This window comes from Bremerella sp. JC817 (genome assembly GCF_040718835.1).
In the GTDB taxonomy this organism is placed as follows: Bacteria; Planctomycetota; Planctomycetia; order Pirellulales; family Pirellulaceae; genus Bremerella.
The window spans coordinates 1-57,671 of sequence record NZ_JBFEFG010000268.1 but is presented as its reverse complement, the minus strand read 5'-3'; the positions used below and the strand labels follow the sequence as shown (position 1 = coordinate 57,671).

The 57,671-nt window shown below is 54.6% G+C and carries 36 protein-coding genes and 1 pseudogene (1 of these 37 running past the window's edge); 16 read left to right on the top strand and 21 right to left on the bottom strand.

What is annotated here, in order from left to right; all coding sequences use genetic code 11:
- Positions 1-2,958: the 5' portion of a DUF6797 domain-containing protein gene (locus tag AB1L30_RS11760; RefSeq protein WP_367013618.1), read on the bottom strand. 207 nt of this gene lie to the left of the window's left edge; only the first 2,958 of its 3,165 coding nucleotides appear in the window; it begins with the start codon at positions 2,956-2,958; its stop codon lies beyond the left edge, outside the window.
- Between the two features lie 249 nt (positions 2,959-3,207).
- Between AB1L30_RS11760 and AB1L30_RS11755 the strand changes: the two genes are divergently transcribed.
- Entirely contained in the window at positions 3,208-4,122 is a 915-nt protein-coding gene (locus tag AB1L30_RS11755; RefSeq protein WP_367013617.1) for an SGNH/GDSL hydrolase family protein, read from the top strand.
- Between the two features lie 15 nt (positions 4,123-4,137).
- On the opposite strand, the gene AB1L30_RS11750 is transcribed toward AB1L30_RS11755, so the two are convergent.
- On the bottom strand, positions 4,138-5,061 hold the full coding sequence (locus AB1L30_RS11750; RefSeq protein WP_367013616.1) for an alpha/beta hydrolase-fold protein: 924 nt from the start codon (positions 5,059-5,061) through the stop codon (positions 4,138-4,140).
- 93 nt (positions 5,062-5,154) lie between these two features.
- On the bottom strand, positions 5,155-6,651 hold the full coding sequence (locus AB1L30_RS11745) for a sulfatase-like hydrolase/transferase (protein ID WP_367013615.1): 1,497 nt from the start codon (positions 6,649-6,651) through the stop codon (positions 5,155-5,157).
- 585 nt (positions 6,652-7,236) lie between these two features.
- Between AB1L30_RS11745 and AB1L30_RS11740 the strand changes: the two genes are divergently transcribed.
- The 5 genes from AB1L30_RS11740 (at position 7,237) to AB1L30_RS11720 (ending at position 12,705) form a co-directional block, all read left to right on the top strand.
- The gene (locus tag AB1L30_RS11740; protein WP_367013614.1) at positions 7,237-8,169 is read left to right on the top strand and encodes a hypothetical protein; all 933 of its coding nucleotides are present in this window, start codon (positions 7,237-7,239) and stop codon (positions 8,167-8,169) included.
- Between the two features lie 153 nt (positions 8,170-8,322).
- Positions 8,323-9,675, top strand: coding sequence for an MFS transporter (locus AB1L30_RS11735; protein WP_367013613.1), 1,353 nt, complete (start codon positions 8,323-8,325; stop codon positions 9,673-9,675).
- Positions 9,676-10,141: 466 nt separating this feature from the next.
- Positions 10,142-10,663, top strand: a complete 522-nt coding sequence (locus AB1L30_RS11730; protein WP_367013612.1) for a hypothetical protein — start codon at positions 10,142-10,144, stop codon at positions 10,661-10,663.
- Between the two features lie 65 nt (positions 10,664-10,728).
- Positions 10,729-11,988 (top strand): GTP-binding protein, encoded by a 1,260-nt coding sequence (locus AB1L30_RS11725; RefSeq protein ID WP_367013611.1) that lies wholly within the window; start codon positions 10,729-10,731, stop codon positions 11,986-11,988.
- A gap of 78 nt (positions 11,989-12,066) precedes the next feature.
- Positions 12,067-12,705, top strand: coding sequence for a hypothetical protein (locus AB1L30_RS11720; protein WP_367013610.1), 639 nt, complete (start codon positions 12,067-12,069; stop codon positions 12,703-12,705).
- A 92-nt stretch (positions 12,706-12,797) separates the two neighbouring features.
- On the opposite strand, the gene AB1L30_RS11715 is transcribed toward AB1L30_RS11720, so the two are convergent.
- The 4 genes from AB1L30_RS11715 to AB1L30_RS11700 are packed head-to-tail and all read right to left on the bottom strand — an operon-like array spanning position 12,798 to position 18,293.
- Positions 12,798-14,045, bottom strand: coding sequence for a hypothetical protein (locus AB1L30_RS11715; RefSeq protein WP_367013609.1), 1,248 nt, complete (start codon positions 14,043-14,045; stop codon positions 12,798-12,800).
- Between the two features lie 8 nt (positions 14,046-14,053).
- On the bottom strand, positions 14,054-15,106 hold the full coding sequence (locus AB1L30_RS11710) for a 2-dehydropantoate 2-reductase (protein ID WP_367013608.1): 1,053 nt from the start codon (positions 15,104-15,106) through the stop codon (positions 14,054-14,056).
- Positions 15,107-15,142: 36 nt separating this feature from the next.
- Positions 15,143-17,452: an MMPL family transporter gene (locus AB1L30_RS11705; RefSeq protein WP_367013607.1), complete on the bottom strand. Its 2,310-nt coding sequence runs from the start codon at positions 17,450-17,452 to the stop codon at positions 15,143-15,145.
- Positions 17,453-17,504: 52 nt separating this feature from the next.
- Entirely contained in the window at positions 17,505-18,293 is a 789-nt protein-coding gene (locus AB1L30_RS11700; protein ID WP_367013606.1) for an SDR family oxidoreductase, read from the bottom strand.
- A gap of 271 nt (positions 18,294-18,564) precedes the next feature.
- On the opposite strand from AB1L30_RS11700, the gene AB1L30_RS11695 reads away from it, so the two are divergent.
- Both AB1L30_RS11695 and AB1L30_RS11690 read left to right on the top strand, forming a co-directional pair.
- Positions 18,565-19,740, top strand: coding sequence for a dipeptide epimerase (locus tag AB1L30_RS11695; protein WP_367013605.1), 1,176 nt, complete (start codon positions 18,565-18,567; stop codon positions 19,738-19,740).
- 1 nt (position 19,741) lies between these two features.
- Positions 19,742-20,593 carry an alpha/beta fold hydrolase gene (locus AB1L30_RS11690; RefSeq protein WP_367013604.1) on the top strand — a complete coding sequence of 284 codons (852 nt, stop codon included), beginning with the start codon at positions 19,742-19,744 and terminating at the stop codon, positions 20,591-20,593.
- Between the two features lie 50 nt (positions 20,594-20,643).
- Here the strand turns inward: AB1L30_RS11690 and AB1L30_RS11685 are convergent, their stop codons facing one another.
- A complete protein-coding gene (locus tag AB1L30_RS11685; RefSeq protein ID WP_367013603.1) occupies positions 20,644-22,305 on the bottom strand; it encodes a GH3 auxin-responsive promoter family protein in 1,662 nt (553 codons plus the stop codon).
- Between the two features lie 51 nt (positions 22,306-22,356).
- Positions 22,357-29,718, bottom strand: a complete 7,362-nt coding sequence (locus AB1L30_RS11680) for an SDR family NAD(P)-dependent oxidoreductase (RefSeq protein WP_367013602.1) — start codon at positions 29,716-29,718, stop codon at positions 22,357-22,359.
- A gap of 407 nt (positions 29,719-30,125) precedes the next feature.
- Between AB1L30_RS11680 and AB1L30_RS11675 the strand changes: the two genes are divergently transcribed.
- Positions 30,126-32,318, top strand: coding sequence for an AMP-binding protein (locus AB1L30_RS11675; RefSeq protein ID WP_367013601.1), 2,193 nt, complete (start codon positions 30,126-30,128; stop codon positions 32,316-32,318).
- A 164-nt stretch (positions 32,319-32,482) separates the two neighbouring features.
- On the opposite strand, the gene AB1L30_RS11670 is transcribed toward AB1L30_RS11675, so the two are convergent.
- Positions 32,483-33,070: a hypothetical protein gene (locus tag AB1L30_RS11670; protein ID WP_367013600.1), complete on the bottom strand. Its 588-nt coding sequence runs from the start codon at positions 33,068-33,070 to the stop codon at positions 32,483-32,485.
- Between the two features lie 898 nt (positions 33,071-33,968).
- Here AB1L30_RS11670 and AB1L30_RS11665 point away from each other — a divergent pair.
- Positions 33,969-34,685 (top strand): hypothetical protein, encoded by a 717-nt coding sequence (locus AB1L30_RS11665; protein WP_367013599.1) that lies wholly within the window; start codon positions 33,969-33,971, stop codon positions 34,683-34,685.
- 365 nt (positions 34,686-35,050) lie between these two features.
- On the opposite strand, the gene AB1L30_RS11660 is transcribed toward AB1L30_RS11665, so the two are convergent.
- Positions 35,051-37,894 (bottom strand): hypothetical protein, encoded by a 2,844-nt coding sequence (locus tag AB1L30_RS11660; RefSeq protein WP_367013598.1) that lies wholly within the window; start codon positions 37,892-37,894, stop codon positions 35,051-35,053.
- Positions 37,895-39,467: 1,573 nt separating this feature from the next.
- Complete coding sequence (locus tag AB1L30_RS11655) at positions 39,468-39,779, bottom strand: transposase (RefSeq protein ID WP_367014093.1); 312 nt, start codon at positions 39,777-39,779, stop codon at positions 39,468-39,470.
- A 303-nt stretch (positions 39,780-40,082) separates the two neighbouring features.
- On the opposite strand from AB1L30_RS11655, the gene AB1L30_RS11650 reads away from it, so the two are divergent.
- Positions 40,083-41,126: a hypothetical protein gene (locus AB1L30_RS11650; protein ID WP_367013597.1), complete on the top strand. Its 1,044-nt coding sequence runs from the start codon at positions 40,083-40,085 to the stop codon at positions 41,124-41,126.
- Positions 41,127-41,472: 346 nt separating this feature from the next.
- On the opposite strand, the gene AB1L30_RS11645 is transcribed toward AB1L30_RS11650, so the two are convergent.
- The 4 genes from AB1L30_RS11645 to AB1L30_RS11630 form a co-directional block, all read right to left on the bottom strand.
- Positions 41,473-42,963: a sodium:proton antiporter gene (locus AB1L30_RS11645; RefSeq protein ID WP_367013596.1), complete on the bottom strand. Its 1,491-nt coding sequence runs from the start codon at positions 42,961-42,963 to the stop codon at positions 41,473-41,475.
- Positions 42,964-43,093: 130 nt separating this feature from the next.
- Entirely contained in the window at positions 43,094-44,224 is a 1,131-nt protein-coding gene (locus tag AB1L30_RS11640; RefSeq protein ID WP_367013595.1) for a hypothetical protein, read from the bottom strand.
- A gap of 450 nt (positions 44,225-44,674) precedes the next feature.
- Entirely contained in the window at positions 44,675-45,445 is a 771-nt protein-coding gene (locus AB1L30_RS11635; RefSeq protein WP_367013594.1) for a hypothetical protein, read from the bottom strand.
- Positions 45,446-45,592: 147 nt separating this feature from the next.
- Positions 45,593-45,814 (bottom strand): hypothetical protein, encoded by a 222-nt coding sequence (locus tag AB1L30_RS11630; protein WP_367013593.1) that lies wholly within the window; start codon positions 45,812-45,814, stop codon positions 45,593-45,595.
- A gap of 576 nt (positions 45,815-46,390) precedes the next feature.
- Between AB1L30_RS11630 and AB1L30_RS11625 the strand changes: the two genes are divergently transcribed.
- The gene (locus AB1L30_RS11625; RefSeq protein ID WP_367013592.1) at positions 46,391-46,846 is read left to right on the top strand and encodes a hypothetical protein; all 456 of its coding nucleotides are present in this window, start codon (positions 46,391-46,393) and stop codon (positions 46,844-46,846) included.
- Between the two features lie 549 nt (positions 46,847-47,395).
- Here AB1L30_RS11625 and AB1L30_RS11620 read toward each other — a convergent pair.
- The 3 genes from AB1L30_RS11620 to AB1L30_RS11610 all read right to left on the bottom strand — a co-directional run bounded on the left by AB1L30_RS11620 (position 47,396) and on the right by AB1L30_RS11610 (position 50,746).
- Positions 47,396-47,899, bottom strand: coding sequence for a hypothetical protein (locus tag AB1L30_RS11620; RefSeq protein ID WP_367013591.1), 504 nt, complete (start codon positions 47,897-47,899; stop codon positions 47,396-47,398).
- 452 nt (positions 47,900-48,351) lie between these two features.
- Positions 48,352-48,678, bottom strand: a complete 327-nt coding sequence (locus AB1L30_RS11615) for a hypothetical protein (protein WP_367013590.1) — start codon at positions 48,676-48,678, stop codon at positions 48,352-48,354.
- A gap of 226 nt (positions 48,679-48,904) precedes the next feature.
- A complete protein-coding gene (locus AB1L30_RS11610) occupies positions 48,905-50,746 on the bottom strand; it encodes a hypothetical protein (RefSeq protein ID WP_367013589.1) in 1,842 nt (613 codons plus the stop codon).
- A 1,504-nt stretch (positions 50,747-52,250) separates the two neighbouring features.
- Between AB1L30_RS11610 and AB1L30_RS11605 the strand changes: the two genes are divergently transcribed.
- Together AB1L30_RS11605 and AB1L30_RS11600 are read left to right on the top strand one after the other, a co-directional pair.
- A complete protein-coding gene (locus AB1L30_RS11605; protein WP_367013588.1) occupies positions 52,251-53,174 on the top strand; it encodes an SgcJ/EcaC family oxidoreductase in 924 nt (307 codons plus the stop codon).
- 49 nt (positions 53,175-53,223) lie between these two features.
- Complete coding sequence (locus AB1L30_RS11600; RefSeq protein ID WP_367013587.1) at positions 53,224-54,831, top strand: protocadherin; 1,608 nt, start codon at positions 53,224-53,226, stop codon at positions 54,829-54,831.
- Positions 54,832-55,266: 435 nt separating this feature from the next.
- Here AB1L30_RS11600 and AB1L30_RS11595 read toward each other — a convergent pair whose 3' ends face one another.
- Positions 55,267-55,443, bottom strand: a complete 177-nt coding sequence (locus AB1L30_RS11595) for a hypothetical protein (protein WP_367013586.1) — start codon at positions 55,441-55,443, stop codon at positions 55,267-55,269.
- A 253-nt stretch (positions 55,444-55,696) separates the two neighbouring features.
- Positions 55,697-55,975, bottom strand: a complete 279-nt coding sequence (locus AB1L30_RS11590; protein ID WP_367013585.1) for a WG repeat-containing protein — start codon at positions 55,973-55,975, stop codon at positions 55,697-55,699.
- A 226-nt stretch (positions 55,976-56,201) separates the two neighbouring features.
- On the opposite strand from AB1L30_RS11590, the pseudogene AB1L30_RS11585 reads away from it, so the two are divergent.
- Together AB1L30_RS11585 and AB1L30_RS11580 are read left to right on the top strand one after the other, a co-directional pair.
- A pseudogene (locus tag AB1L30_RS11585) lies at positions 56,202-56,276 on the top strand (hypothetical protein); the annotation flags it as partial.
- A gap of 76 nt (positions 56,277-56,352) precedes the next feature.
- On the top strand, positions 56,353-56,439 hold the full coding sequence (locus AB1L30_RS11580; protein WP_367014092.1) for a type I restriction enzyme endonuclease domain-containing protein: 87 nt from the start codon (positions 56,353-56,355) through the stop codon (positions 56,437-56,439).
- The last annotated feature ends 1,232 nt before the right edge of the window (positions 56,440-57,671 follow it).

Below are 57,671 nucleotides of genomic sequence, written 5' to 3'. Positions count from 1 at the left end.
CAGGTCCCCCACCGTTTCCAACGTTCCGGGCTTCAACAACACCCAGTTGTGCGGCACGACGTCAGGATTGGAAAAGGTCAGCTTGATCGGTTCGCCGGCCTTGGCCTTCAGAGTTTTGGTCGAGAATGTCAAGTTCGGCCCTGCGGCGATCGCCAGTTCCTGCAGCTTGCCTCCCTCTGGTTTTTCAAGCCAAGGATTCGTCGGCTTGTCCCCCAGCAACGCCAGGTCGGAAGCCATCGGATGCGCGGCGATCACTTTTCCGGTTGGTCGATAGCCGGCGATGTCCGTAAACGGAGCATCCAACTGGTGCACCGTGATGAATAGCTCTTGCAGCGGCCCCCTGTCGACTTCGAGCACCAAATGCAATTGATTGACTGGTTGCAGTTCCGGCATTTCGACAAAGAGTGTCTTGTTATCGATCCAATGAACTGCCGTGATTCGCAGCGATTCGTGACCGACCACACCTGGGTGACCAGGTGCTAGTTCCGGCGATCCATAGCCAGGACCATAGCGATAGTTCCAGACCTGAGCGAACTGTCGCGCCAGATGACCGATGTGTTCGCCGTTAATACGCTGCGAGAACTCGAGCATCACGCCATTTTCATGCACGTGAAAACCCACCAGCGTTTGCATTGGCTTGCCTGTGTATCGCACGCGATGAAAACAACCATCGTCAGGTGTATAGCTTCCCCAACCCGCCATCCCACTGACGTAAAGCTGTCCATCCGCAGGATTCACCTTGGCACGATGAGCCCCGGAACGGAAGTTCCCTGGCAGGGGCACCACGGCTCCTTGGGCCTGGCCGTTCACTTCATCTCGAAGCACTTGAAAATAAGCACCTGCTCCGAATGATGTGTGAATAATCTGCCCGTTGAGTGGGCCGAAACGTGCGTCGTTCACCATTGTCTGTCCGCCGGAACTGTTATCGAGTCCGCGTGGAAGGTAAGCGAGGGGCAACGCAGGCGGCTGTCCGTAGCGAGGCCCCGGATAGCCAAAATGAGCTGGCACCGGCAACGATGGATCGACCAGACAAATCATCGACGCTGGCGTCCAGTCCCCTTCACTACACGGGACCGTCAGCTTGCCATCGTCGCACAAACCGATTCCGTCCGGATTACGAAATCCGGTTGCCAGCACATCGACTTTCTTTCCGTCGGCCGAAATGCGAATCACGCCCTGCTTGCCGGATGCGGTATAGAAGTTGCCTTCGTCGTCGCGCGTCAATCCGCAGGTGTAATCATGTCCGCCAGGAGACGTCGCGAATACATTCGAGAAGCACTCGTAGAAATCGGCTTCCTGATCTCCATTCAAATCGACCAGACGGGTAATTTGATCACGGCCGAGCACGTAAATGTGATCTTTCCAGACAACGACTCCCAGCGGCTGATGCAAACCGGCAGCAAACCGTTTCCACCGGACTTCCTTTAGCGTGCTGTCCAATCCCGAAACAAGCCACACGTCCCCCGTCATTGTCGAGAGCACCGCTGTCCCATCGGCCAGGAAATCGTGGCCACTGACAAACATTAAAGAGCCGTAAGGGTTCTCGAAGGGCAACTTGATCGTATCGACGACATACGCGGCATCTCCCTCACCAAGTTCTCCTTCGGTTACCAGTTGATCGGGCCACTGTGTGGGCGGGTTTTGGGTCGCCTTGGCCAGCGGATGTTCGTTAGGAACTTTCAGATCGCGTTGAAACTCCCCGTTCGCATCCACCCACGGTGAATCGAGGTACTCGGTATCGCCGATGCGATAAGCGAACACGACTCGCGGACCAACGCGGTAATAGCCATGGTATTCAAACGGCTGGCTGGGGGACTCTTGCTTGGGGAGAGTCTGAAGCTCGCCATCGGGACGCAGGCCGTCCATGAAACCATGTCGCACGGCCGAAAACTTGACGAAGCCACCACGCCAGATCGCTTCGTACTTCAGCGTTTCGGGATTGAAACAGGTCGATAGCTCTCCCTGATCGCCAAGCTGCAGACAAATTCCTTTTTTAACGGTTCCATCGGGCAGGTGCGTCACGCCCGCAAGCACGGGCGTCTTATCCTGCTCGCTCCAGCGACCATCACGCCAGGTCGCTTCCTTCTGATTCCCCCAATGTCCTTGGTTCCCGCCATCGAGGCCTGGGTACGCTGGCAACAAATGCGGAACGTTCGCCTGAACGCGGAAGTGTTCCGCTTCTTTCCGATAGAAGTCATAGATACGATCGCGATTCACCGGCTCTTGCCACAAGCTCCACGCGTCCCGATCGAGCGGAGCTCGCTCGTAAACGAACTCGGTCGGCTGGTCGAAGTTCTGGTAGCGAGCAAGCCACTGTTCGTTCTTGCCAAGCCCCGAAAGAAAATAGATCAAGTCGCGGCGCTCGCTGTCACTCATACTGTTGGCCAAACCGACCGGCATCAATGTGCCCGTGGCACGCTGGTCTTCAATATCGTCCTCCGGCAAGTTGTGTGTCACTTGCGTGGCAGGATCGAACAACATGATCTCGCCAGGCTCCGCCTCCCGCTTGTAACCCTTCAGCACCTGGCCGTCACTTATTTGAACGAGCCAAGTCTGAAAGTCTGCATGCACGGTGCGATCAGGCCAGAAGACCGCTTCGACAATTTGCTGTGTGGTCAGTCGTTTGCCAACATCGCTCAGGTTCGGGCCGATCTTGCCGCCAGAGCCGCCGATTTCGTGACACGACACGCAAGCGAACTTCGCCGATCGGAACGTATGAACCCCCTGATCGACGCTGCCCTGAAATTCAGCCGATGCGACGACCGATGCGACCAACTTCTCGTCAAATTTTTCCGGAATCGGCATTCCAACGACCACTGGTCCGATCGGCTCACAATACTCGTCCGACGAGGGTGATGGCGCAGCGGAATCCTCTGCCAGTGACAGCGGGACGCCAATGGCTACGAGGGTAATCAGCAGTACCATGCGATAGAGCGATCGACGACGAGCAGCAGACATAAGCTTCAGCTTTGGCAATGTGATGGGGCAATGAAGGCGGGTGAACAAACGCACAGCTGGAGAAAGTAATTTACACGATCGTGCATGTCGAGTTGACCGTAAATCAACGTTTTTTTTGATCGCAGGAAGGCGAATCGTAGTCGATTCTGCTCGATCTATTTGAGCCCGATGGCGAATCAATCTAGATTATACCTCCAACCCGTTGCTCCAGGCGACGAAGCCCTCCTTCCCACCCCATGCAGGCCTTCCATGAAACTGCTGTATCCACTTGTTGCTTGCTCATTGCTTTTCTTGCTTTCGCCAACGTTGGCCGCTGAGCTGATACCTGCGGAAGCTCCGCTCGCTGGAAAGCGCGTCGTGTTTCTGGGGGACAGCATTACCCAGGCTGGCGGATACGTGACGTTCGTCGACTATTACCTGGAAAGGCTTTATCCAGAACAAGACTTCGATATTTACGGCCTCGGCCTCGCCAGCGAAACGCTTTCGGGCCTGAGCGAAAAAGGACATGCCGGTGGAGCGTTTCCTCGCCCATGCTTGTTCGAGCGATTAGGTCGACTTCTCGAACGAGTTCAGCCTGAGATTGTATTTGCCTGCTACGGCATCAACGACGGAATCTACCAGCCGCTGGAAGCTGAGCGATTCGCCGCCTTTCAAGCAGGTGTCAAGCAATTGATCGCCCAGTGCAAAGCGGCCGGGGTGCAGCAGATTTACCTAGTAACCCCTCCCATCTACGACGCGACAACCGAGCCGGAAGAGTTCAACTACGATCGCGTGATGACAAAGTACGCCGCGTGGGAGACTTCGCTGAACGAACCAGGGGTCCAGGTGATCGACTTGCACACAGCCATGCGAAAAGCACGCGATGCCCAGGACGAAGTCTTCTCAAAAGACCATGTTCACCCTGGCGAGGCGGGGCATCTGCTGATGGCGAAAACGATCTTGGCTGCCTTGAATGTCGATGTACCCAACGACTCGTTCGAGACGATCAAGGCCGACCCGGTTTATCAGGCAGTCGATCGTTTGCGGAAGCATCGCTCTTCCCACTGGATGAAGCACATTGGCTATTCCCGAGAGAAGGTTGTCACTCCCGAGCCTCTGGGCGATACGGAAGAAGTCGCCAGCAAGCTGAAGGATTCGATCAATTCGTTGCGCCGCGAAGGTTAGTCGTTGCTGCGTTCGCTATTCCGCTGGCAACGCTCCTGAACGACGGAAGTTGTCGGCATGAAAGCGGACCAGTTCAAGGCCTCGCTCGTCGTAGATCTTTTGTGCGCTGTGTGGGGCACCATCCACGACGATTTTCTCGAAAGGGATTTCGAGTGACTCGAGAAACTTCATGTAGTCGAGATTGTTTTCGTAGTTGAAACCTGCGGTTCCGACGTGCACCATGATCCGAACGGGCGGCTCTTTCGTCTCGGCATACTTCCGAGCCAGGTCCCAAGTGTTGTCACCCGCCGCGAAAACGAGCCCTGGATTCTCGCGACCGTTATCTTCCGAAATCCGTTTTTCCGTTGCATAACCCGAACCACCAGGAGCCGCGGACGAAAACAGGTCGGGGTGCTTGAACATGATTCGTGTTGTTCCCCGGCCTCCCTGGGAGAAGCCTTCCAGCCCGCGCCCTTTCCGATCGGCGATGGTGCGGTACGTCTTGTCGATGAATGGAATCAACTCCTGGACGAAGACATCTTCTCCCATGGCATTCTTGCGTTCCGCCATGTTGTAGTGGCTTACCGGACCTCCATTAACGAAGACGTAAATCATCTCCGGTGCGTCGCCGCTTGTCATATAGCGGTGAAAGTATTTGGCCAAACCGACGCTCTTGTTCTCGTTACCAGGGCGGCCGCCATGGAGGTAATAGACGACCGGGTAACGTCGATCCGTGTCGGTGGCGTACGAGGGGGGTAGGTAGACGCAATAGCCAACGTCTTGTTGCATCGACGGGCTTGAAAAGACCCCGTGTTGAACGCCAGTTGGCAGCATCCGAGGTTCGTTCACCCATTGAAACGGGGGCGGCGTTTTCTTTTTGGTGGTCTGCGCCTGCAGCTCATTGATGAACAAACCGCCCAGGAATAACGCCACACACAACAAACCCACTCGAAGCATCATGATTACCATCCTGCCTGCCAGTCCAATCACTTCCGATCGGTTCACGGTAACCTCAAGCGAGTGGCGATTGCAAGCAGCCAAGGATGACGGGATCTATTTTGCCGGATAGCCACCTACCAGTTCGTCAGGATTGGCCGGATCAAGCTGCCAAAGCGGTGGCGGTACGAAGCCTGCACTGCCAACCCCGTACGGAGGTACCGCGTCCGCTGGCTGTAGTGCCCGGTGCGTGATCAGTTGCCGTGCAAGTTGATTCACCTTCTTCGGTTTGTCGTTTGCCAGGTTGGTTGTCTCGTTGAGATCTTCTTGCAGATGAAACAGTCGAACCTTGTGCGAACCATCCTTCAACTGCTTTACATCGGTTAGCCGCGGTCCGTTGACGATCAGCTTCCATCCCTCCTGGATAACGGCAAGATGTTCAGCCTCTGGTCCTGATTGACCATGGTACGAAAACCAGGCTCGGTTACTCGTTTCCGTTTCAGGCTTGACAAGAATCGACGTCAGATCGATGCCGTCGAGTGGCTTGTCGGTCAGGGTCTGACTTTTGCCGCCAGCCGTGCCGACCAGCGTGGGGAGCAGATCGATATAGCCACAAACAACATCGCTCAACTGCCCAGCCTTGATCTTTGCTGGCCAGCGAACGCAAGCAGGCACACGAGTTCCCCCCTCGAAGACAGTCAGCTTCGAGCCCTTTAGCGGTTTGTTGATATCCCGCAAGTTGCCGACGCCGCCGTTGTCGCTGAAGAACCACACGATGGTGTTGTCGGCTTCACCGGTCGATTCGATCGCCTTCAGAATTCGGCCGATGCCTTCGTCCGTGCGGCCGATCATCGCCTTGTAGATCTCACGATGTTTTTCATTGCGTCCCTGGACGTCGGGAAGGTTACCGTACCGCTCGATCGCGTCGTCCGGTGCTTGATAGGGAGAATGGGGAGCGTTAAACGGGATATAGCAGAAGTAGGGTGCATCCGTTTTGGCAGACTCGACAATCCAGTCAGCCGCGGCATCGGCGATCAGGTCGGTCGCGTAACCTTGCTGGTCGGAAGATTCGTAATCAACATGCCAGTCACGGACACCATCGCGCGACAGCTCGAAGTAATCGATCGCGCCGTTGTAGTGACCGTGAAAGTGCGTAAAGCCTTGTGCCAGTGGATGCCATTTTGCCCGGCGATGTCCCAGATGCCACTTGCCGAAGATGCCTCGATTTTCATAGCCACGTTCCGCCAGCATCTCTGGCAGGGTGACTTCCGAAACAGGTAGACCGAAGTCGCGATACGGCGGAATCACCGCCCGGGCACAGCCAAATCGAATCGGATACCGTCCGGTCATCAGCCCGGCCCGCGTCGGCGAACACATCGGCGCCACGTAAAACCGATTCAATGTAATCCCGTCGGCGGCGATCGAATCGATGTTCGGTGTAATAAACTCGGGATTGTGATATCCGACCGAGTTCCATCCCAGATCGTCCGCCAAAATAACAACGATGTTAGGGGACGGATCGGCAGGCTTCGGATCGACTTGTTCGTCAGCCAGACCGATGGCGACAAACGAACCGATGACCATACCAACCGCAGCAAGAGCACGAACCAACATGACGGAGAATCTCGCGAAGGGATTTTATAGGGGTGCCCTCATTGTAGATGCCGCAGAAACCAATCGCATGCACTCACAAGCCCTTTGCCCCGCGAAATCGGGCGAATCGTTGCGTGTCGCTTTCAACGCACGAGCAACCACGATTAACACTCCAATTTCGATTGAGAGTTTTTTCCTCATGTGCCCCTATCGCGAATCAAGAGGACGACATCAGGGCGTCAATAACCAGGCGGTGTGGCGCACTGAGAATGCGTCGATACTCTCGGCTGAATTAGGATGGCCATTTATCACCTTCCCGAAATGCTGATTCGGTGAAAACCTGTCTCCCACTCAACACCAACTTGCATGCCGCTTTGAATGGGAATCGCATTGCGTTCTGCCACGGGATCATGATGTGACCTTCGGCCACGAGGGCGACCAAGGACCAGTTTCGCAATTTCGCAGCATTTCACAGTAACCCACCACCACGGTACTGAGCGAAAATGATTCATCACTGCCGTCGAAAAACAACTGGCATTCTCGCGCGACAAGGTCGATAATCGACGGACTGGTATCTTCTATAAACTCCGCGATTAGTGCGAACGTATGTTTAACAACTTCTGGAATACTTCGTTACGGACGGCTCTTCGGAATGTCGCTTGCCTGACGTTGCTTCTGACGATTTCGCCCACCCTCCAAGCCGATGAACTGTACCCAATCCAGCCGGTTCCCGAGCAGTGGAATAAATCGCAGTTTTACGCCAAGTATGTCGACGCCAATGGCTACGCCGTTTTGGCCTCGGCGACGGTCAACGACTATGCGCTGAAGGAAGCGGCCTATCTGATCGATCAGCTTCTGGCAAATCGCCCCGATCTAAAACGCGCGATGACGGCAAGTGGTTCACGGATGTTGATTCTGGCTTACGACGAATTTACGACCGACTTGCCGGAGTTTTCGCACTTCAAACCGAAAGAGTATTGGGATGCCCGGGCCCGCGGTACCGGCGGCACGCTAACCGACGATCCATTCTGCAGCTGCGGGGAAGAAAACCTGCTCGGTTATGAGGGCGATCCTTACTCGACCGAAAACATTCTGATTCACGAATTCGCTCACAATATCCACCAGCGTGGGCTCGTCCGGATCGATCCCACCTTCGACCATCGGCTGAAGGAGACGTACGACAAGGCGATGGAAGCAGGGCTTTGGAAAGACAAGTATGCTTCGGTCGACCACCGCGAGTACTTCGCCGAGGGCGTGCAGTCTTGGTTCGATAACAATCGCGAACCAGACAGTTCCCATAATCATGTCAACACGCGAGAAGAGTTGAAGGAGTACGACCCTGGTCTCGCCGCGATCTGCCAGGAAGTCTTTGGTGATACGAAGCTCACCTACACCAAGCCGACCACGCGGCTGCATGGGCACATGCAAGGTTACGATCCGAGTCAGGCCCCTACCTTCCGCTGGCCCGAAAGATTGATTCAATCCAACAACAAGATCCGCGGCAGCGATCAAAAGCAGGAAGACGAGGCGACAGAATAGCGTTTGTCTGGCGATCGCTGGGGCGTAGCCGACTTTTGGAAATATCTGCCATATCCCTGCAAATAATCCACTGTCATTCCCCTCTGCGCAAATACTAACATTTGTGGATCTGTCCGCAAGTTCCCTGCCTTTGAAAGCGAGCCGAGGAAACTTTTGAAGCCGTATCTCAGCGACAATCCTGCTCTGCGTCTGTCGACTCTTTGCATTCTGTACGCCGCCCAGGGAATCCCCGATGGCTTCGTTCGCATTGCCCTCAAAACCTATCTGATCAGCGAGCAAGTCTCGACCGAGGCGATCGGAACGGTGGTTGCCATGGTGAGTTGGCCGTGGGCCTTGAAATGGATCTGGGGGCCATTCATCGACCGCTTCGGCTATTTGCCGATGGGGCGACGTCGCCCATGGATCCTGGCTGCTCAGTTCCTGATGACGTTGACTCTCGGCGCAATGGCGTTTATCCCTGAACTGACAACCAGCGTCGGTATCATTGCCGTGATGGTGTTGCTGGTCAACGTCTTCGCCTCGCTACAAGACGTGTCGGTTGATGCACTTGCCGTCGATATGTTGTCAGCGAAAGAACGGGGCGTCGCGAATGGTTTCATGTTCGCCTCGAGCTACGGCGGAACGTTCATCGGTGGTGCCATCCTCGGACAGATTATCCTGGCCTATGGGTTCCCCAGTGCGGTCTCCGTTCAAATTGCCATCTTGCTGTTGATCGCGGCGGTGCCACTTTGCCTCAGAGAGCGTCCTGGCGATTTACTCTGGCCGAGCAAGAAAGCGCGCGACCATCACTCGCGTTCCGAGGAAATGGAGCACCCAGCCTCGCTTCGGGCGCTGTTCCAGATGCTGTTTCGAGCCTTCTCGCTTCACTCGACGATCCTCGGCGCGTCTCTCGCGGTTCTTTCGTTGATTACGATCAACTCGCACCTGATTATCTGGCCTGTTTATCTGCAGCGTGAACTGGGATGGACCAGCAGTGACTGGCTTTTCCTGGAAGGGCAACTGGCTGTCTGGTTTGGCCTGGGAGGGTCGGTACTCGGCGGGATCCTTGCTTCGGCTCTCGGCACCAAGCGAACGGTTATCTTTAGTCTCGTCGCCCTCTCGACTTGCTGGCTTGCCTATCCGATGACGGAAGCATACTGGTCAAATTCAACCGTGGTGACCATTCTCTTTCTCGTCGAATCGACCCTCGCCGCGTTCCTGCAAGTTTCCATGTTTGCCTTGTTCATGGGAATCTGCTGGCGACCGATCGCGGCGACGCAGTTCACCGCGTTTATGGCCTTGTTAAACGTTTCGAACGGTTTGGGTGCCCGGTTCTCTGGCACGATGGAGTGGGCCTTCAACATAAGCGAGCTTCACATCTTCCTCGCGATTCTGCAGATTGTTCTCGTCGCGATTGTCTTGGCAATCAATCCGAAAGAAGTGAGCGAAAAACTCGAAGATCCACACGCTCCTGAAGCCTCGTCGGAAAATCCTGACGAAGCGATGCTTCCCAACACCGCATCTTAAGCGGTGCGATTACGGCGCAGTCAACCGCCAGTCGATGCGTGATAGATCGTCGTCAACTGGAAATACGTGAACCAATTGCTGGCTTGCGTGTAACAGGCAGAATTTACGGTCGTCAGCCTTCCTTCAAGCAGTCGGCGACCATCTCCTCTACCACCCATTAGGGTCTAAACGTCTTTGTAATTGGCGTTTTCTCTGCTGTTAATGGGCTAGAGTCTTCCCTCTGGCCCCTTCTCTCGGCTGCTTGGCAACCGCATACGGCGTCCCGATGAAAGCCAAGCCAAACGTGCCCTTCCAGGATGCCCAATTAAGTCACGTCTTGAATTTCAGACGTTTGCGTCACTTCGCCACTTGCAACCCTCTTGCATATGCATAGAATCTACAACCACGGACTACATGCAATACACTTGCATGTCCGAAGCATACGCACCAGTGAGAGCTATTTTCTTCCGGCAAAGGAGGTAACGACATGATCGGACTTCGCTTCATCTTTCTGCTTGCCTGCCTGGTAACTTGCAGCCGGATTGCCATCGCCGAAACGCAACTCGTTCCAGAATCGGATGCCAAAGTCGGAGCCCTTCAGCCAGAACTAGCACAACCTGCTTTGTTGCTCCTCGGCGACAGGATCACCTTCGAAACGCTGCTCAGTGATACCGAAGCCAAACTTTGGGAGGCGACTGGCAAGTTGCCTTCCTATCGAGTGTTGAACAAGCGGGCAGTCGCTCTGCGGAACGGGTCTGTCTATCTGTACCGGCCCTCAGATAACGTGCCGGACGATTCCCTGTGGCGCGAGCGGCTTTCCAGCTATGGAGTTCGCCTGGTCGCCATCGACCGTGAATTATCGAACTCGCAACTGTTGTCGCTGGCAGAGGAACTAAGCCGCATCTTTCCCGCGAAGCGTGCGCTGATTCAAGAGAATCTCGAGCGTGAACTTCAGCGTCATCGCGTTGGCCCACGTCAGCTCGATCTCGCGAATCACCAACCGGATTAGAATCCCCTCCCTTCTCCCCAACGTCCGTTCCAACAATCACGAATCATCGCCAGGCAAGGATATCCATGATCGCGCAAAACAATTCACCGCAACTCCCTGTGACGGTTCTCTCTGGCTTTCTGGGAGCAGGCAAGACGACCGTACTCAATCATATTCTCGCCAACCGCGAAGGCTTGCGAGTCGCCGTGATTGTGAACGACATGAGTGAAATCAACATCGACGCCGCAATCGTCCGCGACGGCAGTGCCGCGCTCAGTCGGACCGAGGAACAACTGGTGGAAATGACCAATGGCTGCATTTGCTGCACGCTGCGGGAAGACTTGCTGGTCGAAGTCAGCCGCCTGGCACGAGAAGGCCGTTTTGATTATTTGCTGATTGAAAGCACCGGAATTAGCGAGCCTCTGCCGGTGGCCGAGACGTTCACGTTCATCGATGACGAGGGCCAAAGTCTGTCCGACTTCGCTTCGCTTGACACGATGGTAACCGTGATCGATGCCAAGAACTTCCTGCTCGACTTCGGTTCGTGGGACGACCTGGTCGATCGTCAGATTGGTCTGAGCGAAGAGGATACTCGCAATGTGGTCGATTTGCTGGTCGACCAGGTCGAATTCGCGAATGTGATACTCATCAACAAGGCCGACCTCGTCGACGCCGATCAATTGAGCCTGCTCAAGTCCATCGTTGCCCGGCTCAATCCAACCGCCCAGGTCGTGACGACCGAGTACGGCAAGCTCCCTTTATCTCGGATCCTGGGGACAGGCCTCTTTCAGTTGCACGAGGCCGAGCAGCATGCCGATTGGCTCGCCGTGCCGCGTGGCGAAGAATCTCACGAAACCGAAGAGTACAACATCGGCAATTTTGTCTTCCGCTCGCGGCGTCCGTTCCATCCGGGTCGGCTTTGGGACATGGTCAACCGCGAAGATGGCATCCTGTCCGGGATCCTTCGCAGCAAAGGCTTTGCCTGGATCGCGACTCGGAACGACTATGCCTATCAATGGTCTCAGGCCGGTGTCTCGATCCAGTTGAACCCAGCCGGAATCTGGTGGGATGCCGCCAGTGATGAGTATTGGCCTGAAGAACCTGAAGTACGCTCGCAGCTGATGAGCCAATTCGAAGGCAAGTATGGCGATCGCCGCCAGGAGCTGGTCTTCATTGGGATCAATGTCGATCGCACTCAAGTCGAATCGCGGCTGAACGAATGTCTGCTCACCGATCTGGAATTCGCCGCCGGTCCGGAATTGTGGGAACGCCTTCCAGATCCGCTGCCAGCGATCCGGGTTGAGGAAGAGCATTCGGAGGAAATTGCGTCGAATGATCTCCCATGATCTGAAAGCACAGCCCTTCAACGAATTCAACGTAACGATAGTCACCCTATCCTTAAAAATCGATGCGAGGTGAACTGCATGATCCAGCGCGTAAAGCATGCTTTGCTGCAACAAACCGCGAAGATTGATACTGTGGACGCGGCGGAAGCGATTCGGCGTCGTGCGAGTGATCTGTTTCAGCAGCAGTGTTGGTGCTGGGGGCGCGACGTGCTGCGTCCTGAGGGGAACTGGCTACGGGAATTCGGCTTTAGCCAGATCAAGCCGCCGCCAGAACGAACCGATTGCTCCAGCAGCGTCTACCAGTTGTCGCTGGCGGGGGGCCGATGTGTCGTGCTGCGAGGATTCGGCGCGTTCTACGGGGAAAATTCGTTAGGCGGGATTTTCATTTCGCGAAACACCTTTGCACCTCGTTACCTTCGCCAGCCAACGTTAGATTCTCCTCCCTGGTCCGATACCGACTTGCCCCCATCGCCGGTCAACACCGCCGACAATCGTCAGCGATCGGTCCGGCTGACGCTGGGAATAATTGAATGGATCGCCCAGTACGAAACCGACGTCGCATCTCGCTTAGGTCTCGCCTACCGCGAAGCCACGCTGATTGCCTGGAACAAACGTAAACATGCTATCATCCCAGCCTGCCAGTTTGCTTCGGCCTGGCATACCCTTGCGGAGACGTTTGCAGACCATCACCAGCTTTCCGCCTGGAAGCCTCGATGATGCGATGGAATGCTGGTTCAACAAAGAACAGGTCTCGAGGGGATCGTCCCTGCATCTCAGTCAGACGCCACAAATTGAGGCGACTATTTTTTTTAGGAGGCCGAGCCTTCTAAAATCTGCCTGGCGAAGTCAGCCGGCAACGCGTCAATTTTGCGGCACGCGGAAGATGGCAGTGAATAATTCAATACGGTCGACTTGATCATTTCCGCTCCGCTGGCGGGACGGAGTTGTAACCTCAGCCCGACAAACCTTGCTGGCCATACGCTGTATCGATCTTCATCTGGCCGTGTCGTTTCGTTCTGGGCATGATCGTAGCGTCCTCGCTGGGACCGCATATCACTTCGTTCCTGACGAATGCTTCGTCGTGTTGCCCCTTCCGCACCCATCCACATCAATCGAACGAAACCGGTGTGGCTGCGAACTCCCTCCTTGCCGACCGGTAAAGAATCGACGACTTGCCCGGCACTTATCTCGCAGAAGAGCTTCACCAGGGGGACTCCGCTGAGAATGGCATTCACCGATTCTCCGATCCGCGGATTGCATTCGATATAGGAAGGTGTTTGTGTTGCTTCGTCGTAGAGGTATTCGACGAAAATCGCACCATGGAGACCAAGTGAATTCCCTAAGCGTTTCAAGTCGTCGATGACGCCTGGATGGTGAACGCTTTCTCGCAGCATCGCCCCCCCTCCGGAACAATCGATCAGCACCTTGGCCGAATGAGCCCCCATCAACTGGCCATCCTGATAAACGGCCTGGCCGACGCACATCTGTCCCGTGGCAGGTTGCTGGACAAGGAGTGGTTCACTCTCCAGAAGCTTTGCGTCGCGAAACTCGGCGAGAGCACTCGTTAGATCTTCGGCGTTTCGGACGAGCCGGACCCCAAGTCCCGCGGTACCCAGGTTCACTTTCAAATAGAACGGAAATGAAAGGTCTCCCTTCAGCAGCGAGTCAGGGTGCCTCACTTGAAAGGCTGGGGTTGGCAGGCCCAACGCATGCATCGTCTCGGCGAAATCGATCTTTCCAATCAGCTTCTGCATCGCGTCGAAGGCTGGAACTGCCAAGTGGACATGCTGGGCGATGGAATCACGAAATTTTGATAGCAGATAGACCTCTTCATGGGTCGGCAGTAAAAGGTCGTACTGGTGGCCGCGAACCAGACCGAGCAGCTCTCGCAGGTATTCGACCGGCTCGGTTCCTATCTTCGGACACCTTCGCCATCGGGCGACCTTGCTTGAAAATCGACATTGGCACAATGCCGATGGGGCCAGAACATCAATCGCGTGCTCCTTTGGCACCCCATAGAGTGTCTGTCGCGCGGACGCACTTGTCCCGTCGGTCATGAGGATCTTCATGATAACGAGGCTCGCAGCTGACGAAACCGTTCCACCACTTCGTCCATGCTGAAGAACTTCAGTGGATCGCGTTGTTCGAGCTGATGCACCATTTCCACAACCAGTTCGTTGAAAGGCGCCTCGGTTCCGTGCTCTTTCGCCAATCGAACGATCTCGCCATTGACATAGTCGATCTCGGTCGGTTTACGGCGAATCAAGTCTTGTTCGACCGAATAGACAATTCGCTTGCGTTTGGTGATCCGAATGACAGTCGCGGCGATCCAGCCAAGTAACGGTACATCGAGCAGGTTCAACAAGCTGCGAAACCGCTTGATATCGGAAGGCCCCGGCACCCGTACAAGATTCACACCGGCCGCCTTAAGTACGGCAAAGCATTCATCCAGCAACGGTTTGGCGACTTCGTTTCGCCACGATCGGTCGAGAATACACTCGGTGAGAAAGCTGCTCTGCGACAACACTGAGGCATAGCCGGGGCAATTGATCGAAACTTTATTGAGCTGAACGCCCACAATGTTTTCGTGACTCTTGAACGCCAGCCCACTCTTCCGAAGGATTTGCAGCGCCTTTTCGATTCGATCTTGCGGAGGATCGCTGAGGGTGGAACCAATCATTGTCACCCCATCCAGTTGCAGACTGACCGTTCCGGGTTCAACCAGCGCAACATTGATCGCCGTCATACCTACCAGAAACTGCTCTGCTGGCAGGAACTTTCGTAGCACGGTCTGGTTGGTCCCATTTTGCAAGGACACAATCGTTGCATCCCCCAGGTAAGGTCCGACACGCTCCAACGTCTCGACCGTGTCTTGCGATTTCACCGTTAAGATATGCAGATCACAATCGCGCAACTGTTCCAGGTCGGTGCAGACGGTCACCGGAGTCTCGCGCGTACCCCATGGCCCGTGCAGAACAATGGTGCCTCGCTGCTCCATCATCCGCCCATGCTCACCACGAGACAGCATCACCACTTCCACTTCCGGATCGTGAGTTTGAATAAGTCCTCCGACGAGCGAACCGATCGCCCCGGCACCCAGTATTCCAACTTTCGTCATGTTGTTTCTCTTCGGAAGCAAGTCTGCCAAATGCCGTTATTCCGCGGTAACATCGCGAGTGTCGGTTGCAATCTTGGATCGGCGTTCTGACCGAAACCAACGCCCCGGTGGCCCTGCCAACAAACCAGGCAAGACAATCAAGTCGCCGACCGCGGCAATCACTAACAGGACCAGCAGCATCCAAGAGAAGCTGCGGGCCGGAATGAAGTCGCTGGCGTTATAGACCAACAGCCCTGCGGCGCAGACGAACGTTGTTTGTGCTAGTGCTCGGCCGCAATGGCCATACGTTATGCGAATCGCCTCGAACCGGTCTGCTCCCTTTCTGAGTGCGTGCTGAAACGATCCCAGAAAATGAAACGTTCCATCGACCGCGATTCCCAGGGCAACGCTGGCCGTCATCATCGAGCCGATATCAACCGCCCAGTTCAACCAGCCCATGGTGCCAAACACCAACACTGTGGGAAAGATGTTCGGTACCATCGCCAGCGTCCCGGCTACGACGCTCCGCAGTACAACCACCATCACAATCCCCACAAGAGCAATTGCGGTGACAAAGCTGTAGAACAAGTCCTTCAACAAGGCACGCTGCACATCGTAAACCACCGATGTCACCCCGGTGTAGGTCGCCGAAATGGGAAACGACTCATCCGATTCAGCGGCCACGGCAGGCGCAATCTGTTCTTCCAAATCGACTAGAAATGTACCGTAATCAATATCAGGATCTTGTTCGACTCGACCACTGATCCGCCATAACTGCGCCCCTTCGACTTTTCGAACGTAGCCTGCCTCGACGAGCATCGGGAGTTGTTTTTCGACCTGACGGCGATACACCGTGCGTCGAAGAACGCTTCGCACATCACCCCCATCCGGTATCGGCGGAAGAAAAGTATATGGCGAAATGACTCCCTGGACATGATCGACGGCAAGAACCTCGTTCTGCAACTTCTCGATCACGCGAACTTTGTCCAACATCCGAGGATCGCCAGCAAGATCTGGAAACCGCACAATGACTTCAACGGGCACCGATGGAGCCACGTTGTTTTCGAACCATCGCTGGTCCTGTACAGCTTTCGTCGATTCAGAGATCATTGAAAATACGTTCAGCGTCGAATTGACGCGTGTCAGCCCAATGGAGGTGAACGCCAGCAAGACAAACGCCGTGACAACAATCCAGTGGTGAAAACGGCGAATGAATTGGGCGGACTGGTTCCAAAGCCAGTTGTCCTCGGAGCCTGCCAATGGGGACCACCAAGGTAATCCAGCTTTATTGGCTGCTTGTTTCCGGCCGGGCCAGTGTTCCATGGCCCCTGGAAGAACCAACAGCAGCAGCGCACAGGTCACCAACAAGCCAATCGCGCCAACGATGCCGAAGTGCCGAACTGGGGCGACCTCACTGACCATCAACGAGGCCAGGCCAATCGCCGTGGTCACCGCGGCCAGGACGGTTGGAAACCATCCTTTGCGAATCGCATCGACCGCAGGCGTTACGAAGTTTCCGTCGCTCAGCTCGCTGTAGTAATAGTTCACCAGGTGAATTCCGGCCGAGATCGCCAAGACGAATACCAGTGGTGGAAGCACAATCAAAATGGCATTCATCTGCAGGCCAAGCCAATACACAAAAGCCAGCACCAGCCCTTGGCCAACGGCAGCAACGATCACGATCGGGATCGTAAACCAGATCGATCGCAGACAAATACAGCACAGCAGAAAGGCAAGCACCGACGAGGGAATGGCCAAGGTTTGGACCGATTCAATACTCATCTGGTCGATGGAAAGTCCGTCGGTCGCTGGCCCTGCCAGAAGGTACTGGTCCCGTGGTAGTCCCACGATCTTTTCTGCCGAGGCCAGCGCAATCTCGTGGGCAATTCGCCGATCCAGAGCACCTTCTGGTGTCAACTCGATCGCGAGCGTGCTCGTCTTTCCATCGGGACCAACCAACACCGACTTCAGCCGCTCGATCGCCTCGGTTCGCGATAGGGACTGGGGTTCCGACGTCAACTGCTGCAGCAACCGATAACCGTTAGGCACACCCACGAATAGTTTGGGAAGCCCATCCTCCGTCCGCTGCTGTTGCCGTCGCATGATTTCTTCAGCCACAAGATCCAAGCGAGGGTCATCGACGGTGGCGTCTGGCCAACTCAGCAGAATCATCTCGTGGACGTCGAATTGGCTGGTAAATTCATGGAATGTTTGGAGCGAGTCGAACTTCTCAGGAATCCAGCGAATCGGCGCATTGAACATCGTTCGCAACGCCTGATCCGCCCCCAGAACCAGAATTGGCGCGGCCAGTGCCATCAGCACCAAGGTACCGAGAGAAATCAACGTCAGTGGAGAAGGTCGCCTCATCAAAGTTGCCAGGCAGTCCTATACTTTGGGAATCGAAGTCTGCGTCTTCGTGCTATTTCTTTCGGACTGATTTTCCGGCGATGATCCGAACGAAGCGGAAGGTCATGAGCCTGGCAAAGAACTGATTCTTCAATCCTGGCACGCATACGACCCTTTTCGACGGAAGCTTCTTCAACGAAAAGTCGACGACCTTCTCTGGCGTGAGCCAGAGATTCGCGGATATCGTATCGCGGTCGAAGCCTTCAAACTGGGGGCGATTGTGGAAGTCGGTGCGTGTGAAGCCTGGGCAGAGTGCTTGCACCTGAACGCCGGTTCGTTCGAGCTCGACCTGGAGCGATTCCGAAAAGGACGTCAGCGAGGCTTTTGTCGCGGCATAGGTCACCTGGCCTGGCCCAATCATGAATGATGACATCGAGGCAACGTTGATAATGTACCCACGTCCACGTGCCTTCATCCCGGCAACAACGGCATGAGTTAGCAGCACGGTCGCCACGACGTGAACATTAATCATGTCCGCATGTTGCTGTCGGTCGACGTCAACGAAGTCTCCCATTGTGCCGAAGCCGGCATTGTTGACGAGGTATTCGATATTCGGGATTTCACTAAGTTGCTGGGCTAGTCGCTCGACTTCAGATCGTTCGGAAAGATTGCAAACGATAATCTCTGCAGCTGCCCCAAGGGCAACCACCTCCTGGCGTGTTTCTTCCAGACGCGCCGCATCACGCGCGATCAGAATGACCTTGCCACAGCGTTTGGCAAGCCTGCGGGCAAATTCACGACCAATGCCGGTTGAAGCTCCCGTAACGACGGCGACCTCAACCGCGGCGGCTGATGGGGTCATGGGTAAAACTCTCTCGTAGCTGGCGGTGCTTCAATGGTGTGTTCAATATTCGTAACTCATGGCGAGTCCGTATTTTAATATGCCCCACGGCAATTAGCGAATCTCCGTGACAGCATATTTGGCTTGAACTATGCTAATTCAATATCCTTCCGAATGGTTCCCAATTTGTTGCTTATTAATTTGCCATTGGCGATTTTCCAAGGCACTGGCCCGGCTTCTGCCAAGTTGCCGAATTTTGTTTCTCTACCTGACGATGCCAGGGTGTTTGTCCATGCGAGTCGTTCGTTTCCGTGCCTACCTGCTCCACCTTCCCCTGCGGAAGGAGATCAAGCACGCCTCGACTTCGCGACACGAGAGTACCAATGTGCTGATTGGATGCGAATTGGAAGACGGCACCGTGGGCTGGGGCGAGGGTGTTCCGCGGTCGTATGTCACCGGCGAGACGCCAGAGGGTGCCATTGCCCAGTGGCAGGCCAGCAACCTGGCACAGTTTGGCCGCGACTGCCAGAACTGGTCCGACGTCATCAAGTTATGCCGAGAGTTTTCGCTGGCCCAGATGCAGGACGATCCACGTGAATGCTATGGCAACGCCCTTCGCTGTGCGGTCGAACTTAGTCTCCTCGATGCATTCGGAATTCGGTTTGGGGAACCGGTCAATCGAATTGTGCCGCTGATTGCCGAGGCAGAACCTGTTCGGACGCATTTAGAGGAAGTTCGCTACTCGGGAGCTGTCACCGCAGAGAAACCATTCAAGGAAGTGATCAGCGCATTGAAGATGCGGATCTATGGCTTCCAGCACTGCAAAGTAAAAGTCGGAATCTCCGCCAATGAGGGGGACCGTCTAAAACGAATTCGCCAGGTGCTGGGCAAACGAATTGTGATTCGCGTCGATGCTAACGAGGCCTGGCCCATTGACCAGGTCGTTAGCCGAATCGAGCCCTTACTGCCCGCGGACATTGCCTGTGTCGAGCAGCCTTCGTTGCATGAAGAGGTGGAGGGCCTGGCGGAGGTCAGAAGGCAGATCGATGTGCCGATCATGCTGGACGAATCCCTTACCAGCATGGTCGACGCGAATGCGGCTATCCAAGCCCAAACCTGCGACTTGTTCAATATTCGCCTTTCGAAGTGTGGCGGTTTCTTACGATCGCTCGATCTGGCAGCGTGTGCTCAACGCCATGGCCTTGGGTATCAGCTTGGCTGTCATCCAGGCGAGTCAGGTATTCTATCGGCGGCCGGACGACACTGGGCGACGTCGGTCGCAGACATTCGCTTCCTCGAAGGTTCTTACGATCGACACCTCTTAAAGGACCAACTGACCCGTCCCGATATCACCTTCCAGTACGGAGGCCGCGCCCGGCGCATCGATCGGCCAGGTCTCGGCGTCTCAATTGATCCTCAAGCAATCGATCGGCTTGCGGAATCGCAGGGCACCTACGAGGTTTCGTGAGATGTCGGTATTGGAACCGCAGATAGACACCTACGAAGCACCCGATGGGTATCCGCTATCGTACCGCAGCTGGAATATCTCTCGACCGCAGGCGCATGTCATCTTGCTACATGGGATCATCAGCCATAGCGGCTGGTATCTGAAAACAGGCTCTCACTTGGCCAATTCCCAGTTTGCGGTTCATGCTCTCGATCGCCGAGGCTGCGGTTTGAACGACCAACGCCGCGGAGACGTGGACCGACTGGCAACACTTCAAAACGATGTCGTCACGTTCCTTCGCCGTTTACCGGCAGGTACACCGAAACTACTGCTCGGCATTAGTTGGGGCGGAAACCTCGCGACCTCGATCGCCCGTCACTTTCCTGAAGAGCTCGACGGCTTGGGCCTCCTCTGTCCAGGCCTCTATTCTCGTAAGGCCCCAGGTACGCTTCAAAACCTGGCCGTTCGTCTGGCTGTCGGCCTAGGGCTAGGAGGAATTCAGGTATCAATTCCGCTGCAAGACCCCAAGCTCTTCACCAGTCAACCGCAGTGGCAACGTTTCATTCAGGACGATCCCGCCACGCTGCGCAAGTTGTCGCTCCGAATGGCGAGGGTATCCGCCGAATTGTACGCCGACGCGACTGGCGATCCACAAGAGATCAATACACCTACCCTGCTGATGCTGGCAAAAGAGGACCAGATCTCGAAGAACGATGCCATCCGCCAGTTTGTCGAACGCTTTGCGACTGAAGATCGCCACATCATCGAGTACCCGGAGGCGACTCATACACTCGAATTCGAGTCTGACCCCAGCAGCTACCTCAACGATCTGCTGGAATGGTGCCTGTCTCGATCAATTGCGGTTTCTTCCTGATACTCGCAATTACGTTGACGACCGCTTGCAGAGATCTCAAGTGTTGTCTCTCAATGGACTCGCGATGGGTTCTGCATCCGGTCGATAAAATCGAGCTTGTTGGTCAGGCAAGGATGCTTGAACTGCTCTAAGCTGGCTCCTTCCCGCGACAGGACCTCGTTGTGGAAAGCAGTCCACGACCCTGGGGGAAGCGACCGGATCATCGTCCCATGCATTCGACCGGTCTCGATGCGGTTGTCGTACTCACAATTCATCTCTGCCAGATGCCGGTCGATCGCCTCGGCGAATTGCTGTTTGACGGTCGCGTCGAGATCTCCCTCAACCAACAGTTCGTAGTGGGGTGGATCTCCAAAGACAGGCGCCAGGGTGAAAAACTCGAACTTCAAATCGAATTCCCGCATCGCGGCGCGAACCGCGTTGACTACCTGGTTCTCGCTCAGCTTCTCGCCGGTCATGCTGGAATAGTGCGCCCCCTTGTTCATGAAGTCGAGAATTGGTGCTTGTCCCTCAAACCCGACGCACTTCACTACGTCGTGAATATCGTGCCGCCAAAGAGCACTTGAGGTCGACATTACCAGAAAATAGTTGCGGTCTTGTTCGAGTTCATGGGCCTCGAGAATCGTTGGATTGGGCGAGCCATGTTCCTCTTCCGGTATGAACTCGAAGTAATGCGTGGACACGTCGAGCACGCCGGCCGAACAGTTTGCCTCGAGAGGGGTCGTCATTCGCCCCTCGCTCGCGGATAACCCATGATCGCGGAACGTCACATCGCCGAAATACTCTTGAACCTGCGGTACATAAGGGGCCATCGCGGCGCCGGTCCAGATCGCCAAGACCGACATCTGCGGCCAATAGTCGCGCGGCCACAAATGACCTTCGCGATCCGCCATTTGTTCGAGTTCCCGTGCACGACGCGGATCGGCCTTGCCAATTCGCGAGTTTAGCTTCCGTCGAATCTCATCTTTCATCTGCACATGACTGCTAAGACTGCCGTTGTGGATATCGCGGATGAGCGATTCCTTGTGCTGATCCGCCATCCGCGCCAGACCAATCAACGTCAAGGGATTCGCCGTGATTGCAATACCAACATCATTGCGTGCCATCGCCAGCCGAAGCGCCGTGTACTGTTTCGACTCTGCATCGGATATTTTATTGATGGCGGTCGGCAGCATGAAGACAAGATTCGCAATCCAGGGACGGGTATCCGCGGCAAGCCCACTGATGTTGCCGCAGTAGTATCCGCCAGGCGTTCGGGTCTGCTGCCAGTCACTCGAAAATTGCAACGTCTTTAATCGCAGCAATTCGGGGTGATTCTTGTAAACGTTCAGCCCCCAAACATTCCAGCTCCGGCGGTACTCACGGAAGAAGTGATTGGTGACCGGAATGTATTTGGAAGCACTCGTCGTGCCCGACGTCATCGCGAACATCAACACCTTGGTCGATGGTCCGTACAGCGCACGCACATCCCCATTCTTGACTCGCTCTACATAGGGGCGGTAATACTCGTAATTTGCCAACGGAAGCTGCCGCCGAAACTCTTCGACAGTTCGGATCTTGTCCAGACCATGCTCTCTGCCAAAATCGCTATCGGCCTCGCGCCGTAGCTTTTCAAACAGGAGTTCACGCTGCAACGAGGCGGCTCGCTGGGCGTTGCGGCGAAATCGACGTACTATGTGTTGCTTCCAGGCAACATAAAGCCGGCGTTCAATCATAGGATCGTACTCGAAGACTGGAGTGAATCTTGTAGAAGTCCGCCTTGTGGCTTACGGCGCGACCTTGCGTAGGTAATCTGACAAAATGGAAGCGATGCTGGCCGCTTGTTCATCCGCGAGCATACTGAAGTGATCTCCTTCAACGCGATGAATCACGAGGTCGTTCCCCAGAACAGGTCCCCACCCAAGGTCGTCGTCTAAACGTCGCCCCGAGGCCATCGACAACACGGCCGTATGCTGGGGACGATACATCTGAACCGGCAGCCCCAACGGAGCAGGTCGATAGTTCAGTGCCAGTTCCAAGTGATGGCGACACATGTCGACACGACGGCGAAGGTCTTCCAGCGTTGCTCCTGCCGGCAACACACCATGCTGTCTGGCTTCCTGCAGAACTTTCTCCATGGCGGCTTCGAAACCGATCGCTGTCAGTTCGGTGTATTCCAGGCGAATTTTGGCGCCGGAGAACCAGTTCGAGAAATTGACCAAGTCATACAGGAAGCGGACATGGTCGTCCAAATCGACGTGATCTAAGATCTCGGCGGTTGGCGTGTCGAGGAACATTAGCTCGACCTCGGCCCCTTCGCTGCGGAGCCGTTGGGCCATTTCGTAAGCGAAAATCCCACCAGTCGACCAGCCTGCCAACAAGTACGGACCTTCCGGTCGTTGCTTTCGCAAAGCCGCACAGTACGATTCGCACATCGCTTCCACGCTGGTTGGCCACTGGCCACGTTCATCCAGCGAATCGGGACGGATCGCGAGCACTCGCCGGACTCCTTCCAACTGCTTGGCGATTGGAAGATAGCAACGAATGTCTCCTCCGACCGGATGCACAAACACCAATGGAGGAGCCTCTCCATTCGTTTGTAATGGCACCACAGTTGAACTGCTGTGGTAGGTTGCGGATGTTTCTGACTTCGCCTCGCTCGTAGCAGTCGCGTCTCCACACAGAGACGGCAGCATCACGTCGGTTAACGAAGAGATGCTCGGGCCTTCCATCAAATGCGACATGGGGATCTCTACTCCCAGCCGTCCTTCCAGATTGGTTTTCAATTCCATCGCCATGAGAGAGTCGACACCGATCGCACTTAGCTGCTGATCTGGTTCAAGATCGTCGACTTCACAATCAATAATTCGTGCCAGCTCGTTCGCCAGATAAAATCTCAGAACTCGCTGCTGATCGTCACCTGCCTCCCGAAGCTTTGCCAGGAACGTTTCGTCGATCTGAGAGGAAGCCGCGTTAGCACTTCCATCGGTCTCCCAGTGGGACGCGAAGTTAGCGAAGAACGGTGGAGCCCCCTTTGGCATCTGCCTGGCAAGTGCAGGCCAGTCGACATCGATGACCGAGACCTGGGTGGTTTCGCCTTCCACCAGCAATCGCTGCAGAATGCCCAAGCATGTCGTCGGCTCGATGAGGCGCATTCCCCGCCCACTGATCTGATCACTTTTCCCCTGGGCGGTCGCCATCCCGCTTTCAGCCCACGGGCCCCAGTTGATCGATACCGCCGGCAGTCCGAGCAAACGTCGATAATGGGCAAGACCATCCAGGAAGGCATTCGCCGCCGAGTAGTTCGCTTGACCAGGCGAACCAAGCACGGACGAGATGGAAGAGAAGAGCACAAAGAACTCGAGCGGCCAGTTCGCGGATATCTCGTGCAGATTCCAAGCCCCTTGAACTTTTGGGCCCAGAGGCTTCGAGAACTGCTCCGGCGGCATATCGTAAAGAATGCCGTCGGCCAAAACGCCTGCTGCGTGGATGATGCCGACGACCGGCGGCAATTCGTTAGGCAGGCTGGCCAATGCTTGTTCCAGCGATTCACGGTTGGAAACGTCCGCTTGCAGGCACTCGACCTTCGCTCGTTTAAGCAGCGGAGCCAACGCCTGCTGCTGCTCTGCTGTAGGCGAACGCCGACTCATAAGCAGCAAGTGCCCAGCTCCCTGATCGATCAACCACTCTGCCAGGCGTAAGCCTAGCGCTCCCAAGCCACCTGTGATCAGGTACGTCGCATCCTTCCGGATTGGCTGCGTTGGCGTCGCTTCTGCTCCCAACGACCGCTGGCCTGGCGCCATCGTCACGACAATCTTGCCAATATTCTTTCGCTGGGCCATGTATCGAAATGCCGTGGCAACTTCATCCGCGGCAAATTGCGTGAGCGGCAATGGCCGATAGATGCCTCGATCGAACAGTTCCATCACTTCCGCGAACAGCTTTTCGATTTCATGCGGACGTTGTCGCAACATCCGGTCAAGATCGATCGCAAAGTACGACAGGTTATCCTGAAAAGGAAGCAGACCGATCATGCGATTCTGATAGATGTCGGTCTTACCAATCTCTAGGAAACGTCCATACGCGGACAAGATCGCGATGCTCTTGGTGATGGCATCCCCTGGCAGCGAGTTCAATACGACGTCGACGCCGTTGCCGTCGGTTACCTCACGAATCTGTTCCGCAAATTCCAACGTCCGCGACTGGAAGATATGTTGCACTCCCATGTCGCGCAGGAACTGTTGCTTTTCGTCGCTGCCTGCGGTCGCGAATACTTCGGCACCCACATGCTGGGCAATTTGAATCGCGGCCTGACCGACGCCACCCGCCGCGGCATGAATCAAGACTCGCTCTCCCTTGGAAAGACGGGCCTGCCAGCAAAGGGCATAATGTGCGGTCATGAACGTGATCGGAACCGTGCTTGCTTCGGCATGCGATAAGCCTTGCGGCTTCTTCACCAACGCATAGTCGGCAGTAATGGCATGGCTCGCCAGGCTATACGGAGCGACACCTATCACTTCGTCCCCGACCTGGAATCGAGTCACATCCGAGCCAACCGCCGTGACAACGCCAGAGCATTCAATCCCCAGCGGGATCTCCCCTTCCGGCAAACCAGGATAGAGCCCCATCGCCTTCAGGATATCGCTGAAGTTCAACCCAGTTGCATGAACTTCCAGCTGCACCTGATTCGCTTCCAAGTCAGGTGGCTGAAAATAGCCCAGCTCCAGACGGTCGAAACTTCCAGGCTCTTCGATATTCAGCTTGAATGGTTCACGCGGAATCACCAGCCTCTTGCTGCGGCCGCTAGGGGCTTGATCGCCCGACTTCGCAGGCGCCAATCGAGCAACAAGTCGGCGTCCCCCTCGACGGACCACCTGACTTTCACCATCGCTCGCTAGAAGCTCGGCGGTGAGATCCGCGGCGGAATCGGCAGCACTCCGGCTACGATCGAGATCGATCAATCGAATGGAAGCCCCTGGGAACTCCAGCGAAGCGGTACGCCCCAGTCCCCACAGCATGGCATGTGCTGGCGAGCAGGTTTCGTCTCCTGTGATCACTTGGGCGCCTTGCGTAGCCAACACGATCAACGGACGTGGAGCCACCGCTGCTTGCATCGTTTGCTGGAGCATCGTAAGGGTGGAACCCCACAGCTGGGCGTGAGAGTCCTCGATTCCCGCATCGGTCGACTCAGGATCGTGGGGAACGTAAACGATACCATGGCATGTAAGTCCAGCGTCCGCGAACGCAGCGCTGAATAGGCTACGGAAATCTTCGGCATAGCTGAAATCGAGCTGCCAAAGGTCTTCGTCCAACTGACCGAAATTGTTGCCGGGGATCGCTCGGACGATCCGAGTGCCAGTCTCGCGCAATGCATTGAACGTAGCGGTCGTCAGGTCCGATGAATCGCCTAGCACCAGCCAGGCCTTCCCAGGGATCGCGGTCGGAACTGGCAACTCCGGCAACTTGGCTTCGGTCCAATGCACTCGATAGAGGAGTTGCGTCGCGTCTTCCTTTCCCTTTCGCCGGATGCCGAGACTTTGGGCGACGACGCCGCGCAGTTCAACAAGCGTCCTGCCACTCGCATCGAGCAAAAACAGGTCGGCCGTGATTGCATCCAGCTCATTCGCATTGGAAGTTCGCAGGGCATAGATCTCCACTGCTTCCAATGGGTTGCCGAGTAATTCAAACCTTCCAACGCCCGTGGGAAGGTAGGTCCGATTGCTTGCCGTGCCATCCTCCGAAGTTGGCACGACCCCCGCCGTTGCCTGCAGGCAACCATCGAGAATTGCGGGATGTATCTTATGCGACTTGCTTTCACTCGCGACTTGCTCGGAAATCTGTAGCTGCGCTAACGCCTCGCCATTGCCGACGCTTAACTTGGACACGACCTGAAAACGATCGCCGTAGTCGAGACCAATCTGACGCATCCGTTGGTAAAACTCACCAGATTCAATCTGGTTCGGAAACTGCTCGGCGCGATCCCGTTCTGGCGAAAGTACGTCCTCCGGCTTGTTCCGTTGCGAGCTTCGTACCAACTTGCCAATCGCATGCATCGTCCAGGGTTTGTCGCCTTCCAGTGGACGGCTGTAAGTTTTGAAAACCAAATGCTCCGAGCCAGTCCCCTGCTCTAGTACGCATTGCAGCCGATGGGTTGACTCGACCGAAAGGGTCATCGCTTGCTGGATAGAGACCTCCTCAACCGAAACAGGGCCGTCACCGAACAGCTTTAGCGCCGCGTTCAAAGCCTGTTCCAGGTAACCCGCCGCTGGCATCACCGGCGAGCCTTGCACGCGGTGTTCCGCCAGGTAAGCAGGCGAATATGCGTCGACTTCCGATTCGAAGACCGTTGTATTGAGTGGTGTCGGAATCTCGATTCCGAGAAGTGGATGCTGTCCGGCTGCTGCCTGGGAAGCCCGTGGACCGGAATCTCGTCGGCCCGACTCTTGATGCCAATGCCGTTTTCGTTCGAAAGGATAAGTCGGCAAGGAGATCCGTTCTGGTGCCGGCCCGCCAGCAATGTTCTCCCAGCGGATTTTGCCGCCGAGATGATAGAGCTCGGCAAGGCTTTGCATCAGGACCTTCCAGTCACTATGCCCGCTCCGCAACGACGGCAGCCAGGTCAGGCCGGCATCGTCGATGAACCGCTTCCCCATGGCTATCAGCGTGGGGGAGGGTCCGGACTCAAGGACCACGTCTGGCTGCAATGCCACCAGCGAGCGCAAGCCTTGTTCAAACTGAACCGGCGCTGCAACATGTTCGCGCCAGTACTTCGGACCTGGCGCCTCGGCGAGCAGCGTTCCCGTCAGGTTCGAGATGATGGGTAGACGAGGCACGCGCATCGGAATCGTTACCGCAAACTCCTCGAATTCATCGAGAATGTCGTTCATCAATGGCGAATGAAACGCATGCGAGACTTGCAACTGCTGCGTTTTGATGCCTTGCTGCTCGCATTGTTTCACTATGTCCGCGACAACATCTTTCCGGCCTGAGATCACCGTGTTGGCTGGCCCGTTACAGGCCGCGATCGAAACAAGGCTCTCGTTCCCTTGAAGCATGCCGGCAAGCCGATCAGGCCCACAAAAGATCGCGGCCATAGCACCATTGGCCGCAGTCGACTGCATGAGGCGACCCCGTTGGGTTACCAGGCGAAGTCCATCTTGCCACGAGAAAATGCCCGCAATCGCAGCGCCAACGAACTCGCCGATGCTATGTCCCATAACCGCTGCCGGTTCGATTCCCCACGAAATCCAAAGCATCGCCAGGCTATATTCCACGGCGTACAGCGCTGGCTGCGTGAACTCGGTATTCGAGATGCGGCTTGCTTCGGCTTCGGCGAAGATAATCTCGAGCAACTCGAAATCAAATTCCTCGCGAAGTAACGCGGCGCATTGATCGAGTGTTTCGCGGAATAAGGGTTGGGTTTCGTAAAGTTCTTTTCCCATCGTGGCATATTGACCACCCTGCCCGGTGAATACGAACGCCACTTTCGGTGGTTTCGTGGGCCGTCGCTGAATCTTGCCTTGCCCGTTCGCGAATGTCTCCTGCAGCTTCTTCCGCAAGTCGGAAGCGTCTGCGAAAGGAATCGCGACAGCGTGGCCGAAGTCATTTCTGCCGACATTTGCGCTGAAGCACATCGAGTCGAGATTGATGGAGTTGGTTTGCTCCAAAACCTCGTCCAGACGTTTGGCGATCGTTTGAACCACGGCAGGGCTTTTGCCAGACAGCGTGACAAGCTTGGTCGACGGAGACGTCACTGGCTGGGGTCGCACCACCGCAGACGCTTCTTCCAGGATGACATGGCTGTTGGTTCCACCAAAACCAAAGCTACTGATTCCAGCACGACGAGGTCCGTCCGATTCTGGCCAGTCGCTGATTTGGGTGGGAATCTGTAACCGAGTTCCCTCGAACTGAATCAACGGATTGAGTTGCTCGAAATTTGCTTGAGGCACCAGCTGTCGATGGTTCAACATCAATACGGTCTTGATCAGTCCAGCGATTCCGGCGGCCGTTTCCATGTGGCCGGTGTTCGCCTTCAGCGATGACATATGGCAGACAGGGTCATCGGAAGAATCGCGGCGGAAGACCTGTTTCAAGGCCTCGAATTCGATCGGATCGCCGAGCGGCGTTCCGGTTCCATGGGCTTCGATGTAAGAAATGTCCGAAGGAAGCAGCGCGGCGTTGGCAAGTGCTTCACGGATCACCGCTTCCTGGGAATGGCTGTTAGGTGCCGAGATCCCAGAGGTTCGCCCATCCTGATTGACTGCGGTACCACGGACCACTGCCAAAATCTGATCTCCTTGGGCAATGGCATCGGTAACACGCTTGAGAACAACGAGGCCTGCCCCTTCCCCTCGGACGTAGCCATTGGCGCGCCGATCGAATGGCCGGCACATTCCATCTGGCGATAACATCCGAGCGTTGGAGAACGCCACCGTCGTTTCTGGCGTGAGGATCATGTTCACGCCAGCAGCCAACGCCATGTCACATTCTCGCGATCGCAGACTGTTCGCCGCCAAATGCAACGCGACCAGGGAAGATGAACAAGCAGTGTCAACACTTAAACTGGGGCCGTGCCAATCAAAGACGTAAGAGAGCCGATTCGAAGCGATACTGAGCGCATTCCCTGTGCCCGAATGCGCATCGATATGACGGTAATAGTCGTGGTATGAAATCGGGATCTTGGCATAGTCCGCGGCTCCGATTCCGACGAACACCCCTGTCGAAGATCCGCGGAGTCGCTGCGGAGCGATACTTGCGGCCTCTAAGGCTTCCCAGGCGATCTCTAAGAGAAGTCGCTGCTGCGGGTCGATCTTCGCCGCCTCGCGCGGACTGATCCCAAAGAACGCGGCGTCGAACTGATCGACGTCCTTTAAAAAGCCACCGAAGCGCGTGGTCATCTTTCCGGGCGTGCCAGTCGGGTCGTAGAACTCGTCCACGTTCCATCGATCTTCTGGAATCTCTCCGACCGCGTTGCGCCCTTCCGAGATCAAACGCCAGAACGCCGCCAGATCGGGAGCACCAGGAAAGCGACATCCCATGCCGACAATTGCAATCGGTTCTGAGTAGGGAACGGACTGTTCGATTTCGCGTCGCAACAACTGCAAGCGCGAAGGTGGAAGCTGAGAAAGGCGGAATGCCAGATCATTCACGGGAAAGACATGCTCTCAAATGAATAGGAGACATATGGACAGCATGTGGAATGCTCTCCAGTTGGCCGTCAAATATGCTATTTTTGGGGGGTAACATCAGTGATAACCCATCCAAATGAGATCTCAATAGTAAAAGCAGGTAATTTACACAAGGTTGTCATGTTTCCCTCACTTGCCTGGACAGCCGATTGTGGTCGCCTCTCTTTTTGTTGACTGCCATCGAGCGAATAACTAATATCAGACGAACGGGGGGCCTGATAGCACTTAAGTCCCCTCTCTCAAAACACCGCATCCATGACTCACAACTTCTGCCAGCGTGGACCTTTGAGACGAATTGATCGATGCATAAACCTCAAACGGAGGCAGCCTCCAGGTCTTTTGCTAATTGCCAGACCATTAGCGAGATTGTGGATATTTGGGCAGAGCTCCATCCCGACCGACCGGCGATAACATTCCTCGACGAGAGCGACAACGAGAAGGTCACCACCTACAGCGAACTCAACTTGAAAGCACGCGCGGTTGCTGCGGCACTGTTAAAGCGGTGTCGCCCAGGCGATCGTGCGTTGGTGATTTTCCCGTCGGGTCCTGAGTTTGTCGCCGCCTATCTAGGCTGCCTTTATGCCGGCGTTTTGGCGGTTCCGGTCACTGAACCGAAGCCACGACGCCCCAACAATCGCCTGGCAGCGGTCGCGAAAGACTGCGGGGCAAGTCTTCTCTTGTGCGTTCAGGAGGTCATGGAACGGGTCGATCTGTCGCAGTTCTGTCCCAACATCGAGGTTCTCAGCTTCGCCGTTGCCTCCGCAGAGGCATCCGACTCAGTTGAACTGCCATGGATCGAGGGCGATGCGATCGCTTTCCTGCAATACACTTCCGGTTCGACTAGCGAACCGAAAGGAGTGATGGTCAGCCATAGCAATTTGCTGCATAACCTGGAAACCATTCGCCAGGGATTTCGGCAGCAATTCCATGTCGATGGCGACGAAATCGCCTCGGGCGTATTTTGGCTGCCGTCGCATCACGACATGGGCTTGATCGGTGGAATACTCACGCCGTTGTACATCGGCGGCCACACGATCTTGATGTCTCCCAATTCGTTTTTGAAGCGGCCGATACGTTGGCTCGAAGCGATTTCACGATTTCGAGCAACGATCTCTGGCTCACCCAACTTCGCCTACGACTTCTGTGTCGATCAGATCCCGTCAAGCGACATTGCTTCGCTTGATCTCTCGTGCTGGGAGATTGCCTTCTGCGGCGCAGAACCAATCCGGGCGAAAACGATTGACCGGTTTTGCGACAAATTTGGAGAAGTGGGGTTCCAGCGAAGTTCGTTTTATCCCTGTTATGGGTTGGCCGAATCGACTCTTTTGGTCAGCGGCAATCCCAATCGCTGCGAACCTGTTTTGAAACAGGTCGACCGCGTCTCGTTGTCGCAGCATCAAGTGATCCCTTCCGACTCTTCCGCGGAAAATAATTCGGCGGTACTGGTCGGTTGTGGCGAGCCCCTCCTGAAAGGGCAAGTCGCCATTGTTGACCCGCAGACGGGCCACCGCTGTGGCAAGAATGAAATCGGCGAAATCTGGGTCGCCAGTCCGAGCGTCGCACGTGGTTACTGGCAACAACCAGACGCATCCGAGATGACATTTCGGGCCACGTTGAAAGATGCTCCAGACGCCGGGCAGTTTTTGCGAACCGGCGATATGGGCTTTCTTTCGGAAGAAGGCCAGCTCTTCATCAGTGGGCGCCTCAAAGAATTGTTGATCATTCGTGGTCGCAACCATTATCCCCAAGACATCGAAACCACCGCCAGCCAGTCGCACGAGTCGCTGCCTAACGGATCGAGTGTTGCCTTTTCGATAACGATTGATGACGAAGAGGAACTGGTAATACTCCACGAGCTTGACCGATCCAACAAGAACGGCGACTTCAACGAACTTCTGCGCGGAATTCGGTCGGCCGTGATTGATACGCATGGCGTCGAGCCGACCGAAATCTTGCTGGTTCGCCCGTTCAGCATTCCCCGCACCACCAGCGGAAAACTGCAACGTCTGTTGAGTAAACAGCTTCATCTGGACAAGCAATTGAAGGTAATGGCGAGTTGGCAAAAGCCACGTAGAGCCAAAGTGGTGGCAAAAGAAGTCGCAGCGACCACGCCGGTCGCCACCGAGCCCAGAACATCCAACACCCCACCTGAAAACGTCGAGCATATTGCGGAAGAGATCGAACAGTGGCTACTGAACTGGTTCGTCGAAAATGGTGGTGTCTCTCGAGAAGATGCGACGCCTGATCGTCCATTGGCCGAGCTTGGTCTCGATTCGCTACAGACGGTCGAATTGGCGATTGAAGTCGAAGAACGTCTTAAGCTTTCGTTCAATCCGATCGTCGTCTGGAACTATCCCACGACGCAAGAACTCGCACGATTCCTCGCGCAGCAAGTGGCCGACGAGTTCACTTCTCCGCAACCAACTACCCGCCGACAGTCAGGCGGAGCCAGGTTCGAGTCCCTCTTGTCCGAAGTCGAATCCATGAGCGAAAACGACGTGCTTCGCCGATTGAGCGTCATCACAACAGGGAATGTTCCCCGACCAGGTTCCGATCGCTGATGACTTTGAGAAAAGGAGCCTTCACGGGAATTCCTTGAGGCGGCACCACGTTGCGATCTGTTTCACGGTCTATTGGATCTAGGTAACCACCGCCAGAACCAAAGACAGTCATCTGGGCGGAAGTTTCGTTCCTATTCGCAACTGAATTGTACTGGGCGGTAGGTTTATCCCCATCGAGTTGACTGCAATATCGTATCTAGCGAAGACAGGACTTTTGCTGGCGATCCATTTAGATCGATTGGCAAGTCCCACATTTCAATTTGGCGTTTGGCGCGAAGATAGAATGAATTCGAAATACGCTTATCGTCAGCTTGAATTGCTGTGGCCGAAATCCCCGCTAGTAAACCGTCCGCTTCGCTGCGCAAGGCAATAGCGGAAACAAACAGGACAAATGCCTTCGCGGCAAGTTCTCTTCCGCCATGTGGGTTTCTATAGATACGACCCTGGATCCGGCGAAATGCGGTCCAACCAGTTGTCAACGATTTGGGTTGGATAAGTGGCATTGCTACATCGATATACTCAGCGCAATCAATTGCGTTCACAAATATATCCGAATCGGCAAGTTGCAGATATTCATCCTCGCGAAACACCCCCTCGAGCCAGGCCGCAACCGGCGTCGACGTGTAGATTTCAAGTTGTCGCAATCCGGCCAATATCTGACTTTCAGCAAATGTCAGCTCTAATGCCCAGGACTGTTCGACGCTTGGCCGAGTTTCATCGATCAATTGAGAAACTGACAGTGCAGGTTTCATTGGAGTCACTACCTACGTACTGTTCCCCGAATCGTTCTACAGATTTCCGACAGGGTTAATTAGCCCAAAACGAACGTTGACTTCGTATCTTACGCGTGCCATTGGCCAATGACCAGTGAGAAGCGGGTGCGAGGTTGAGAAGCGGTGTTCGTAATGCACACGATCTCCTTCCCTTTCGCTTCTGTGGCACCTCTCGCTGCCCTGTTCCGCGAACTTCGCTATCCCAGGATTCTTCGCGCAGAGGGTTGCCTGGCGCTCAAAAGATTCTAGGCCAACCAGTATCTCTCTGAACGTTTCGCCGGTCATCATGTCGCTTCGGACCGGTCGGCAGGCCAATTATCTCAACCCAGGAAGGGCCGATCCATAGACGGACATTCGACGCGCTGCCGCAAACCAAGTCGCCGCCAGGAATTATCTGGCCGGTAGTAATGTTCGTTCGTCGACTTCGAGGTGTTCGAACCTCATCAGTGGCAACAATCGGATGGCATGCACTTCCAACGGTGGCCCCATACCTGGGCGAGACTCTCTTCCACGTGGCCTCCACCATATCAGCGAGATTTTACCCTTCAGCCTGGCAATGGAAGCCGTGTTGTCTTCCGATTGCGATTCACCCCCTGACGACGATTCGGGGCCACCTGAACCAGATGTGGAACCGAACTAAGGTGAACGCCGGCCCCGCCCGCTACGAATTCGGTTTTCGACGTTCGCTGTTTAGCTGGGCTTGGCATAACCGGTGGTATCGAGTTATTCGCATCGAGCCGGCCTGCGAAGAACCTTGTGGGAACAAATTGCAGTTGCGGCTCCCAGAAGTCACAATGCAGTGAGGCCACACCCCCTGCGATTTGGATCGATTGATCTATCTCGCAATTGTCGTTTTGATCGAGGAGATTGGAGTCCTGTGACAAATACCACGTATCTCGCCCCACTATTTCTGAAATCTGCCCTGGTGGCTTCGATGTTCTTTCTGGCGACCGCCGATGCCCATAGCGCCGATGGTCCCCAGGAAAAGGTTGTGTTCGCGGACGATTTTGACGGGAAGGAGGCGCAGCCAGTCCAGTCGATCGACGATCTCGAGCACTGGGAATTCCTCGATCCCAAAACTTGGACCTGGAAGGCTTCCGAAGACGCTGGCGGTGTCATCGAGATCACCGAGCGTGGCAGCGCGTACAAGCCCCCGACCCGCAGCCCAGGCCACGTGGCCTTGGTCAAGGACCTGGAAGTGGGCAACTGCGAGATTCGCTTTCGTGTTCGCAGCACGAAAGATACCGGCAATCATCGCGACTGCTGCATCTTCTTCGGTTATCAAGACGCGTCGCACTTCTATTACTGCCACCTGGGCGCTAAGCCTGATCCCCACAGTGGCCAAATCATGATCGTCAACGAGGCCCCGCGACTCGCACTCACGAAGAACGAAAAGCTTACCCCATGGGACGATCAATGGCATACCGTCATGGTTCGCCGCAATATCGACAGCGGCCTGATCGAGGTTTTCTTCGATGACATGACAACGCCCCACATGAGCGTCACCGACAAAACGTTCGCCGCCGGTCGCGTTGGCATTGGATCGTTTGACGATCTGAACGCCTTTGATGGTTTTACGGTGTCCACCTTCTGATGACAGTTGGTGCGAAGACCTCTTGATGGCGCAGGTGACATCCCGTGCGTCCTCGCCACAGTGGAGTAGCTCAAGTACACCTCGGTGGCCTCCTTGATGTACGCCCAAATCAAGCGTAAATCGAAACAGGCTCTCCGATGACGACCGGGCACTCGAAGATTTGCCAATCATCAATCGCCCCGGAACTCTTAATTGATCGCCTTAGTGCACAGCGTTAATACCGAAACAGACGCTGTGCATTTTTTGCCAAAGCCAGATATCGTTGTCGAGAACACCGACCGGCTAGAGCCCAGTCTTGTCCAGCTACCCTCGAAAAGTCAGCGGTTGGTAGGAAGCGCTTCCGTCTGTCGCATGCGAAATTGTTGCTATGGATTGGTTTTCACGGGAACAACTTCCTCGTCAAGAATGGTGACCTTGGAAAGTGGCTGACTTTCATGGTACGGGTCATAGGCAACCAACCCATAGTGTGCGGACGAACCAACTCGCAGGTGCCAGTAATCTTGACTCAGTGGTTTTGATTGCAGGCGTTCCAACTTGTGGGTTGCCAGGTGCTGACGCATCCACACGTAGCCGGGGCGATAGAGCCAGCCATCATGGAACGTTATCTCTTTAGAATTGGGCAAATTCGCCATCCCCGAGAGCACCCACAATGGCGTGCCGTCGTGCAGGAAACGTTTCCCCGTGAATCCCAAATCGGTCTGCGTTGAAAGTCCCTCTCGTCCAGCGACGATATCTGGCGCTGTAACCTTCAAAGTTTGGAGGTCGATGCACAGCGGCGTCAATCCGTGCCGCTCGACGACAACCAGTCCTTTTCCGTCCGCTCGTTGAACACGTGACAAACCATCGACGCGGAACGCCGTGGTTATATCCGCCGAGGCTTCTTCGCGGGAACGCCCCTCGGCAACCGTCTTGGCTTCTAGAAGGATATTGACCGCAGGCGTTCCATCCTCAGCGACTTCAAGAATGCCACACCACGCTCTTTCTGTTTCGCCGAAACTTCCCACCATCAACGCGCGACGCGGCGAGAGCCCCACGATCTTATGTCCCTTGGAATAGTCAGGGAGCATTCCCTCGAACGATGCCAGCCGCGTTCCATCGGAGCGGAGAACAAGAATGCCTTCCCCGTGGACATGCAGCCAGATGCATGCGCCGTCCCAAGCGACCTCCCAGTACAAGGGATGATCGGCGGTGGCGTCGGTCAACTTCCGTTCCCTCAGGATGCCTGGCTCGTCCATGACGAAAAAGCGTTCGTCCGACCAATAAACATCTTTGGTGCCGCAGCGGAGCATGCCTGTCAAAAGCGGAGGTGTCTCCCCTTCTTCGCCGGATACTACCAAAGCGATCGGCTCGAACTCCATTCTTCCTGTCGGACCGAAGTTTCCGCGAGGTGGGGGTGCCGTCAGTGCACGCGGCGATTGCTTCGGGGGACGCACCAGTTGCAGATTGATCACGCGCTGAATCGGTTCACTGGTTCGGTCAAGGCGTGCAACTTCTGCCAGCATCGATTCAAGCTCGCCTCGGGAACGCTCACGTCGATTCTTATCAACCGCATAGGCGAAGTGGCCGTAAAGGCGTGCCAGTTCGCGATCCGATTGCCATAAGTCGGCAATCAACCTGGCCCAAGCATCATGTTCCGCGGAACCTGGCTGGGGGACCAGCGTGCTGGAGAATAGCCCCAGCATGTTGTCCGTGGTCGGATCATTTGCTGGCAGAAGCCGCAAGAGTGTCTCTCGCAGGCTGGCCAGCGACGCCGCGTCGTAGTGGTTGAACGCCACGTCCTTTGTCACAAGATTGGTCAACTCGTAACGACCGCCATAGAACGGATCGCTTAAGTGCGTCGGCAAGAGACGTTCGTCGGGCAATTCGCCGATCAAGGGATAAACGTCACGCAGAAACTCTCGTTGCGCCGCGCAGGCAGGCTGCAACAGTTCAACCTGTTGCGGATCGTTATGCGTTGCCGCCCGCACGGCTGACGTATCAAAATATGCATGCTTCCCGAGCATGCCGATCGCATCGATGCGACCGATTAGCCGATTCCGAATCAGGTAGGCCAGGTGCTGAAAACCAACACGCATGTCATTCGCAGCGTGCCGATATTCGTTTTCTCGTTCGCTGAGCGATCGCTTTCGAAAGTTCTGCGACAACAGCCAGATCCGATCTGGATCTGGCTGATTTCGATACTGATATTCGCAGATGGCAAGCGCCCTCAGCAGCGCGTCATTCGGATCTAAAACCAAAGCCGCCTCGCGCAGGGCGACTGAATGCTGCCAGTCTCCCAGTTCGGCGAATCGACGCGCATGACGACTTAAAATCTCTTTCTGCATCTCTGCCGACAGCCTGGCCGGCCGGTTCGCCACCTCACGCAGCACATGTTCACTAAATTCGGTTAGCAGCCAGGCGTCCAAGGCCTCCAAGGAAACCGTCTTCTCAAGCGATCTACCCGGCTGTTCGCCATGCGTCAGGTCGATATTCAGCTTGATCGAATGCTGCATCGCATTCGACGAGGTCACCTGAAAACGAGCCTGCACGAAGGTCGCGATTGGACGCGTGATACCCTCCCCGAACGTCAATTCGTGCTCACGCAGCAGCGCATGCGCTTCGTCGATCTCCAGCAACGCCACCCCAGGCCGCGCCATCAAAGAACTGGTCACCAGGTCTTGGCAGCGGGTCTGTAGATATTGGAATCGAATGCCAAAGTCTTCCGATAGAAAGGGAGGAATCGCAATGATGTGCTCGACGCCCTCGGGAAATTGCTGCCGCACTTCGTCCACTGAACGAACGCACTGAGCGGCCAGACTTTCGATATCTGCCTGGCCGTTGTAGACGAAACGTGCCTGCCAAAGTCGAACCCCGAGATCCGCATCGCATACAACCGCACGCACGATCTGGCGTGCGTCTTCGCTTTCCATTGAAAGAAGTAGCATGGCATTCGTTCTAAGCGTCTTGCCTAGCTGTAGCCGCTTCAAGACATTTTCAGGACTCAGCAGCGCCGAGAGTTCCAGCTCGCGCGTCGCCAGCGACAAGTCTTCGCGTTCGACAAGTTGAATCGCTTCGCGACGGGAAAGCTGGGCCGTTAGCAGTTCGACAAGCCCTATCTCAGCAATCTCGCTCGTCGCAATGATTGCCCAGCGCTGGCGCCCCGCGTCATCTCCCCAGGTCACTCTCCCTGGCAAAATCAGCAAGACCAACAGAACAACAATCGTTCGCATCACAATCAACTTCCGAGAAGTACGTTCTAAACGTGCCCGCCGTACGACTCTTACAGTATGGCAAGTAATCTCCCCACACTAAACCTTTTTGGCAAAGGTAAATTTGCAATGAATCCCTCGCAATTCCTCACCGGGCTAAAGAACGCGGGACCCAGGGGCCTGTTTGATGGAAATATGGAGAATGAAACCGACATCCCCTAAGACCGGTGGCGATTCCATCCGCCTGAAGATCGATGAATCCCACCGAATTGCAACCAAACAGAGCCGCTGCGACCAAGGTGCGGCCTGCCCAACCTAAAAACTGCCAGCCGCTACGCAAATCGCTTGAGCGAGATAGCTCTTATAGAATCGTTACTAACTTCAAGTGGCCCCTGCGGATAGCTGCTTTCCTGTGAGTATTGAGTTGGTCAAAGAGAGGGTTCTGTGTCTGGTATTATCGTTTTGTCGAAAACTGCTTCTTATGGTCGAGTTGCCGTCTCTCGTAGCGTGAATTGCGCTTCGTAATCTCTTTGGAACTCAGAAAAGGCTGGATAGTCGTTCCCTAGCAAGACAGTTTGTCGCCATCCCGAAGGCTGCTTGCTGATATCACACTCTTGGGAGATTCGTGCCAATAACTCCTTGTACCGCGCTTCAAAAACAGGAGGAATCTCTTGGACGGTATGTTCCTTTGGAGTTCCGAGTAGTTCTTCGTGAAACTGATAGGGACGAGCTAACGAGTTCTCGTAAGCGTAATTAAGCGTTCCCAGCGGCAGGGTGTCAGTATAGTGCTCTACAGCGTTATCTGGCTCAAAGTACACAAACAAGCTGATTCCGACTTGTTCATGCCCATTCCTATGAGTGATCATTTTCGAAATACGGACTTGTGGATATTCGCTAGGTAGACGGACATAGTATGATGAGACCGCACATACTTCAGACAACACAGCCATGAGAGCCAGCAGCGTTAGAATTCTGAATCGGCGAAGAAAATGCAATCTTCCCATGGCGACCAAACAATTCTCAAGCAACAAACAGCTTATGTCGACGAAATCAGCCCTACCGTCACGGCTGGGTGGCACTGGCAATACCCAGACCCCGTCCCTTAAACATACCGCAACTGTCGCCGCATGACAGGAAGCTGGACGAAGGCTAGTTGGTAGGACGAGGTTAGTTTGTTGTACCGAACGAAGACAGGGCGAGATTCTTTGAGCCAACCGATGGCCAACTCCGCGATGTTTCTTCGTCGCTAGGCTTTGAGATTGAAGTCCTCCCCCGGGGTTTCGTTGCTCTTGCTTGGAATCGCGGCCTGGATTCGCTTTCGTGCACTGTGCTCGCGGATTTCAGCGGAGCCATAGCCCTTGTCGCCAGCTATAGCTTGTGGTCGATGACCGATCCAGTCCACGGGAAACAGGCTGTTGGCCAACAGTCGCTGGAGTTCCTGGGACGCGTGTCATTGGCCAGGTGAGGCAGTGCACGACAGCAGCAGGCCGTTGGCATCGGTGAGCACGTAAAGCTTTGTCGCGTATCCGCCGCGAGACCTTCCTAGTACGTTCATTTCGTCGTTCTCCGCGCTTTGCGGTAACATGCCGGACGCTCAGCGATGAGCTCGAATCCCCGCTGCGTCAACGCACCACAGCGAGCGAACGACATTCCCGCAGGCATCCGCCTGATGTAGCAATACCGCGTAAACTTCGTCCCACAAATCGTTGTTGAGCCAGCGTCGGAAACGATTGTAGGCGGTCTGCCAACTGCCGAAATTCGCCGGCAAGCTTCGCCACGGACGGCCCGTGTGCAAGATCCACTGAATCGCATTCACAATACGCCGATGGTCGGCCCACGGCCTGCCTGACCGCCTCGAAAACTGAGCCGGAAAGAAATCCCGGATTGCATTCCACTGGTCATCCATGAGATCATGACGCGACACTTGGCTTCCTTCCTTGAGTCACTTTGGTCGGTAACTCGGGAAGGTTGCCAGATATGCCTGGGCAAGAACATATCAATTACGGGACAGTGCCTAGTAGCATTACTGCTCATGAACTTAGGTCAAGAGATCGATGCTTCTCGCACTAGCGACACTAAGAAGCGGAACGCACAATCTTGCGCGATTACTTTTTCGCCAACATTGACGAATACTCCTTCATGACTAATGAACACGGTTGATTTGTCAGTGTCCATCCTATAGCACTTTTTGGCGTACAGGTATGACTATATGACGTTTGATGCTGAAGCTCATTTGCGGGCTGTCATTACTCATCCATACCGGTCCGATGTGTGCTTCATCTGTGCAAAGGAATTGAATGCCTCAAACCGAGCGGATGAGCACATTATTCCAGCTTGGATGCAGAGACAATTCAACCTTTGGAACCAAGAGTTGGTATTGCTGAACCGCACATCAATTCAATACCGCAGGCTAGTGATTCCCTGCTGCATTCAATGCAACACGGATCGGTTTGCACCGCTAGAAGGCCGAATTAGAACAGCAGTACAGAATGGCATCAATGTTGCCCGCCGACTATCACACTTTGACATTTACAAATGGTTGGCCAAGATACTTCTTGGGCTAATGTACAAGGAGCTTTCGCTGCCGTTTGATCGGAGAAATCCCGGCCTTGGTACAATACTCACAGATGACTTCATACGAAGGTATCAGATACTTCATCACTGGCTACAACTTTCTGCAGCCTGTGGTTACTGTCCCGACTATTGCCCAGGTTCAGTTTGGGTTTTTCAGGTCCAAACTCCCGACGATCTGGAGTGTCAATTCGATCTCAAGGATGAAATCAAGTACGGAGTAATCGCAATTCGCGCTGGTTCCATTGGCTTTATCGCAGATTTTTTGGAAAACGGCGTGCATGCCAAACTATTTCAGAGTCGCACCAAATGCCTTTCAAAGATATCGCTTCACCCCCGCCAATTTGACGAGCTAGTAGCGAAGACGGTCTACGAGGCGAAACTACTTGGCCAGGAGTCCCAAGCGAATCTCTTTACACTTGATGGGACAAATCTATACACGGCGATTCAATGGCATTCGACAGTCGACGGTTTTCCTCTCGATGACTGGAATCTTGAAGAATACGTAAGCATTCTAGCTCACTACACAAACCTGCCACTTGAAAATGTTTATCGTCCTCCAGACGGGTTTTGTAGTTGGCTACGTGGACCGAATGGTGAATTCGTCTTTTGGCCACTTGGTAAACCATTTCCCTACTCGGGCGAATTCTGGATACCGAGTTATTCAAAAACACATGAATAAAAGGCGATATCGAATTTGTCGTATTCGGGACAAGTTTAGACCATTTTCCAACTTCTAGAATGCAGGCCCTTGCCAGTCTTGTATAGATTACTCTAAGGGACGTTATGACTTAACTTTTTCATCCGCCTTATTTTTAATCTGCTCTACGGCCTCATCAACGCTTTCTTTAAAAGGGGACGGAAGCAGAAATTCGGCTTCTGTCTCCAAACGGATGGGTGGCACTGCCAACACCTAACTAACACCAGCTTCGCGTGCCACTGGCCTCTGGCCAGTGTGAAGTGGGTAGGTACGATCAATCAGGAGTAGGTTGCCGCAATACAGCGCTGACGTGTTCGCACCCAGAAGTTTAGTGGGTGTCTGCTTCGCCTTGGCCTGCGAGCCCAAGTCGGCGGAGCATCGGCCCCATGGTCAGGCCGCCGACGAGGATGGAGAAGGCGACGACGACGTAGGTCATTGTCAGGACGAGTTCGCCGATGTTGTCGTACTGCGATTGCTGGGCATGGATCTCTTCCTTGAGCGATAGCGCGAGTGCCACACTGATCCCACCGCGCAGGCCGCCCCAAGTCAGGACCTTGATCGCGTGCGGCGTGAACTCTCGGCCGGTCACCTTCTTCAAGCCGTTCAACACGATGCCGACAGAAAGAAACCTCGCCAGCAGCGCGGCGGGAATCGCCAGGGCCCCGGCCAGCAGATACGGCACCTGAAACGAGAGCACCAACACCTCTAGCCCGATCAGCACGAACAGCACCGCGTTCAGCAGTTCATCCACCAATTCCCAAAACGTGTCCAGGTGCTCGCGGGTCTTGTCGGACATCGCCAGCGTTCGGCCATGGTTCCCCAGGATTAGACCTGCGACGACCATTGCCAATGGCCCCGACAAGTGCAGCGTCATGGCCAAGGCATACCCGCCGGTCACGACCGCCAGCGATAGCAAAATCTCAGTCGCGTAATGATCGATGGTTCGTAGCAGTAAGAACGCCACCATCCCCAACACGAGGCCGAGTGCAAGTCCGCCCCCTGCTTCCAGGGCAAAGAGCTTGACGACATCCATGACGGTTGTCTCCGACTTCTCGTGGAGGCCTTCAGCATCGTGCGAAGGTTCGCTTTCATGTTCTTCTGCATCCGATGTTACATCAGGCGTGTCGTTTGGCGGATCGCTATCGGCGCCAGGTTGTTCGCCTGCACCATCTTCTGTCAGGGCAGCGACGTGACTCGGCTCGTGGTGGTTGTCGGAGACTTCATACGAATCACCATGCTGCCCCAGCCCTGCAATCCCGAGAAGCGCGATGAACACCACCACACCCACGCCATCGTTAAACAGCGATTCGCCTGCGATCTTCGTCTCTAGCGGCTTGGGGGCGCCGAGACTCTTCACGATCCCCAAGACGGCGATCGGGTCGGTTGGCGCGACAATCGCCCCGAAGATCAGGCAATAGATAAAGCGGACTTCGATACCGAGCCAGCCGGTGATGAAATACGTGAGCCCACCGACGATGAACGTGGTCGCGAGGACGCCGACGGTCGCCAGCAAAGCGATCGCCGCAGACTGTTTTCGAAGGTCATTGAGATCGACGTGCAACGCCCCGGCAAATAGCAGGTAGCCGAGCATCCCTTCCATTAGCGTCTGGTCGAAGTCGATCGAACCGACGAGCGTCTCGGCAGCGGCCAGAGCGCCCACCTCGGGTGCGACCCAATCAATCAACAGCAGGACCACCGCGTGCAGCATGGCCAACAACATCAAGCCTACCGTTGTGGGTAGCTTGAGCAGTCTGTGATTGATGTACGCAAAGCCCGCTACAAGGGCCACCAGGATGCCGGCGATATTGAAGAAGCTCATGGGCACCTTTATACCGTACATCGCGAGCGGAAAAAGAGGAGAACACGGTCAGACCACCTGTCGATGCATCGAACATGGGCAAATGATCATCGCGATCCTTTCGAGCTTGCGAAAGAGCTGGCCGGTCATTTTAAACGTCAGGCATTCTCTTCATATCTCGGCCGGTAAAGCGAACCCCCAGGCCAAAGTAGATGAGATAGATGGCGCCGATCACGGCAATGGCCGCATAGAACAACATTGCCTGGCGTCCGAGCTGCGGCATTTGCTGCTGGCTTTTAGGGAGTGACGCGACCTTTCCGACCCAGAAATAGACCAGCGTCGCGGCCAAGACGGCACTCAAGATATTTGTCCACAGCGACACCATGAAGACCCGGCGGAGCCTGCCCAGCCAATCAGATGCACCTCGGGCGACTTGCACGCCGCAAATCAGGATTGCCAACCCCAGCATGAACCAAACGAATCGATCCACTGCGACCAGATACAGCCATTGATCCAGGATCGACTCGAGTCCCTGCACCATGAGAGGCGGACTGTAATTAATACTCCGCTCGGAGAGAACGTAGATCGAAGTGATCAGCAGCCACAAGACCACGCCGTTGAAAAGCATGCCTGCCAGCCCGACCACTATCGCCAGGGCCGACCAACTGAAAGTACCAAGCGCGATGCCTTCCTGCAGGCTCGAAGGGCGCGTCGCAACCGGGCCGAAGGTGAAACGCTCGGCGTTTGCCCACTTCAGGCCTTCACTTTCACGAGCCAGCAGCCAGCCTCCTACCATAAAATAGAGGAAGTAAAACAGGTCGATCGTCAGATGCAATGCGGCAGTGAGCACTGAGGCCCGTACTAGAAACTCGCGTTTCTGGGCGAGCCTTGTCGGATCTCCATGAGTCAGCAATTCGACACCCAACCGCCATGTTTCGAAATCGATCACAAGGTTTAACACGAAGCTGGCGACAACCAATACTACCCCGAACTGGAGCGTGCGTTTCAACCTCTTCAGCGTCTTCGGAGTCCGCTTCCAGAGAATGGAAATCCCACCCATCAATAAAGCAACCGCCAGAAGAATCGACAGAACATGGTAGGCGAACAGCAATAACAGTACTTCGTTCTGAGCTTGACTCAGCCCACCAATAAATGCCTCGGCTGGATCCGAAGTCCAGGGCAACTGGCCCCCCGAGGAGAAGACTCTCATGATCACGGTGCAGTGGTAGAATTTGAAGAGATGCCAGGGAATCCCGATCGCTCCTAATAGTATGGCGACCATCGCAATTACCATGTTCCGCCGCGGTAGAACGACAACGCGCCGCGGCTTCTCGGTCGAGGCGTTGGCCTGAATGGTTTCCGGCTCTACGGGACTTGAAGTCATGTCGACGGGTTTCTCCTGGATCAAAACACTGCAAGACGCACGAGGCGGATCAGCCTACATGCGAAAGGATGCGTTCTTCGCCGAACCGTGCGTCGGGCCGCCGGTTTGAACGCAAAGCCAGCTATAAAGCGGTGAAAGCGTGTCCTACAACCGCAGGAAATACTACCTTCGGGGCCCCGCCCATTCCAGATAGGGGGCGCATCCCATATTGCAGAATGTCGGAAGTTCGGACAATTGCCTCGCATGCGACGGCGGGACGAAGATCATGCAATGCTGCTCCGGCAACGATTTTAGTGGTCCCAGTTTGCCACCGAACCGCGAACATGCGTCCCTTCTCCGGTGCACATTTTAGTCTGAAATAGAAGCAAACACGACATCATGATTGTCGTTGAAGTAGATCGCCAAACTACAAGGCTCCCTCCAAAATCCGGCTTTATTCAAATAGCCGACATCGTAATAAAACGATACGTCAACGTTGACTCCGTCAACTGTCCGCCCCGATTCGTATTCGGCATCAGGGCTTCCCAGGATTTCTATGACCTGTGCTCGATTTCGACCATTAAGGGTATCCGAATATTTCAACCAGTTCTTTCTCTCTCGCCACTGTGCTGGTGAAATGCCGAGCAGGTCAAACACCATGTTGCCGCGCTGCCGTGGAGATGCATTCCGCCAATGACTTGCGTTAAATTTCGCTGGGTGGTGCTGGGAACATGAGACCGTTAGGGCAAGAACAGAGGAGATCAAAGCGACTTTTAGCTTGTACGCTCTCACGGATTGCGGTCCTTGCATGCTGTTGGTGGAAAACATGGTCACGTTATTTGATTCTATCAGGTTCTTCGGGCCTTGATCTAACGTTAGTTCGCTACGCGGACCAACCTTACCTTTGCAGGACAGTAAAGTGTCATCTTGGTATGTTACCAGTGGTGCATAAAGCTTTTTTTGCCTTGTAAGCAGATAACCACAATGTGGCTGCAATTGTCTTCCATTTGCTTCTCGTCTGAATTTGTCACGAGAGCAACCCGGCACTCTTTCAGTGGTTTTATTAGAAGATTCCATGCGGATTGGATATGGGGAGGTTCCATGTGAATGCAAGACATCGTCTATTTCAATGTCTTGCACTCCAGTAACCTTGCCGGGAACACCTTGAGAGCCAATACCATCATCGATGCCGGCAGCCGTACCATCGGTAGGGGACCAGAAGTTGGTGATTTTTCCCGCGACATTTCCGATTATTGAGTGCCACTCCGCCAGCCTTTTAGCAAGGTCCTAAGGAGCATTCGGAAGAATTGGCACGCCCGACTCATGAAGTCTTGTCACGACTTGATTATTCAATTCATCATCTTCAATTAGTAACACCATGTTCATAACGTTGTCATAAACAAGACATGTACTAACCTCGAGGGATTCGTCTGGCCCCGATTGAACCAAGGCATAACGACCGGAGCCGTCTTTAAAGAGGAATTCATAGTCTTCGATTGTCTCATTCATGGCAGTCTCATGTTTTCAACGCCAAATCGGATAGCTTCGACTGGGTGGCACTGGCAACGACGAATTTCAACTTCCACATCTTAAGGGTGCCGCTGGCCTCGAGCCAGTGAGAAGCGAGCAAACGATTGCCCACACACAGACCTGCGAGGTTTGGCTCGATCCGCTCCGGCTTTGGTTTCCAGCAGCAAATCGAATTGGAATCGACTCTGGCCAGATCGACCAACCAAGACAAAACGCTTGTGGCTGTCTCACACTTGCCAAATGCCAATTGAATAGCATGTTTCAATCCTCGGTCGGTGCTACACTCCCCAGTTCCCGCAACTGATCGAGCGCATCAAACGACCCATCCACAAAAAACAAATCCGCTCCCCCAACCCCGCAGCCTTGGCGGAAGCCGCCGTGCGGAAAATGGTGGCAGCGGTTCGTTGAACGGTTCGGATACCGGTGATTAGGTTCAAGGTATAGGATCTGGAACGAGGATTGATTTTGCACTACTGGTGCCCTGATCGTTTTAATCCTCTTCTATCAAAAGGCAGGGCCAGGATGAGGCATGGCATGCGCGGGTGATGGGGCTGCGTGCCTGATTCGTTGATGCCTTCGCCGAGGCTGCGGTTGGGTTGCAAAAATCCGAACCCAACAATTCCAGACGATTTCCTGACAGCCAAGGTGGTCGCTTCTGCTGCTGCACCGGCTCCGTGTGGTGCCGTTCTTTATCGCAAGGCAAGTTGCTCACGCACGCAGGGGAAAGCCGTCAACCAACGCCTAGAAACCGGCATGAAGACGTTTCACGAATGGCTGAGAGAACGGCAGAAGCTACAGGAAGTGCTGTTGCTGGGCAGCGATGGGAGACTCAAGGGCATGTCGCCAGCGAATCCGTTGCCGAAGGATTCAGCGTTCAACAAGAGCTTGAAGCAGAAGCCCAAGCCGCCACCGTCAGGCGCGCCGGTGTTCAAGCCGTGGAAGCCTGCTCAAACCGGCACAGTCTGCGAAGGTCGTGATGCCGTCAGAATTCTCCCCGAACAAATGCAATGATGGCTAGGACCGTTGCAATTGCAAAGCCGATCCACCCGGCCTGCCGTAACCAGAACGAACTCGTGGTCGAGAACTCACGTCCTTTGGACAATCTACCGGCAGAAACGGCACACACGACATTCCATGCAATGCCGCCGGTCATGATAAGCAATGGTAAAGTCGCTGGGTTACTCATTGGACTGAATCTCGTAGTAGACCCAAGTTCCACCACCCACTACGACCACACCTGCACCTGTCCAATACACTCCTTCCTGAATCGGGTGGAAGGCTGGGTCAAAGATTTGTCCCGCAGAGCCAATGTTTCTAGGTCGTATGTCGTTAAACGGAGTTCCCATTCGATACGAGCCTTTCGCCCAGGTACGCACGTGTGCCACTGGCCTCTGGCCAGTGCGAAGTGAGGGGAAGGTTAATCGGTGGATAACGCTTCGATGAGGTTGAGCTTTCCGCGACGCAAGGCATGGCCACGCAGGGCCGTGGCCATGGCACCCGGCTGCAACCCTTCAAACCGGCACTGCCTGCGAAGATCGTGATGCAGAAGCCGAAGGGCAGTTAATCTGATTCAATTACACTGACTGCTTCAAGCTGATTGCGAGTTGGAACTTCTAAGCGGCCGGTCGATTCGATTCTCCTTCCTTCAAGGTCAAGAGTATTACTGCACAGATCACAGACCTTAACCATTCTTTCGGAAACAGCATCCCACAGGTAGACCAACTCTTCTCCCATGCACTCATCGCAGTCACCGGCGGAAACTGTCGTCGCTTCCCATACAAGGTCGCCAATCGCTTGAATTGAAGAATCCAGTGAATTCCAAGACAAGCAGTCTTCCCGACGGCGAAGATCGGATTCATCAAGCCGTGAATTGAAAACCGGTAACTCGTTCGATCTTTTCAACAGCGTCAGAATTCGATCACTTGCTGGTCCGCTAGGAAGAGTGCCCATGAGGCAGTCACGCAAAGCGTCCAAGAACACAGACTTTGAGCAACTGGGATTGGCATGCTCTGCTTCTGCAATAGCGTGTTTCAATGAATTGCGAAGTTCTTGAATGGTAGTCATCGATCAAGTCCCCGGGATGGGAAAGGTTGTTATCAGGTTACCAGCTTCATCGACAAACACCCTAATCGAATTTGTTAGATTGGCCCCGTCTGCGACACGAGTGGTTCCAATTGTGCGTCCGACATTCACATCCCTTGCCCACATTGCTTGGCGACCCGTTCCGATCTGTCGAAGTGGGGCTTGTGTAACGGCATCGCTTTGGAGAACAGCTTTCAATTCGTCAGGGGTGATTGAGGATTGTGATTGTGTATTCGACCCGCCGAAATGCCGACTCCTTACATGCTCCATCCCTGCCGAAACTGGATTGCTGTTTTCTCGTAGTGGTGTGAAGCGGGTTGGGCCGTTCGCCGGTTGAACATTGCGGATACGACCAGTGAGATTAACCGGACGACCAGTGATTGGACTTATGTGCGGTGCACTTGTTGGGGCAACCAATTTTTTCGCAGCGTGACTTAAAAGCCCCGCCCCCCCGCCGTTGTCATCAATACCGCTAGATCGGCTGTAAACTGTCTGGCACCAGTGGGTGTTTGCAAGTGTTGAACATAACCGGAAATTTGTTCTCTCAAAAAAGGGCTGAGACCTTTGGTATTGTACTGCAGACCGGTGGCTTCGTCGAAACAGCGGGCGGTGAAGCCAAGGCCCAGGTCGTCGAGCGAACTGTTGGTTTCGCTCAGGACGTTGCCGAATCTGTCGTTGGCAATTTGATTGGCGACGCTGATGCTGTCGGTGACGTCGTCGTATTCGATCCAGTCGTGGACCGTGTTCAGGTGATCGGTCAACGCCCATAAGACATCGCCGCTGGTGTTCTCATCGGCCAGAAGCTGGTCGACACTCGGCCCCCACAACAGGCGGTGAGCGACGTCGCCGTTGGAGTCAAGTTCACGTCCAATTAAGCGATTCGCGAAGTCCTAGGTTCAGGTGAATCGATTAACAATCCTATTTCCACCCTGTCCGCCGGCTGGTCTACGGCAAACGGTTTCATCAAGCTTTCCGAGTTATTAACGCTCAATCAGAAGGCTGATTCGTGTTGCCCAGTGCATGCCGGTTGGATTTGGCATCTTTGTATAAGCGTCGAAGCTTGTTTTGTGTTTGCTCGACGGATGGTGGGAAATCAGAAGGGCCTTGCGAATGGCGATATCCGTCCTCGGTCATCCGTATTTCGACGACTCGACCTCCGCTGGTTGTCTTGAATGCGATCCGACCTTCACCGCAGATAAGCAACAAGATCTCTACGAGACTCTCTTTCGCCTCATCCTTGGCGAGTGGAAACGCGTCAATACAAGCTTCCATTGCGATCGCTTCCTGTTCGTCGTTCCATGGCTTTACTTCCGATAGTTCTAGCTCGTTGACCATTATGGTTTTCAGAAGTCGTTCAGGCTTGAAGGACTCTTCATCCATTGCCTGCACCAGTTGGGCAAAAAGCTTAGGGTCCGGTTTACTCCGAATGGCCTGGATGGCGGCTGAGATCTGCGTCCAATCGGTATTACCTGGATGGTCATAAATCCTGATCAAGTCTCGCAGTGGAAGGGGATATCGCAGAATGGCCTGTTCTTTTTCTCTTCTCTCCAAGGCCAACATGGCATCAACTTTGCGTTCCAGTTCTTTCGATCGTACCAGGCAGGCAGCAAATAGGTCGCCAGCAACGTCCTCGCCAGAATTCTGTCTTGCCTCTAATCGCACTATTGCTGCTTTGATCTCTTTCAGCGTCTCTTGGATCGCCGTCCTGTTTAACCAAATAACGTTGTCCTTGCCCTTGGCCCCAAATTGGTTCGTGCACATTTCCCAATCGATCTCGGGATCGGTCGCCGCCAATTCCTTGTCAGCCCAGTCGAGCATCGCTTGCAATTCTGAAATACCACCCTGATTGCCGAAGAGCTTGATCACATCCGCTGCATTCGATGCAAACCCAGGCTTGCTCATCGATAGGAACGAATGATAGGGTGCCAGCTTCGCGCTCGGAGATCCGGAGACTAATTTCCACTTCGCATCATCGGCGAAAATTGTGCTTAAGAAGTAATAGGTTCGGCCCGATTTGTCATCGCCATACTTTGACCGAGATTTGCAGAACTCGTAGCCTTCCGTATTGCAAAGGACTCGATTGCGGCCATCCCTCAACTGAACGGACGAATAGGGATAGTAGAGTCCCTGCAAGCTATCCTCAGGAACATCCTCATTAACTTCTGGCGCGTATTGATGCAGGTAGTGCAGAGCTCTGAGGAGTTGATCGGCTTTTTCTGGAGTAAAATCCCTCAACTCCTTCAGTGTCACATCCCAAGGTACTCTCCTGAAATTGTCGGCAGAACCTGAAAAGTAATCTCCGCGAAGCCTGGTCAGACTGGCCTGAGAATCGCCTCGCTCAATAATCCATACCTCGCGTACCAGTCCGTAATAGTCCCCGTTGGTAAACGTAATATAGAGGCCCCAAGTCGCAGGAATCCAGACAGGCTGAATATCGTCTGGCTGCTTGTTCTTCGTTCCGAAGAACTCCCAGCCCATATTGAATGCGGGTAGGTCAACTTTCGAATGTTGCTCTTTCTCTGCGGAAACTGGCTCACCCGTCGATTTCCACCACTGCTGCCAATTCCGCTTGGTCCGAAGCATGTACTGCTTGTGGACGGCCGTGTTCAAATTCACCGATGATTGCGGATACCCAAGTTTGATGCTTGTTAGAGAATGCAATTCATCCAATTGCTCTCGATAGGAAGTGGCGGAGATTGAATCAATGATCCCAGGGATTCTTTCCCACGAGTCCCCATTTCTGTCGACATGTTGCGGTGGATCGGCAGAACCTACTCTCGCAAGACAAGCGGTTACCGCGAAGATTAAAGTGAGCTGGTTAAAATTCATGACTTATCTCATGGGACCAATTCATGCGGGGGGCACTTTAGACGTCGCAGACCAACTTGTCGCTGCCACCCGTTCGCGATTCGCCCCCGGCAAATTGACTCGTCCGTGTCACTGACCAATCCAAGGTGAATCACTTCGCTTCGAGTCCGCACAATATTCATCAACGACCGTTTAGAACTCACTCGCGGAAACGCTGCTATCGACAGTCTAAACTTGGGGTGAAAAAAACTGCAATGGAATGTAAGCTTCGACCTCAGATCTGACACAATCACAGGCGTCAACGACGAGGATTATAGCCCGCCGTTTGAGCTCACGGCCAAGTTCAACAAGCTGACCATTTCAATCGATCGCGCCGAGTTAGCCCCCGAGGAGATCAAGAAGCCTGAGGAAGGGCTGCAGAAACTGGAATCAGGGCGCGAGTAGCTCGCCAAGCTCAGGGTTCAAGTCTTGTCGACGAGACGCAACAGCAGGCACCCAATCAGGCTGCCTGCTCGCGGCCCCTGAAGACGTTCTCTCGAGACTGGAATTCGACCGACATTCGTTCAGCGGGACCGACTGTCGGTTAATTCACGGCAACTTGTGGCCGTAGGCGTCCATAGCCATCTTGGCCAGACTTCCAATCGATATATTTGTCGTTCCCGGTCCACACCGCTGAGCACTTGCGTGTTAGATGTAGAGTGCGACGAGAACTACCGTCAACACGAATGCCTCGACTAGCCTTCCCCCAGCGGACTCATCCAACAGGGGCGAGATACATAGCAGGAGCACGACGGCGAACTGAAAAGTCTCCAAAGAATATTTCGTCGGTCCCACAATTCGCGGTTCTTATGAGCTATGAGAGTCTAGCTGTCAGTCCATTGCACTTGCGTTAACTCGTGTTGAACAAAGAACATGGGATGACTGCGAACGCCACGAATCGGTTCAGCCTACTCCCGGCATTTCCCCCAGCTGCAGGCTCTGATCATGGCAGAGTCGCATCTCCAATGGGACGACTGACTTAGATACGCTGTTGGCGACTGGTCATTAGGCGAAACGATGCCAATCGAGTTGCAATAAAACTGGCAAGTGCTGCACAATTCCCGCCATTCCTTCGGCATACATGCTCTTCGATACGACGAGACATCGCCCTGATGGAAAGGTAAGAAAACTTGGCGAAGATGTGGAATTCTTGTTCCACTCCTTTGACGTAAGCTAATATGAAAAACACACGTCGACCCTCGTCAGAAACGTGACGAAAGGTCTCGATTCGCATCGGACTTTCGTGATGATCCGGTAATGACCCGCTTTTTCGGACGGCGTTATTCCCAACGTGATTTCGAGAATGTGGGGTCCTCTCCAAGCTTAGTACCACAGGCTTTCATGATGGAAGCCAACCTTGATGACGAACCACTCGGCATGACGTGCGTGGCTCGCTATTGGACATCCAGCGTCCAGTTCTTGCTTGTCCCCTGAAGTCTGGTATCCGATTCCTCAACAGAGTGTGGATCAAAATAGGTCTTACATCATGAGTTTGACTCAAAAGTTCGTCCGGTGTCCCCTGATCGTATTTACGGCGCTGTGGATCTTATCGGCTGCGGCACTTCAAGCTGCGGAGCCGGTGAGTAGTGAGGCAGATCTCGCCGAAATTCGTACCGGGGCGGATGCCTTCGTCAAAGCCTTTAACCAGGGGAATGCCAAGAGCATTGCCAAGATGTGGACAGTCAAAGGCGAATACATTGACGATACCGGCAAGCAATTCTCAGGACGTGCCGAGATTGAAGCGGGTTATGCAAAGTTCTTCGCCGAGAATCCAGGCTTAAAAATCCGTCTCAGTATTACCTCGTTGCGAATGGTAAGCGATGACGTAGCGATCGAAGAAGGACGTGCCGAAGTCGAGCCTCCACCGGCGGGTCAGCCTGGCTTCACGAAATATGTCGTGGTCCACAACAAGGTGGATGGAAAATGGCTGATGGCCTCCGTTCGAGATTCCTTCACGCCGCGAGTTTCCAACTACTCTGGCATTGCAGAGTTGGAATGGCTCATCGGAAATTGGGTTGCTGAGGAGCATGGCTTTAAGGTGGAATCTGTCTGCAGCTGGATCGGCAACAAGAGTTTCATCGAACGCGCGTATACAATCACCAAGCACGATGGTACCAAGTCGTCCGGTGTTCAGCTCATCGGATGGAATCAGGCAACCAAGACGATCCAGTCTTGGGATTTTAGTCCCGACGGTGGACACGCGATTGGCACTTGGTTCTTCATGGGAAGCAGCTGGAAAGCAACGGTTCATGGAGTGACCGCTGATGGCTTCAAAACAAGCGCCGTGAATCTACTTCGTCCTCTGGATGAAAACGCCTACTCTTGGAAATCGGTTCAACGCTCCCTGGGAGATAGAGCTTTGCCGGATACCGACGAGATTGTCATCAAAAGACAACCGGTCGCCCAATAGTTCATCGCTTTCCGTCCACGCTGAAATCCCCTAATCGAGAACATTCCCAATGAAACGCATACTTACATTCGCTGCCATAACCTTGTGTTTGACCTTCCTACTTCCCTCCTATTCCACCTGGGCCCGCGGTTTTGGCGGTGGTGGAGGATTCCACGGCGGCGGAGGTGGCTTCGGTGGTGGAAGCTTCGGTGGAGGAGGTCGTAGCCTCGGTGGAGGAGGTCGTAGCCTCGGTGGCGGCGGTCTCGGTGGCGGCGGTCTCGGTGGCGGCGGTCTCGGTGGCGGCGGTGGCTTTGGCGGTGCTGGACTCGGAGGGGGTGGCCTTGGCGATCGTGGCCTAGGTGGCAGTGGCCTAGGTGGCAGTGGCCTAGGTGGTGGACTGGGTGATCGGGGTCTCGAAGGCAATGGTTTGGGGGGCGGACTCTCCCAAGATAGCTTTGGGGATCGATTCTCGGGACAAGCACCTAGCCGAAGTCAACTAAGCAGCTTCCTTGGGCTCCCTTCCGATGGCGGAATGCACAACTTGAGTTCGACCAACGTCAACAATTTCAATCACACGACCAACATCAACACGAATCTCAATGGTGAGAGTGGGCGCGATCTAGGAAGTAACTTCGATTTCAACAGTGGATCCGTTGAGGGACCGCGCGGTGGACAGGCAGCGGGAGTCAGCGTGACAGGCCCCCAAGGAAACACCGCCTATCGGGGCGGGGCCGAAGGAGCGTTTGGGGGTGAAGCCGGTTTTCGCGGAGTTCAAGGAGCAGATGGCGGCGGAGCCATTCAAGGAGCAGTTCGCGGACCAGGTGGCGATGTTGCAGCCGGTGGAGCCGTTCGCAGCCCCTACGGCGGAGCGGCCGCTCGTGGAGTTGCCGCTGGACCACGTGGCGTCGCCGCTGGTTCCGCAGTTCGTGGGCCTGATGGCGGGTTCGCTGCAAGAGGTGTCGCGGCCGGACCAGCCGGTGTGGCTGCTGGCTACGCGCGAGTTTCTCCGACGGGACGATATCATTCTGCCGTTGCGGTCCGCTCAAACTTCAATGACTGGGGAATCTACCATGCCGGCTGGTATACCGATCACCCGGGTGCCTGGTTCGCCACCGGCTGGGCTGCAGGCACAGCATGGAGGGCAGCAACCTGGGGAGCTGTTGGCTCTTGGATGAACTACTACGACGCCCAGCCCATTTACTATGACTATGGAAACACGGTGATCTACGAGAACAACGATGTGTACGTCAACGGTCAGGACGTCGGAACATCGCAGCAGTACTACGATCAGGCGAGCGATCTTGCCACAACGGGTGCCAATGCCGATGCGTCATCCGACGGAAATTGGATGCCGCTGGGTGTTTTCGCGTTGACCAAGACCGGCGATTCGAACTCGAACGTCACGGTTCAACTCGCCATTAACAAACAGGGAGTCGTTCGGGGTAACTATACCGACACGTCCACCGGCAAGACTCAAGTCATCCAGGGGGCCGTCGACAAAAAGACCCAACGAGTCGCCTTTACTGTTGGGGACAATAAGACCGATGTCGTTGAAACCGGCCTCTACAACTTGACGAAGGATGAGGCACCCGTTCTCATCCACTTTGGAGCCGATAAAACCGAGCAGTGGCTTCTCGTTCGGTTGAAGGACAAGAGTTCAGAAAACAGCGGCAGCTGAAACGATTTCTTCCAGTGAACCGTCAGGATCGCCAGGAAACATATTTCTGGCGATCTTTTCATTTCTTGTGGCCTGCGAATTCGGTTCAATTCAGACACCAACAATCCGGAGCATGCATAGCGACGAAGGCGCAAGGTAAACCCGGCCGCAAGCCAATCGCTTTGGATAGAAGTGATGGTCGAGCCACCAAGGTTAGCCGAATCGCGGAACATCCCACCGCCCATCAGATGAAAGTCAACACCGGGTCGCACCTCGACCACACCAATCCCGCGTGAGAGTCGATGCTGGAGTGGTGATCGTGAAAAGACCTTGGGTCAATCGAACCGAAGCGAAGTCGTTGGCTGGAACGCCGCCGATAACACAGCCGGGCGCATCGTTAAGCAGGTTTTTTACCCAGGTATATCCGGCACGCATGCGATACCTGGCCAGGATGTACTATCCACCGCTTTCAACGGCCCACGGGTTGTCCGACACCACTTCGTGCAAAGCCGTGTCATCCCAAATCTTATGGGTGACATCAACAGCAACCATAAGCTTTCCATCCATCAATCCTCGGTTCGCGATACCAACGCCGACCGTCGTGCGGCCATTGACGTCGTAGTTGGCGTCCAACTTCCTCTGACCTACACCTCCCTGTGCAAAACCCTGCTAATGAGAGTTCTCTGTTGCGGAATTATTGCTATCCGATACCGGAGAAAAGGTTTAGCGATTCCGTGTAGTATTCAGGCGAGGCCTGAGGGAACTGATCCCTTTTCTGAATTGTGGAGGGATGGTTTTGCGCTTCCAACAGAAACTGGTGCTAACTGAGTGCTGACTCAACTCATTGCATATCCGTTATTTAAGTCATAGAGACAGAACTGAATTGTTATTTTGACTGCCATATCCACTGGCCGTCGCTTCCCATGTATCCGTAGTTATTATCGTTCTCTCCAATTTCCATCCACGCAATATCGTGTGTGAAATAGGTAACGCTAATTACCTGCGGAAATTCAATCACGAATTTACCTGTATGGTCGATGAAACCGGACGTTCCAAGCGGTTGGGACTCAGCGAACGCACGCCCTTGAATGAAGTGGCCTAAGCGTTTGAATGTTGGCTTCCAAAAGCCTTCAAAGCTCTTCCGCAAGACAAGCGCTAGCCTCATCCGAAACAACCCAAAATTCCGCGGCCTGGAAGATCTTTTTCTCGGCCATAGCCCGTCGACCATTTCCGATCGACACTACGCCAAAGCACCGCTCGACCTCCTCGCCGACGCAACCAACTGGCTGGCAACTCAGTATGGAGTGAAGAAGCAAGAGCGTCCAAACCGTACCCATCGGGGAGTTCAAGAATTGACAGGGATGGCAGACACATCGCATGCCCCTTGACTGATGGAGGCCATCGACGCCCTGGCCCAGAACAACAGCGCAATCGAAGTAACGAGGATCGATGAACTGAAAGTGATCGCCACCGAACTGGTCACTAAATTCCGCAGCAGCGTGACGATCGACTGGCAGCACCCGCGAAAACGCCCGAGCCAAGATCCGCATCCTCGTCCGCCGAGTCCTCCGAAAGCACGGCTATCCGCCTGATTTGGAAGCGGAAGCGACGAAACTGGTTCTGGAATAGGCGGAGGCGTTGTGTTCGGAGTGGGGTTCTCCTGCAAGGTGAAGCTAGATTGCAATGCTGTGGGTGATTTGGGTTTCCCAGTTTGTCGCGAAGCGAAGCTTGCACGATGCAAACATCTCGCTCAATAAGCTAAGCTCTGGATTGGCATGCTCCCCAAAACTTCGAATACGGCTTCCCAGTTCGAAATAGATGTGCAAAGATTCGTGCTGTTTTGATGCGACATTCCAAGGCTCCGGCCTGGAAGTACTGCTGGTTTGGCGGCGAGCATTGAAGGCCCAACCGCTTTCCGCATCAAGACTTATTTTTTGCGCTGAGGGAAATCGTTACCAGCGTTGAGTGCCACCCCGCCCGACAAGGTTCAATTTCTCGACATAGGACACTTCGTGCCGTAATGGACCAAATCGCGCGAGAGTTACGAAAAGGGACGCATCTTTTTCATAACTTCACATATCGTTAGAATCTTGCCTGACGAATCGATATAGAGCAAGAGATACTCGACCTGATAAATAAGTGAAAATTGCGAGAGCTAGCTGAATCCCTGTCCAAGCGACGAAGATACCCCAATCACTTGCCCAGTCCCAATATCCCTGCTCTTGCCTTAGTGACTCCGCAAAATCAACGCCTATCAGGCTTCCACTAAACCAGGCTGGCGAAATACAACGAATCGCTTCACCCCAGCCTATGGGCCTGTTACGCCACTCCTTGTATCTTTCTAGGATGAAAAACACAGCAGTCATTGAGAATGTAAATGCGCTACCCGAAACAGGCATGAGTTTTAAGATGGACGATCTAAATCCGAGGTACAGACACACACAGAAGACCAGAAGGATCAAGTGGGCGAGTGAAATCTGCCATATGGGCTTCACTTATCACCTCAGTCTTTTTCGCGGAGGAGGGTTCAAGATGTCATTGATTTGATCCGTGACATCACCGACAACAACATTGTCTATCGCCGTATGTGGGGTGTTTGTGTATCCATTGTCATTCATCCAGTCTACTACGTCAGAGGTAACGTCGTGATTGTCTGCACCTGTGATACTCGCCCCTATTATTTGGTAGGAGGCGTTGCCTGGGTCAGTTTCGTAATAGTTTTGCTCTGTTGAACACCCAACAACGTCAACCTCTTCCAGCTAACGCCGCAGGGCGTAGGTCAGGACTTTCAGGGCGGCTTCGGTCAGCATGGCGGATGGCTTCCTTGCAGACAGGGTGGAACCGACCGTTCGTTTCAGGCC

What these genes read in the sequence shown, in the direction of transcription:
- AB1L30_RS11755 (WP_367013617.1), top strand. Translation starts at nt 3,208, where the DNA reads ATGAAACTGCTGTATCCACTTGTTGCTTGCTCATTGCTTTTCTTGCTT.
- AB1L30_RS11750 (WP_367013616.1), bottom strand. Translation starts at nt 5,061, where the DNA reads ATGATGCTTCGAGTGGGTTTGTTGTGTGTGGCGTTATTCCTGGGCGGT.
- AB1L30_RS11745 (WP_367013615.1), bottom strand. Translation starts at nt 6,651, where the DNA reads ATGTTGGTTCGTGCTCTTGCTGCGGTTGGTATGGTCATCGGTTCGTTT.
- AB1L30_RS11740 (WP_367013614.1), top strand. Translation starts at nt 7,237, where the DNA reads ATGTTTAACAACTTCTGGAATACTTCGTTACGGACGGCTCTTCGGAAT.
- AB1L30_RS11730 (WP_367013612.1), top strand. Translation starts at nt 10,142, where the DNA reads ATGATCGGACTTCGCTTCATCTTTCTGCTTGCCTGCCTGGTAACTTGC.
- AB1L30_RS11725 (WP_367013611.1), top strand. Translation starts at nt 10,729, where the DNA reads ATGATCGCGCAAAACAATTCACCGCAACTCCCTGTGACGGTTCTCTCT.
- AB1L30_RS11720 (WP_367013610.1), top strand. Translation starts at nt 12,067, where the DNA reads ATGATCCAGCGCGTAAAGCATGCTTTGCTGCAACAAACCGCGAAGATT.
- AB1L30_RS11715 (WP_367013609.1), bottom strand. Translation starts at nt 14,045, where the DNA reads ATGACCGACGGGACAAGTGCGTCCGCGCGACAGACACTCTATGGGGTG.
- AB1L30_RS11710 (WP_367013608.1), bottom strand. Translation starts at nt 15,106, where the DNA reads ATGACGAAAGTTGGAATACTGGGTGCCGGGGCGATCGGTTCGCTCGTC.
- AB1L30_RS11705 (WP_367013607.1), bottom strand. Translation starts at nt 17,452, where the DNA reads ATGAGGCGACCTTCTCCACTGACGTTGATTTCTCTCGGTACCTTGGTG.
- AB1L30_RS11700 (WP_367013606.1), bottom strand. Translation starts at nt 18,293, where the DNA reads ATGACCCCATCAGCCGCCGCGGTTGAGGTCGCCGTCGTTACGGGAGCT.
- AB1L30_RS11695 (WP_367013605.1), top strand. Translation starts at nt 18,565, where the DNA reads ATGCGAGTCGTTCGTTTCCGTGCCTACCTGCTCCACCTTCCCCTGCGG.
- AB1L30_RS11690 (WP_367013604.1), top strand. Translation starts at nt 19,742, where the DNA reads ATGTCGGTATTGGAACCGCAGATAGACACCTACGAAGCACCCGATGGG.
- AB1L30_RS11685 (WP_367013603.1), bottom strand. Translation starts at nt 22,305, where the DNA reads ATGATTGAACGCCGGCTTTATGTTGCCTGGAAGCAACACATAGTACGT.
- AB1L30_RS11670 (WP_367013600.1), bottom strand. Translation starts at nt 33,070, where the DNA reads ATGAAACCTGCACTGTCAGTTTCTCAATTGATCGATGAAACTCGGCCA.
- AB1L30_RS11660 (WP_367013598.1), bottom strand. Translation starts at nt 37,894, where the DNA reads ATGCGAACGATTGTTGTTCTGTTGGTCTTGCTGATTTTGCCAGGGAGA.
- AB1L30_RS11655 (WP_367014093.1), bottom strand. Translation starts at nt 39,779, where the DNA reads ATGGATGACCAGTGGAATGCAATCCGGGATTTCTTTCCGGCTCAGTTT.
- AB1L30_RS11650 (WP_367013597.1), top strand. Translation starts at nt 40,083, where the DNA reads ATGACGTTTGATGCTGAAGCTCATTTGCGGGCTGTCATTACTCATCCA.
- AB1L30_RS11645 (WP_367013596.1), bottom strand. Translation starts at nt 42,963, where the DNA reads ATGAGCTTCTTCAATATCGCCGGCATCCTGGTGGCCCTTGTAGCGGGC.
- AB1L30_RS11640 (WP_367013595.1), bottom strand. Translation starts at nt 44,224, where the DNA reads ATGGTCGCCATACTATTAGGAGCGATCGGGATTCCCTGGCATCTCTTC.
- AB1L30_RS11630 (WP_367013593.1), bottom strand. Translation starts at nt 45,814, where the DNA reads ATGAATGAGACAATCGAAGACTATGAATTCCTCTTTAAAGACGGCTCC.
- AB1L30_RS11620 (WP_367013591.1), bottom strand. Translation starts at nt 47,899, where the DNA reads ATGACTACCATTCAAGAACTTCGCAATTCATTGAAACACGCTATTGCA.
- AB1L30_RS11610 (WP_367013589.1), bottom strand. Translation starts at nt 50,746, where the DNA reads ATGAATTTTAACCAGCTCACTTTAATCTTCGCGGTAACCGCTTGTCTT.
- AB1L30_RS11605 (WP_367013588.1), top strand. Translation starts at nt 52,251, where the DNA reads ATGAGTTTGACTCAAAAGTTCGTCCGGTGTCCCCTGATCGTATTTACG.
- AB1L30_RS11600 (WP_367013587.1), top strand. Translation starts at nt 53,224, where the DNA reads ATGAAACGCATACTTACATTCGCTGCCATAACCTTGTGTTTGACCTTC.
- AB1L30_RS11590 (WP_367013585.1), bottom strand. Translation starts at nt 55,975, where the DNA reads ATGAGGCTAGCGCTTGTCTTGCGGAAGAGCTTTGAAGGCTTTTGGAAG.